46 protein-coding genes are annotated in these 48,210 nt (G+C 70.1%); 16 read left to right on the top strand and 30 right to left on the bottom strand.

The features are described 5' to 3' along the window. Positions 1-116 precede the first annotated feature (116 nt). The 9 genes from JS521_RS01525 to JS521_RS01485 all read right to left on the bottom strand — a co-directional run bounded on the left by JS521_RS01525 (position 117) and on the right by JS521_RS01485 (position 10,523). Positions 117-1,451, bottom strand: coding sequence for an ABC transporter substrate-binding protein (locus JS521_RS01525; RefSeq protein ID WP_205080884.1), 1,335 nt, complete (start codon positions 1,449-1,451; stop codon positions 117-119). A gap of 77 nt (positions 1,452-1,528) precedes the next feature. Beyond that, positions 1,529-3,067: a glycoside hydrolase family 43 protein gene (locus tag JS521_RS01520; protein WP_205080883.1), complete on the bottom strand. Its 1,539-nt coding sequence runs from the start codon at positions 3,065-3,067 to the stop codon at positions 1,529-1,531. Then, positions 3,064-3,930 carry a DUF6807 domain-containing protein gene (locus tag JS521_RS01515; RefSeq protein ID WP_205080882.1) on the bottom strand — a complete coding sequence of 289 codons (867 nt, stop codon included), beginning with the start codon at positions 3,928-3,930 and terminating at the stop codon, positions 3,064-3,066. Before JS521_RS01515 ends, JS521_RS01520 begins: the two co-directional genes overlap by 4 nt. Next, positions 3,927-5,147 carry a Gfo/Idh/MocA family protein gene (locus JS521_RS01510; RefSeq protein ID WP_205080881.1) on the bottom strand — a complete coding sequence of 407 codons (1,221 nt, stop codon included), beginning with the start codon at positions 5,145-5,147 and terminating at the stop codon, positions 3,927-3,929. Before JS521_RS01510 ends, JS521_RS01515 begins: the two co-directional genes overlap by 4 nt. Beyond that, positions 5,144-6,055, bottom strand: a complete 912-nt coding sequence (locus JS521_RS01505; RefSeq protein WP_205080880.1) for a carbohydrate ABC transporter permease — start codon at positions 6,053-6,055, stop codon at positions 5,144-5,146. Before JS521_RS01505 ends, JS521_RS01510 begins: the two co-directional genes overlap by 4 nt. Next, positions 6,052-6,984: a carbohydrate ABC transporter permease gene (locus JS521_RS01500; RefSeq protein WP_205080879.1), complete on the bottom strand. Its 933-nt coding sequence runs from the start codon at positions 6,982-6,984 to the stop codon at positions 6,052-6,054. The genes JS521_RS01505 and JS521_RS01500 overlap by 4 nt, the downstream gene beginning before the upstream one ends. A 133-nt stretch (positions 6,985-7,117) precedes the next feature. Further along, entirely contained in the window at positions 7,118-8,890 is a 1,773-nt protein-coding gene (araD, locus tag JS521_RS01495) for an L-arabinonate dehydratase (protein WP_205080878.1), read from the bottom strand. A gap of 20 nt (positions 8,891-8,910) precedes the next feature. Further along, positions 8,911-9,813, bottom strand: coding sequence for a dihydrodipicolinate synthase family protein (locus JS521_RS01490; protein WP_205080877.1), 903 nt, complete (start codon positions 9,811-9,813; stop codon positions 8,911-8,913). A gap of 53 nt (positions 9,814-9,866) precedes the next feature. Beyond that, positions 9,867-10,523, bottom strand: a complete 657-nt coding sequence (locus tag JS521_RS01485) for a GntR family transcriptional regulator (protein WP_205080876.1) — start codon at positions 10,521-10,523, stop codon at positions 9,867-9,869. Between the two features lie 265 nt (positions 10,524-10,788). Between JS521_RS01485 and JS521_RS01480 the strand changes: the two genes are divergently transcribed. From JS521_RS01480 to JS521_RS01470, 3 genes are all read left to right on the top strand, one after another. Then, positions 10,789-11,598, top strand: coding sequence for an NAD-dependent epimerase/dehydratase family protein (locus JS521_RS01480; RefSeq protein ID WP_205080875.1), 810 nt, complete (start codon positions 10,789-10,791; stop codon positions 11,596-11,598). Positions 11,599-11,734: 136 nt separating this feature from the next. Next, positions 11,735-12,124, top strand: coding sequence for a VOC family protein (locus JS521_RS01475; protein ID WP_205080874.1), 390 nt, complete (start codon positions 11,735-11,737; stop codon positions 12,122-12,124). 45 nt (positions 12,125-12,169) lie between these two features. After that, a complete protein-coding gene (locus JS521_RS01470) occupies positions 12,170-13,009 on the top strand; it encodes an aldo/keto reductase (protein ID WP_205080873.1) in 840 nt (279 codons plus the stop codon). A 27-nt stretch (positions 13,010-13,036) separates the two neighbouring features. Here JS521_RS01470 and JS521_RS01465 read toward each other — a convergent pair whose 3' ends face one another. Further along, positions 13,037-13,480 (bottom strand): DUF6924 domain-containing protein, encoded by a 444-nt coding sequence (locus JS521_RS01465; protein WP_372448543.1) that lies wholly within the window; start codon positions 13,478-13,480, stop codon positions 13,037-13,039. A 93-nt stretch (positions 13,481-13,573) separates the two neighbouring features. Between JS521_RS01465 and JS521_RS01460 the strand changes: the two genes are divergently transcribed. Next, a complete protein-coding gene (locus JS521_RS01460) occupies positions 13,574-13,984 on the top strand; it encodes an Imm10 family immunity protein (protein WP_205080872.1) in 411 nt (136 codons plus the stop codon). Between the two features lie 152 nt (positions 13,985-14,136). Here JS521_RS01460 and JS521_RS01455 read toward each other — a convergent pair whose 3' ends face one another. From JS521_RS01455 to JS521_RS01445, 3 genes are all read right to left on the bottom strand, one after another. Beyond that, positions 14,137-14,883, bottom strand: a complete 747-nt coding sequence (locus tag JS521_RS01455; protein ID WP_205080871.1) for a phosphotransferase family protein — start codon at positions 14,881-14,883, stop codon at positions 14,137-14,139. Between the two features lie 74 nt (positions 14,884-14,957). Then, positions 14,958-15,128: a DUF397 domain-containing protein gene (locus tag JS521_RS01450; RefSeq protein WP_307847731.1), complete on the bottom strand. Its 171-nt coding sequence runs from the start codon at positions 15,126-15,128 to the stop codon at positions 14,958-14,960. A 48-nt stretch (positions 15,129-15,176) separates the two neighbouring features. After that, on the bottom strand, positions 15,177-16,022 hold the full coding sequence (locus tag JS521_RS01445) for a helix-turn-helix domain-containing protein (RefSeq protein WP_078566852.1): 846 nt from the start codon (positions 16,020-16,022) through the stop codon (positions 15,177-15,179). A gap of 264 nt (positions 16,023-16,286) precedes the next feature. On the opposite strand from JS521_RS01445, the gene JS521_RS01440 reads away from it, so the two are divergent. After that, on the top strand, positions 16,287-16,712 hold the full coding sequence (locus tag JS521_RS01440) for an ATP-binding protein (RefSeq protein ID WP_205080869.1): 426 nt from the start codon (positions 16,287-16,289) through the stop codon (positions 16,710-16,712). 340 nt (positions 16,713-17,052) lie between these two features. Further along, the gene (locus JS521_RS01435) at positions 17,053-17,601 is read left to right on the top strand and encodes a hypothetical protein (protein ID WP_239486618.1); all 549 of its coding nucleotides are present in this window, start codon (positions 17,053-17,055) and stop codon (positions 17,599-17,601) included. Positions 17,602-17,622: 21 nt separating this feature from the next. On the opposite strand, the gene JS521_RS01430 is transcribed toward JS521_RS01435, so the two are convergent. Then, a complete protein-coding gene (locus tag JS521_RS01430; RefSeq protein WP_205080868.1) occupies positions 17,623-17,877 on the bottom strand; it encodes a DUF6332 family protein in 255 nt (84 codons plus the stop codon). A gap of 190 nt (positions 17,878-18,067) precedes the next feature. On the opposite strand from JS521_RS01430, the gene JS521_RS01425 reads away from it, so the two are divergent. After that, positions 18,068-19,192 (top strand): glycoside hydrolase family 43 protein, encoded by a 1,125-nt coding sequence (locus JS521_RS01425; RefSeq protein WP_205080867.1) that lies wholly within the window; start codon positions 18,068-18,070, stop codon positions 19,190-19,192. A 37-nt stretch (positions 19,193-19,229) separates the two neighbouring features. Here the strand turns inward: JS521_RS01425 and JS521_RS01420 are convergent, their stop codons facing one another. Beyond that, on the bottom strand, positions 19,230-20,108 hold the full coding sequence (locus tag JS521_RS01420) for an MOSC domain-containing protein (RefSeq protein ID WP_205080866.1): 879 nt from the start codon (positions 20,106-20,108) through the stop codon (positions 19,230-19,232). 211 nt (positions 20,109-20,319) lie between these two features. Here JS521_RS01420 and JS521_RS01415 point away from each other — a divergent pair, with 211 nt between their 5' ends. Continuing rightward, positions 20,320-20,916: a TetR/AcrR family transcriptional regulator gene (locus JS521_RS01415; RefSeq protein WP_205080865.1), complete on the top strand. Its 597-nt coding sequence runs from the start codon at positions 20,320-20,322 to the stop codon at positions 20,914-20,916. A 244-nt stretch (positions 20,917-21,160) separates the two neighbouring features. Beyond that, positions 21,161-21,895 carry an SDR family NAD(P)-dependent oxidoreductase gene (locus tag JS521_RS01410; protein WP_205080864.1) on the top strand — a complete coding sequence of 245 codons (735 nt, stop codon included), beginning with the start codon at positions 21,161-21,163 and terminating at the stop codon, positions 21,893-21,895. Positions 21,896-22,101: 206 nt separating this feature from the next. Here the strand turns inward: JS521_RS01410 and JS521_RS01405 are convergent, their stop codons facing one another. The 5 genes from JS521_RS01405 to JS521_RS01385 all read right to left on the bottom strand — a co-directional run bounded on the left by JS521_RS01405 (position 22,102) and on the right by JS521_RS01385 (position 32,032). After that, positions 22,102-22,938 (bottom strand): M23 family metallopeptidase, encoded by an 837-nt coding sequence (locus tag JS521_RS01405; protein WP_205080863.1) that lies wholly within the window; start codon positions 22,936-22,938, stop codon positions 22,102-22,104. Between the two features lie 199 nt (positions 22,939-23,137). Beyond that, entirely contained in the window at positions 23,138-28,138 is a 5,001-nt protein-coding gene (locus tag JS521_RS01400; protein WP_205080862.1) for a caspase family protein, read from the bottom strand. Beyond that, complete coding sequence (locus JS521_RS01395; protein WP_205080861.1) at positions 28,135-28,494, bottom strand: effector-associated constant component EACC1; 360 nt, start codon at positions 28,492-28,494, stop codon at positions 28,135-28,137. Before JS521_RS01395 ends, JS521_RS01400 begins: the two co-directional genes overlap by 4 nt. 224 nt (positions 28,495-28,718) lie before the next feature. Beyond that, entirely contained in the window at positions 28,719-30,641 is a 1,923-nt protein-coding gene (locus tag JS521_RS01390) for an AMP-dependent synthetase/ligase (protein WP_205080860.1), read from the bottom strand. A gap of 95 nt (positions 30,642-30,736) precedes the next feature. After that, positions 30,737-32,032 carry an acetyl-CoA C-acetyltransferase gene (locus JS521_RS01385; RefSeq protein WP_205080859.1) on the bottom strand — a complete coding sequence of 432 codons (1,296 nt, stop codon included), beginning with the start codon at positions 32,030-32,032 and terminating at the stop codon, positions 30,737-30,739. A 100-nt stretch (positions 32,033-32,132) separates the two neighbouring features. Between JS521_RS01385 and JS521_RS01380 the strand changes: the two genes are divergently transcribed. Both JS521_RS01380 and JS521_RS01375 read left to right on the top strand, forming a co-directional pair. Beyond that, complete coding sequence (locus JS521_RS01380; RefSeq protein WP_205080858.1) at positions 32,133-33,455, top strand: 3-oxoacyl-ACP reductase; 1,323 nt, start codon at positions 32,133-32,135, stop codon at positions 33,453-33,455. Positions 33,456-33,460: 5 nt separating this feature from the next. Continuing rightward, on the top strand, positions 33,461-34,312 hold the full coding sequence (locus tag JS521_RS01375; RefSeq protein ID WP_205080857.1) for a MaoC family dehydratase: 852 nt from the start codon (positions 33,461-33,463) through the stop codon (positions 34,310-34,312). Between the two features lie 8 nt (positions 34,313-34,320). On the opposite strand, the gene JS521_RS01370 is transcribed toward JS521_RS01375, so the two are convergent. Then, on the bottom strand, positions 34,321-34,998 hold the full coding sequence (locus JS521_RS01370) for a DUF2238 domain-containing protein (RefSeq protein WP_205080856.1): 678 nt from the start codon (positions 34,996-34,998) through the stop codon (positions 34,321-34,323). Between the two features lie 128 nt (positions 34,999-35,126). Continuing rightward, the gene (locus tag JS521_RS01365) at positions 35,127-35,771 is read right to left on the bottom strand and encodes a TetR/AcrR family transcriptional regulator (RefSeq protein ID WP_205080855.1); all 645 of its coding nucleotides are present in this window, start codon (positions 35,769-35,771) and stop codon (positions 35,127-35,129) included. A 200-nt stretch (positions 35,772-35,971) separates the two neighbouring features. Here JS521_RS01365 and JS521_RS01360 point away from each other — a divergent pair, with 200 nt between their 5' ends. Then, complete coding sequence (locus JS521_RS01360; protein WP_205080854.1) at positions 35,972-37,288, top strand: alpha/beta hydrolase family protein; 1,317 nt, start codon at positions 35,972-35,974, stop codon at positions 37,286-37,288. Between the two features lie 79 nt (positions 37,289-37,367). Here JS521_RS01360 and JS521_RS01355 read toward each other — a convergent pair whose 3' ends face one another. The 5 genes from JS521_RS01355 to JS521_RS01335 form a co-directional block, all read right to left on the bottom strand. Next, positions 37,368-38,756, bottom strand: coding sequence for a dicarboxylate/amino acid:cation symporter (locus JS521_RS01355; protein ID WP_205080853.1), 1,389 nt, complete (start codon positions 38,754-38,756; stop codon positions 37,368-37,370). 435 nt (positions 38,757-39,191) lie between these two features. Then, the gene (locus JS521_RS01350) at positions 39,192-39,485 is read right to left on the bottom strand and encodes a DUF4229 domain-containing protein (RefSeq protein ID WP_307847729.1); all 294 of its coding nucleotides are present in this window, start codon (positions 39,483-39,485) and stop codon (positions 39,192-39,194) included. Between the two features lie 77 nt (positions 39,486-39,562). After that, the gene (locus tag JS521_RS01345) at positions 39,563-40,111 is read right to left on the bottom strand and encodes a GNAT family N-acetyltransferase (protein ID WP_205080852.1); all 549 of its coding nucleotides are present in this window, start codon (positions 40,109-40,111) and stop codon (positions 39,563-39,565) included. Between the two features lie 107 nt (positions 40,112-40,218). Further along, positions 40,219-41,382 carry an aminofutalosine synthase MqnE gene (mqnE, locus tag JS521_RS01340; protein WP_047180753.1) on the bottom strand — a complete coding sequence of 388 codons (1,164 nt, stop codon included), beginning with the start codon at positions 41,380-41,382 and terminating at the stop codon, positions 40,219-40,221. Positions 41,383-41,476: 94 nt separating this feature from the next. Next, a complete protein-coding gene (locus JS521_RS01335; protein ID WP_205080851.1) occupies positions 41,477-41,932 on the bottom strand; it encodes an Lrp/AsnC family transcriptional regulator in 456 nt (151 codons plus the stop codon). A gap of 121 nt (positions 41,933-42,053) precedes the next feature. On the opposite strand from JS521_RS01335, the gene JS521_RS01330 reads away from it, so the two are divergent. After that, entirely contained in the window at positions 42,054-42,200 is a 147-nt protein-coding gene (locus JS521_RS01330; RefSeq protein ID WP_007460445.1) for a hypothetical protein, read from the top strand. A gap of 7 nt (positions 42,201-42,207) precedes the next feature. On the opposite strand, the gene JS521_RS01325 is transcribed toward JS521_RS01330, so the two are convergent. After that, the gene (locus tag JS521_RS01325) at positions 42,208-42,891 is read right to left on the bottom strand and encodes a UbiX family flavin prenyltransferase (protein ID WP_205080850.1); all 684 of its coding nucleotides are present in this window, start codon (positions 42,889-42,891) and stop codon (positions 42,208-42,210) included. Between the two features lie 121 nt (positions 42,892-43,012). On the opposite strand from JS521_RS01325, the gene JS521_RS01320 reads away from it, so the two are divergent. Continuing rightward, positions 43,013-43,645, top strand: a complete 633-nt coding sequence (locus JS521_RS01320) for a rhomboid family intramembrane serine protease (RefSeq protein WP_205080849.1) — start codon at positions 43,013-43,015, stop codon at positions 43,643-43,645. Between the two features lie 46 nt (positions 43,646-43,691). Here JS521_RS01320 and mqnP read toward each other — a convergent pair whose 3' ends face one another. Further along, entirely contained in the window at positions 43,692-44,612 is a 921-nt protein-coding gene (gene mqnP, locus JS521_RS01315; protein ID WP_205080848.1) for a menaquinone biosynthesis prenyltransferase MqnP, read from the bottom strand. Next, positions 44,609-46,066: a menaquinone biosynthesis decarboxylase gene (locus JS521_RS01310; RefSeq protein ID WP_205080847.1), complete on the bottom strand. Its 1,458-nt coding sequence runs from the start codon at positions 46,064-46,066 to the stop codon at positions 44,609-44,611. The genes mqnP and JS521_RS01310 overlap by 4 nt, the downstream gene beginning before the upstream one ends. A 154-nt stretch (positions 46,067-46,220) precedes the next feature. On the opposite strand from JS521_RS01310, the gene JS521_RS01305 reads away from it, so the two are divergent. Both JS521_RS01305 and JS521_RS01300 read left to right on the top strand, forming a co-directional pair. After that, positions 46,221-46,574, top strand: coding sequence for a PLD nuclease N-terminal domain-containing protein (locus tag JS521_RS01305; RefSeq protein ID WP_205080901.1), 354 nt, complete (start codon positions 46,221-46,223; stop codon positions 46,572-46,574). Between the two features lie 179 nt (positions 46,575-46,753). Continuing rightward, the gene (locus tag JS521_RS01300; protein WP_205080846.1) at positions 46,754-48,067 is read left to right on the top strand and encodes an aldehyde dehydrogenase family protein; all 1,314 of its coding nucleotides are present in this window, start codon (positions 46,754-46,756) and stop codon (positions 48,065-48,067) included. Positions 48,068-48,210 lie beyond the last annotated feature (143 nt).

The following is a 48,210-nucleotide window of genomic DNA, read 5'->3' as shown; positions in this document are numbered from 1 at the left end:
TTTGCTCGCGCGGGTGGGTTTGCTTCTGCTTGTCTCTGTCTGGGGCGGGGGGGGGGGGGGGCGCCCCGCCCCCCCCCCCGCCCGGCCCGTCGTCGGGGTCCGGAGGGTGCGGGGCCTCAGCCGTTGCCCAGCTCCGTCCACTCCTTGTTGGCGGCGTTCAGCTCCTCGGCCATCTTGTCCAGGAACTGCTTCGCCGTGATCTTGCCGAGGAGCAGTTTCTGGAACTCCGGCTCGTTGTCCGCCTTGCTGATGTTGTTCCAGTCGGGCAGGTAGTACGGCAGGTCGACGACCTTGGTGGAGCCGTCCGTCAGCGCCTTCGCGGCCAGCGCGGTCGACTCGGTCTCCTTGATCCACGGGTCCTTCGCCGCTTCGGTGTTGGCCGGGATGGCGCCGGCCGACTCGTTCCATTTGCTGTTGGACGCGTGGGAGGCGGCGAACTCGATGAACTTCCATGCCGCGGTCTTGTTGTCGCTCGACCGGAAGAGGCCGAGTCCGTCGACGGGGTTGGAGACCTGCACGCGGGTGCCGCTGTCCCCGATGGGAGCAGGAATGCCGGCGAACTTGGCGTCGCCCAGGGCCTTCGCGTGGTCCTGGTAGGAGCCGAGGTTGTGACTCAGCATGCCGATGGTGCCCGTGTCCCACTGGGCGACCATCTTGGTGAAGTCGTTGTTGACGTCGGCCGCGGGCGTGGTCCGCTTGAAGAGACCCGCGTACTTCTCCAGCGCGGCGACGTTCTCGGGGGCGTTGAGCGTTGTCCTGTCGCCGTCCCAGAACTCCGTGATGCCCGACTGACCGTAGACGGCGTCCAGCGCCTGGGCGATGGAGCCGGCGCCTCCGCGGATGGTGTAGCCGAACTCGTTGTTCCCGGCGTCGGTGAGCTTCTCGGCCGCGGTGTAGAAGTCGGCCCAGGTGTCGGGGGCCTTCAGCCCGGCCTGCTCGAACAGGTCGGTGCGGTACCAGAGCACGCCGTTGTTCGCGGACGTCGGGACGGAGTAGATGTCGTCGCCCCGGCCGGCCGCCGACCTGACGCTCTCGACCATGGAGTCGACGAGCTTGCCCTCCAGGGCGGATCCCTTCAGCCGCTTGTTGACCGGCTCCAGGGCTTCCTGCGAGACCATGTTGGCGAGGTAGGCGGTGCCGACCCCGCCCACATCGGGCAGCCCGCCGCCGGCGATCGCGGTGTCGTACTTGGACTGGACGTCGGCGATGGGGATCGGGACGTACTTCACCTCGATGTCCGGGTGCTGCTTCTCGAAGTCCTTGATGATCTCGGCCCAGATGGCGGTGCGCGGCCCGCCGTTGTTGTCCCAGAAGGTGATCTCGCCCTTGCCGCTCCCTTCCGTACCGGCGCCGCTGCCGTCGTCGCCGCACGCGGCTGCTGTCAGCGCGAGAACTGCTACGAGTGAGACGGCGGATGCGGTGCGCCTCCGCCGGGTCTTCGAGATGGTCATGGTCGGCTCTTCCCTGTCGGATGTGTCGGGGTGGTCCCGTACGTCTGTGCTGCGTGCTTCTGCGCTTCTGCGGGGGGTCAGTGGATGGCTCGGAAGGTGCTGAACAGCGCCGTGCCGGCGGGGCCTGTCCCGGCCGGTGCGGTGGCGAAGAGGCCGAGGAGAGCGGCGACCCAGCGCCACGGGGTGGCGGCGAAGACCTGCCCCGAGCGCCGGAACCCCTCGCCCGTGTCGGCGGAGAAGCGGCAGCGGGCCCCGGCCGTGACCTGGATCCGCAGCCTCGCCCGGCCGCCGGGCGAGGGGCGGGCCTCGGCCGCGTCGCGTTCACGCTCCGCGACGCCCTCGGCGTACCGGTGCACGAGCCGGGGCGTCCCGTCCGCCCCGGCCTCCAGACCGATCCAGCAGAAGGCGTCCCCGAGCACGGCCAGACCCGCCTTGGCGCCCGGCTCGTCGCTGTGCAGTTCGAGGTCCACCTCGACGGTGAACTCCTCGGCGGGCAGGCGCTGGACCAGGACGTTGGGCAGCAGTCGCAGGTCGTGCGCGTCCGGTGTGCGGAGGCAGCTGAGCCGCAGCCCGTCGGCAGCGTGCTCGGACTGCTCGGTCCACGCGTCGGGGCAGGGGTTGGCCGTCCACTGCCACTGCTCGCCGTGGGCGCCGCCGGGGAAGTCGTCGTCCACGGCGGGCGCTGCCACGGGCTGTTCGGGGGCGGCCGGTTTGCGGTGCGTGGAGACGGGTTCGCCCGCGTCGCCGATGACGGGCCAGCCCTCCGCGTCCCAGTGCATGGGCTGGAGGTGGACGACCCGCCCGTACGCGCCGCGTGCCTGGAAGTGCAGGAACCAGTCCTCGCCGGCGGCGGTCCGCACCCAGCCGCCCTGGTGCGGACCGTTGACGCCGGTGCGCCCCTGGGACAGCACGACGCGTTCCTCGTACGGGCCGGAGAAGTCCCGGGAACGGAACGCGCCCTGCCAGCCGGTCTCCACCCCGCCCGCCGGGGCGAAGATCCAGAAGTACCCGCCGTGGAGGTGGAGTTTGGGCCCTTCCAGGGTGAACCAGCCGGGTATCCGGTCGGCGTCGACCAGGGTCCGGCCCTCGTCGAGGAGGGCGCGGCCGTCCGCGCTCATACGGTGTCCGGTGAGCCGGTTCTTGATCCCGGAGCGGGACTTGGCCCAGGCGTGGACGAGGTAGGCCTCGCCGGTCTCCACGTCCCACAGGGGGCAGGCGTCGATGAACCCGCGGCCGGGTTTGAGCAGGTGCGGGGCGCTCCACGGCCCCTCTATGTGCTCGGCGTTGATCTGCTGAACGCCGTGGTCGGGGTCACCCCAGAAGATCCAGAAGCGACCGGCGTGGTGGCGCAGGGAGGGCGCCCACACCCCGGCGTCGTGTCGGGGCCGGGCGAAGTCGGCGGCGGGCTCGACGCGGTCCAGGGCGTGCCCGACGAGCGTCCAGTTGACCAGGTCGCGGGAGTGCAGGAGCGGCAGCCCCGGGGCCCGGCCGAAGCTGGACGCGGTGAGGTAGTGGTCCGCACCGACGCGCACGACGTCCGGGTCGGACCAGTCGGCGTTCAGCACGGGGTTGCGGTACGTGCCGTTCCCGAGGTCGGCGGTCCAGGGCCGGTTCACGAGGTCACCGCCTGTCGGACGTACCCGGCGGCGGCCTCACGGTCCAGCCTGCCGTCCGCGACGACGGTGACGATCCGGCGTACGACGGTGGCCCCGGCGGGCACGGGCAGCCGTTCGTCCGACGCGAGGGAGGAGCCGACGCCCGGGTACTCCGCCGTCCGCACGAACCACGGATCGCGCCGGGTCTCCTCGCCCGCCCCGGCGAAGACGAGGGTCCAGCCGTCCCCGGCGAGGGCGAGCCAGTCGGCGGCCCGGCCGTGCACCGCCTCCTCGCCCGCACGGCCCGCGGTGAACACGTCCGGTGGCACGGCCTCCTTGGGGGCACGCCAGAAGAACCCGCCGTAACCGGCGCCGGGGCGGCCGTTGGTCGCGGGGCTGCCGACGGAGAGGTCCTCGGCCGAGCGGTTGGTGAGAGCGAAGGAGAGGTCCAATGCCCATGCGGTGGCGCAGAGTTCGAGCGCGTTCACCGTGCGGTGCTCCCGCAGGAGTTCGACGCCGTCCGCCTCCCAGGCGAGCGACTGCGTGAACCCGCCCGGGCCGTGCCGCTCCAGGCCGAGGCAGCGCTGGACGCCGTGGTTGTCGAGCTCGGTGGGCCCCTGCCCCCGGACGTAGGTACGCCCGCCCCAGAAGTTGCGGCCGGACACGTCGGGCACGGCGATGGAGACGCCCAGGTGGTGCAGGTGGTCGGCGGGGCGCTCCTGGGTGACGGTGCGGCCGGCGAGCGTGCTGACGGGGTGCAGGCGCGGGCGGTTGTCCGCCGCGGCCCCGTAACCGTAGTGGGCGACCGTACGTCCGGCGCAGTCGAGGAGTACGGGCCCTGCGGACGAGGACGTCGCGGACGATGCCGTGGCGGGTCGGTTCATGAGGCCGCCACCTCGCTGCTGCGGGCCCAGGCGACACCCAGCTCCGAGAAGAGGGCGAGGGATTCGGCCCCGGCGGCGACCAGGCCGTCGATGCCGTGGACCGTACGCCGCACCCCTCCGCCGGGGGCGTCGTGCCGGACCTCCCAGGCGTCGGCGGGCAGGGCGACGGGCTCGGGTGCCGTGCGTACGGCCTCGACGACCCGCATGAACGCTCCCGTGCGCTCCGGCGGCACCAGGAGCGGCGTGCCGTGCTCCAGATGGTCGACCAGGTTCTCCAGGAGGTCGGTCCGGCCGTGGACGCTCTCCTCGGGGCCGTGGCCGGCGCGTTGGATCAGGACGCGGTCCTGCTTGTACCAGAAGGTGATCCGGCCCCGGTCGCCGTGGACGATCACGTAGGGCTCCCCGGCCTGGGCCGCGCAGAGAGTGGCGGCGACGGTGACAGGCAGGCCGCCGGTGGTGGTGACGCGCACGCAGCTGGTGTCGTCCGCCTCGATGTCATGGGCTCGGAACAGCTCGGTCTCGACGGACAGGACGCTTTCGGCCGTGCCCCGGTCGGCCAGTTCGAGGGCGGTGGCCACGGCGTGCGCCAGCGGATTGGTGAGCACGCCGTCGACCACGTCGGTGGAGCCGATCCTGCGTCGGCCGGACCAGGGGGCCCGGCGGAAGTAGGCGTCGTCGCGCACCCAGGCCCCGGCGGCGCCGATCCCCGTGAGCGTCCCGATCACCCCGGCGCGGACCAGCTCCTGGATCGCGGGCACGCCGTGTGAACCGAACGACTGGAACCCCACCTGACAGGCGATGCCCGCGCGCCGTACACCGTCGGCCATCCGGGCGTACGCGCCCCAGCTCGCGGCGGGCGGCTTCTCCAGCAGGAGGTGGACGCCGCGGGACGCGGCGGTCAGGGCCAGGTCGGTGTGGGTCGGGATGGGGGTGCAGATGACGGCGGCGCGGGCTCCGGTGGAGTCGAGGAGCGCTCCGAAGTCGGCGGACTGCTGGGGTCGCTCGTCGCCGAGGAGGGCGAAGGGGGCCAGTTCCTCGGTGGTCAGCGGCTCCAGTTCGCAGATCCCGGCCAGCCGTACCCGGCCCAGGTGCTGGAGCCGGCAGAGGTTGGCCAGGTGCCAGCGGCCGTGGCCCCTGGCGCCGGCCAGCACGACGGGGAGCGGCTCGGCGCCGGGGCCGGCGGGAGCGGCCGGGGAGGCGGGGGCGGTCTCGGTCATCCCTTCACCGCCCCCGCGCTGAAGCCCGTGACGAGCCACTTCTGGATGAACGCGAAGACGATCACGACAGGCACCGCGGCGATGACGCCGCCCGCCGCAAGCGCTCCGAGGTCGACGCTGTCCGCCCCGATCAGGGTGTTGAGGCCGACCGGGATCGTCTGCTTGTCCTGTTCGCTGAGGAACATCAGCGCGAACAGGAAGTGGTTCCAGCTGTGGACGAAGGCGAAGGAGCCGACGGCGATCAGCCCGGGGCGCAGCAGCGGCAGGACGACCGCGCGGAAGGCGGTGAAGCGCGAACACCCGTCGACCCAGGCGGCCTCCTCCAGGGAGACCGGGACGTTTTTGATGAACCCGCTGATCAGGATGATCGACAGCGGGAGCTGGAAGACGGTCTCCGCGATGACGACGCTCCACAGGGAGTTGATCATCTGGAGGTTCCGGAAGATCTCGAAGAGCGGCACGAGCATCAGGGCGCCGGGGATGAACTGCGAGCAGAGCAAAGCCAGCATGAACGCGCCCTTGATCCTGAAGTCGAACCGGGCCAGGGCGTACCCGCCGGCCAGGGCGACCAGGGTGGTGGCGATCAGGGTGGCGACGCCGACGATCATGCTGTTCTGGAAGAAGACGGCGAAGCTCCGCTCGTTCCAGACCTTGGAGAAGTGCTCCCCGGTCATCGGCCAGGGCACCAGCGCGGTGGAGCCGGCGGGCCGCAGGGCGAACAGGAGCATCCAGTAGAACGGGATGAGCGTGAACAGCAGGTAGAGGCCGAGCGGCAGGTAGATCTGCCAGCGCGGTACGTCGTCGAAGGCGCGCTCGCGTCCGGTGCGGCGGCGCGAGGGGGGCGGCGCGCCGCCGGGGTGGACGGCCGGCCGGGCGGCGCCGTTCTTCTCGGTGAGTACGGCGGTCACTTGTTGTCGCCTCCGAACTTGCTCAGGCGCAGATAGACGATCGAGCAGAAGAGGAGGATCACGAAGGCGACGGTGGTGAGTGCGGAGGCGTAGCCGAAGTCGTGGCCCTCGATGCCGGTGTTGGCGACGTAGAGCGGCAGCGTGGTGGTCTCGCCGGCCGGTCCGCCGCCGGTGAGGGTGTAGAGGAGGTCGACGTTGTTGAACTCCCAGACCCCGCGCAGCAGGGTGGCGAGGATGATCGCGTCGCGCAGATGCGGCAGGGTGATGTGGAAGAACTGCCGGAGCCTGCCCGCTCCGTCGACCGACGCCGCCTCGTACAGCTCCTTGGAGACGGACTGGAGGTCGGCGAGGATGAGGATGGCGAAGAAGGGCACGCCGCGCCAGAGTTCGGTGACCGTGGCCGCCCAGAAGACGGTTCCGGTGTCCGAGAGCACCGAGGTGCCGTACTCCCCGACCCCGGCGTCCGCGAGGTAACGGCTGAAGCCCGTCGAGGAGTTGTAGAGCAGTATCCAGATGGTGCTGGTCAGTACCCCGGAGACGGCCCAGGGCGAGAAGACCATGGCCCGGGAGATGCCCCGGCCGATGAAGGTCTGGTTGACGATCAGGGCCAGCGCGAGGCCGAGCACGAGCTGCAGGGAGACCTGGGTGAAGACCCACTGGGCGCTGAAGCCGAGCGTCGACCAGAACTGGTCGTCCTCGGTGAAGATCCGCCGGAAGTTGTCGATTCCGGCGAAGCCGTTCCGCCACGGCTTGGTGACGTTGTAGTTCTGCAGGCTGTAGTAGAAGACGCTGAGCACCGGGTAGGCGATGAAGCCCAGCATCAGCAGGCCCGCGGGCGCGATCAGCAGATACGGCAGGCGGCGGGGTGTCGCCGTGCGGCGCCGGGGCGCCTCGGGCGGCGCGGTGGCCACGGCGGCGGGTTGGGCCATGACACGTCTCCGATCTCGGTACGCGCTCGATGCGCTGGATGTGCGGGCTTGCCGCCACCCACGGCAGCAAGCGCTTTCTCATGGCCGCTGAGCGGCCCGGGCGCCCCGCCGCGCGGAGCCCTCGTCGCCCGGTTCACCCCACGTACGGGTCGGGCACTTCTCCTTGCCGGGCCAGGAACGCGAAGTCGCATCCGGTGTCGGCCTGGGTTATCTGGTCCTGGTACAGCGCTCCGTAACCGCGCCCGTAGCGTGCGGGCGGCGGGCTCCAGGCGGCCCGGCGGCGTTCCAGCTCGTCGTCGTCGACCCCGAGATGCAGCAGGCGCGCCTCGACGTCCAGGGTGATGAGGTCCCCGGTGCGGACCAGAGCGAGGGGCCCTCCGACGAACGACTCGGGCGCGATGTGCAGGACACACGCCCCGTAACTGGTGCCGCTCATCCGGGCGTCGGAGATCCGCACCATGTCCCGCACACCCTGCTTCAGCAGGTAGTCGGGGATCGGCAGCATGCCGTACTCGGGCATACCGGGGCCGCCCTTGGGCCCGGCGTTGCGCAGCACGAGGACATGGTCCGGAGTAAGCGCCAGGGCTGGGTCGTTGATGGTGCGTTGCAGCTCCCGGTAGTCGTCGAAGACGACGGCGGGCCCGGTGTGGCGCAGCAGGCGCGGCTCGGCGGCGATGTGCTTGATGACGGCGCCGTCGGGGCAGAGATTGCCGTGCAGGACCGCCACCCCGCCCTCCTCGGCCAGGGGTTCGGCGCGTTCGCGGATGACGGCGCTGTTGTGGACGGCCGCACCGCTGAGCTGTTCGCGCAGGGTGGCGTGCGCGACGGTGGGCCGGTCCAGGTGCAGCAGGTCGGTGAGCCGGCTCAGGAAGCCGGGCAGCCCGCCCGCGAAGTGGAAGTCCTCCATCAAGTACCGCCCGCCGGGGCGGAGATCGGCGAGGACGGGCACCGTACGGGCGATCCGATCGAAGTCCTCCAGGGTGAGCTTCACCCCGGACCGGCCCGCCATGGCGATCAGGTGGATCACGGCATTGGTGGAGCCGCCGAGCGCGAGGACGGTGGCGACGGCGTCCTCGTACGCGTCGGCGGTGAGGATGTGCGACAACTTCGTTCGCTGCCGTACGAGTTCGACGATCCGCAGTCCGGATGCGGCGGCCATCCGCTCGTGCCCGGAGTCGACGGCCGGGATGGAGGAGGCCCCCGGCAGGGTCACGCCCAGCGCCTCGGCGGCGGCCGTCAGCGTTGAGGCGGTTCCCATCGTCATGCAGTGGCCGGCGGAGCGGGCGAGACCGTTCTCCAGCTCCCCCATCTCGCAGTCGCCGATGAGCCCGGCCCGCCGGTCGTCCCAGTACTTCCACATGTCCGTGCCGGAGCCGAGGACCTCGTTGCGCCAGTGGCCCGGCAGCATCGGCCCGGCCGGCACGAAGACGGTCGGCAGGTCCACGGACGCCGCGCCCATCAGCAGCGCGGGCGTCGTCTTGTCGCAGCCGCCCAGCAGCACGGCCCCGTCGACGGGGTACGAGCGGAGCAGTTCCTCGGTCTCCATGGCGAGCAGGTTGCGGTAGAGCATGGGGGTCGGCTTCTGGAAGGTCTCCGAGAGCGTGGAGACCGGGAACTCCAGCGGGAACCCACCCGCCTGCCAGACGCCCCGCTTCACCGCCTGCGCGCGATCACGCAGGTGGGAGTGGCAGGGGTTGATGTCGGACCAGGTGTTGAGGACCGCGATGACGGGCTTGCCGAGGTGTTCCTCGGGGAGGTAGCCGAGCTGTCGGGTGCGGGCCCGGTGGCTGAAGGAGCGCAGCCCGTCGGTGCCGTACCACTGGTGGCTGCGCAGCTCCTCGGGGGCGACGGGAGCCGCTTTCCGGTCGTCCGTCCCGGCGACCACTCTCCGGCCGTCCGTCTGCACGACCGCTCTCCGGTGATCTGTCACAGCGCCCACGCGGCTATCTGCTCCGCGACCTCGGCGCGCCGCTCCTCGGGCAGGACCCGGCTGGGGGCACGTACCTCGCGGCCGCAGAGCCCGAGCACGGACAGGGCCTCCTTGATGACCGTGACGTTGTTGGCGGACTGCTCCTCGGCGCGGAGCTCCTCGAACCGGCGGATGCGCTCCCACACCTTCATGGCCGCCACGTAGTCCCCGGCGCGCAGTGCTTCCAGCATGTCGAGGGAGACGGCCGGGGCGACGTTGACAAGACCGGAGGTGAAGCCGGTGGCACCGGTGGCGAAGTAGGAGGGGGCGTACAGCTCCGCGAGGCCGGCGACCCAGACGAACCGCTCCAGTCCGGCGTCGCGGGCGAAGGCCCCGAACTGCGCGGCGTCCGGCACCGCGTACTTCACGCCGATGACGTTGGGGCAGTTGTCTGCGAGTGCGGCGAGCCGGTCAGCGGCGAGCAGCGGGTTGCGGATGTACGGGACGACCCCGAGGTCCGGGACGGACTCGGCGATCGCCCGGTGGTAGTCGACCCAGCCCTCCTGGGCGACATAGGGGTGCACGGGCTGGTGGACCATCACCATCGCCGCGCCGGCCTCGGCGGCGTGCCGGGCGGCGGCGACGGCGGCGGGCACGTCGTGGCCGACGCCCACCAGGACGGTGGCGCGTCCGGCGGTCTCCTCGACGGTCAGCTCGGTGACCAGGCGCCGCTCGTCGGGGGTGAGCGCGTAGAACTCTCCGGTGTTGCCGTTCGGGGTGACGATGCGGACACCGCCGTCGAGCAGCCTGCGCGTCAGGGCGCGGTGGTTCGCGATGTCGATGCCGCCGTCCTCGGCGAACGGGGTCACCGGGATCGCCACTACGTCTGCGAGGGCCGCCTTCAGCGGAGAGAAGTCCATGCGGACCGGCCTTTCGTCGGATTGCTGGTGATGGTGCGGTTCCAGCAGACGGTTCACGCGGCACCGCCCCCGTCTTCGTCGTCGGGGAAGGCGCGGCGTACGAACGATGCGATGTGATGGTGCAGAGCCCCGGCGGCGGCCTCCGCGTCGTCGGCGAGCGCGAGCCGCAGGATCTCCCGGTGCTCGGCCGCCTCGCGCTCCCAGGAGGGGACGGCCGACCAGGCCACCGTCGAGACGAGGGCCGCCTGATCGCGGACCTCGTCGAGCATCCTGGCGAGCAGGGGGTTCCCGCAGGGCAGGTACAGGGCGCGGTGGAAATCCCGGTTGGCCAGCGACCTGTCGGCCTTGTCGAGCGCCGAGTCCGCCCTTTCCAGGGCCTCTTGAGCCGCTTCGAGGGACACCTTGCGGTTGACGGACCGGCGCAGCGCCTCCGGCTCCAGCAGGAGGCGCACGTCGTACACCTCCCGGGCCATGGTCGCGTCGACGAGCCGCACGGTGGCGCCCTTGTACTGGCTCATGACCACGAGCCCCGTGCCCGCGAGGGTCTTGAGTGCTTCGCGGACCGGGGTCTTGGACACCCCGAACTGAGCGGCGAGTTCCGTCTCCACCAGCGCCTGTCCCGGTCTCAGCCGCGCGGTGAGGATGGCGTGCTTGATGGCCTCCAGCACGTACTGGGTCCGGGACGGGATCGGGGCAGGGGCGAAGGTCATGGGTGACGGGCTCTCACATCTCGCGTATCGCGTCTCATATATGACGTACGAAGTACGACGCGATGAAGCTAGAGCCGCCCGGAATGCTTCGTCAACGCTTCGGACGCAACAACTTTCGTGATCCTCCAAGCACTTGACGTAACCTCACGGACTTTTTAGCTTGTCCACGTATGCGAATGCGGTCCACTGCCTTGAAGGCCGGAGGCGTCAGGAGGCGCACCGATCGGTGCCGCACCGCACCGCATCAGCCCGAGGAGACCCTCGTATGACCGCTCCCCGTACCGTCCTGCTCACCGGCGCCGCAGGCGGCCTCGGCACCCTGATGCGGGGGCTGCTGCCCGCGTACGGATACGACCTGCGGCTGTTCGACCTGGTCCCGGTGGAGGGCGTGCCCGGGGCGATCACCGCCGACCTGAACGACCGGGAGGCGCTGCGCGAGGCCGTGCGCGGGGTGGACGCGGTGATCCATCTGGCGGGCATCTCACTGGAGTCCACGTTCGACAAGATCCTCCGCGCCAACATCCAGGGCACGTACGCGCTCTACGAGGCGGCCCGCGAGGAGGGCGTCCCACGCATCGTGGCCGCCTCCTCCAACCACGCCGTCGGCCACACCCCCCGCCCGGCCGCCGGTGATCCGCTGATCCCGCTGGACACGCCGCGCCGCCCGGACACCTACTACGGGCTCTCGAAGTGCTTCGGCGAGGACCTGGCCCAGCTCTACTGGGACCAGCACGGCGTCGAGACCGTCTCGGTCCGGATCGGGTCCTGCTTCCCGGAGCCCACCTCGGTGCGGATGCTGTCGGTCTGGATGAGCCCGGCAGACGGCGCCCGCCTCTTCCACGCGGCCCTCACCGCCGAGAGCGTCGGCCACAGCGTCGTCTACGGCTCCTCCGCCAACACCCGCCTGTGGTGGGACCTGGGCCCGGCACGGGCGCTGGGCTACCGGCCGCTGGACGACTCGGAGCCGTACGCCGCAAAGCTCCTCGCCGACCAGGGAGAGCCGGACCCCACCGACCCGGCACAGACCCGTCTCGGCGGCCACTTCGTCACCGACCCGCCGATCTGGCCACACTGAGGGGTGCTCCGGCGGCGAGCACCGATGACTTTCCGGCCCGGGGCAGGTCATGAGTGGTGGGACGCGTCGAGCGACCGGGGACGGCCCGGCCCCCGACGCGACCGGCAGAGCGATCCCGACCGAGCGAGGAACCACCATGAACGCCTCCACGACCGAAAACGCCGACAACATCACCGGCCTCGGCGTCGTCCTCGGCAGCACCGACTCCGAAGCCCTGATCACCTGGTACCGCGCCGCGCTGGAGCCACTCGGCGCCCGCTGGGCGGAGCACCTGCTGATCGTCGGTCCCGGAGCGATCATCGGCTTCGACGAACGGGACGACGTGGCGGACAAGGCCGCCGAGCCGGGCCGGCAAATGATCAACATCACCGTGCGGGACATCCGGGCGGCGGAGAAGCACCTGAATTCCCTCGGGGTGACGTGGGTGCGCCCGGTCGAGGAGGTCGGGGGCGGCTGGTTCTTCTCCACGATCGTGGACCCGGTGGGCAACTATCTTCAGATTCTCCAGGGTCCTGGGACGTCGTGACCTCCTAGATTGTCGAGGCATACGAACCAGGGGGTTGGAAAGACCATGCCATCGACGACATTCCGTATCGGCGGAGACTTGACCGTGGGGCGGCTGGGCTTCGGCGCGATGCACCTGCCCACCGAGAAGCCCGAGGACCGGGCGGCGGCCGTCGCCGTGGCCCGCCGGGCGGTGGAGCTGGGCATCACGCTGATCGACACGGCGCACATGTACGGGTACGGGGCCAACGAGAAAGTCCTGGCCGAGGCGCTCCACCCCTACCCGAAGGACCTCCTGATCACCACGAAGGTCGGGGTCGTCCGCTCCGCGGAGACGGGCGAGTGGGACCTGAACGGCCGCCCCGACTCCCTGCGCGCGGAAGTGGACCAGGCCCTGCGCCGCCTCCGCGTCGACCGCCTGGAGCTGCTCCAGCTCCACCGCATCGACCCGGAGACCCCGCTCGCCGACCAGCTCGGCACCCTGCGCGAGCTGCGCGACGCGGGCAAGGTGGGCCGGATCGGCCTCTCCGAGGTGTCGGCCGCCGAGCTGGCCGAGGCCCGGGAGATCGTGGACATCGCGAGCGTCCAGAACCGCTACAACCTGACCGACCGCGAACACGAACCGGTTCTCGCGGCGTGCGAGGCGGCAGACATCGCCTTCCTGCCCTGGCGCACGGTGGCCTGGGGCAAGGCGGGCGACCGTGCGGAGGTGGCAGCGGTGGCCGCCGAGCTGGACGCCACCCCCACCCAGGTCTGCCTGGCCTGGCTGCTGGACCACTCCCCGGTGATGCTCCCGATCCCGGGCACGTCGAGCATCGCCCACCTGGAGGAGAACGTGGCGGCGGCGGACCTGGTCCTCACGCAGGAGCTGCGGGGGCGGCTGGACGGGATCGCGGGGGCGGCCTAACCGACAGGCGGTCCGCCCCGGTCGGCCTCACGGCCCGGGGTGCGGCAGGGGGCCCGGGCTCGCCGGTACGGCCGTCACATCCCGGACGACCCCGTCCGGATCGGCGGCCGCGTCCTCCACCAACTCCGCAAAGTCCACGTTGGCGAGCTGGAGGTTCCCGTGGACCATGTGCACGGCCTCCGGCACGACACGCACCTCGCGAGGCGGCGGGGAGTCGATGAGCTCCTGGTAGTACACCGGGTCGAGGTCCTCGTCGTCATCGACGCCGAGGTCGAGGGCGAGCAGCGGACGGAGGGGCGAGCACATGGCGACCGCGTCGGCGAGGAACACCACGCTCAGCTCCTCGTCGCGCGCCGCAGCAGCAAGAGCCTCGTCGCCGGTGACCCCGTCCCACCGCCGGTCCTCGACGAAATGCACCGCAGCCTCCCAGTCCCGCTCCCCCTCGACGGCACGCGCCGACGCTGCGACGATCTCGCAGGAACGGTCTGAAACAGCCCCTCCTTGGACCTGGTGGTGCAGACATCCGCATCCGCTCCCTGTCCGACCGCTTGATAGAACCTCTTCATGACATTCCGATTCACTGCCCGGGTCGCCGGAGTTGAGATCGATCCCGACGGTTACTTCACCGAAGCCGGCCTCTCGGAGACCGAGGACGGCAGCGGCTTCATCCTGTCGTTCATGTCAGGCGAGGAAGATCCCGACGACCAGGAGGTCGCCCTGGGAATGGACACTCACTGCCTGGTCACGGCTGGGCAGGGGACGGCCTACGGCTGCGTGCGCGAAGCCGTCATGGAGGGCAATGTCCTTCGCGTCGCGCTGGACCCCGAGGCACTGGAGAGCCTTCGGCTGGAGCACAGCGAAATCGAAGCTGTCATTAAGGCACCGGAGCAAGATGTGGCCCGGTTCCGGGAAACCCTCGCTCAGGTACTCGCCTATGGGAGGACGGATGCCTTGCCTACCCGGGTAGCGGTCTGATCCGAGGAGCAGGGCCCCAGCGGGCTTGACAGTCGGCATGGGGAAGTTGCCAGGTCCTCCCGCCAACTGATGGGCGTCCAAGCTGCGTCCACCCTAGGACGATGGCCTGTCCGACGCGTCAGAACGCCCTCGGCGGCCGGGCCTGCGCAGCCTCACATCCGGGACCTCAGTACGTCGACCTCGCAGCCCGGCAAGAACGGGTCGAAGCCGTGCTCGATCAGCCAGCGCACTGCGAGCAGGCTTCGCCGCGACCACCACGCGTGGATCACTTCGAGGTCGACGTCACCGCCGTAGCCGGCGAGGACGTCGTCGAGGTGCTCCTCGTGGCCGAGCGTGAAGGTGGCGAGGTCGTACAGCGCATCGCCCCGGCCCGCCTCGGACCAGTCGATGATGCCCGTGACCTGGTCGTCTTCGACGAAGACGTGCGCGATCTGCAGGTCGCCGTGCGTGAACGCCGGAGTCCACGGCCTCAGCGCGGCCTCGGCGACCTGGCGGTTACGGGTGACCAGGTCGGCGGGTAGGAGCCCGTCCGCCACGAGCAACGCGCACTCCGCGTCGAACTCCGCCGCAAGCTCGCCGACGCCTCGTCCTGCCCGGCCGACCCCGGGCGGCAGTGGCGCGTCGTGCAGCTTCCGGATGGCGGCACCCGCCGCGGCCCACGCCGCCGGTGACCCGGTCGACGGCCCGCCGAGGCGCCCCAGCGTTGTCCCCGGCACGGCGGCGATCGCCAGAACGGGCGGCTTGCGCCAGAGGACCTGCGGGGTCGGGACGGGCGCGAGGGACATCGCCTCGACCTCTGCGTCGATACGCGCCTGATCGGCGTCCACCTTCAGGAACACGTCACCGACGCGCAGGGTCGCGCGCTCGGAGTGGGCGACGACGACTTGGACCTCATCCATGGGCGACGAGTATCCCGGCGACGGCCACGGAAGTCGCCGGGTTTATCGCGCGCGGCGGCGCAGCTGCAGGCGTCCTAGAGGGAGCCGTCCTGCACGGCGGTGACGAAGGTCCACCACTGCTCACGGCCGAAGGTGTGCGCGCCGAGGGAGCGGTCCTTGCTGTCGCCGACGGCGATGAGGCCGTCCGGAGTCGGCTGGGTTTCGATGCACGAACCGCCGTTGTCACCGCTGTACGAAGACTTCACCCAGGCACCGTCAGGCAGGCCGTATCGCGCCATCTGCTGTGTCCACCTCTACGCTCTGTTCACGAACTCTCGCTTCACAGCCGAGATTAGCTCCATGGACTGCCGCGATGTGAGTGCTGCCGCCCGCAGTTCATCGAAGGCCAGTTGGTAGCGCTCCACGGATTCGTCTTCCTCAAGGTAGAGCGCGCCATCGAGATACTCCAGGTTGACCACGTCCAGGTCCATCGGGTCGGGATAGCTGTAGACGTTGAAGGGGCCGTCCGCCCCGGCGTGCCAACCCTGGGCAAACGGCACCACCTGAATGGTGAGCTTCGGCGGATTGTTCATCTCCAGGATCTTGTCGAGCTGAGCCGCCATGACGGCAGGCCCGCCGACCTCTCGGCGGAGCACCGCCTCGTCGAGGAGACAGAGGTACTGCGGCGGACTCTCCCGCGCGAAGATCTCCTGTCGGCTCTTTCGCACTTCCACGTAGGAGTCGATCTCCTCCTCGGTCGCGGTCTTGTTCACCGAGCGGATGACCTCCGTGGCGTACTCGACGGTCTGGAGCAGCCCCGGCACCAGCATCGGCTGGAACGCGAGGATCCGTGCGGCGTCCGACTCGATCGACAGTCGCTCCTGAAAACCGGCCGTGAGTATGTCGCTGTACTGCGCCCACCACCCCTTGCGCCTCCCCTCACGCGCGAGCGTGGTCAGCGCCGTCCGCAGCCGCTCGTCCGACACTCCGTACAGGGCGAGCAGCGCCTCGATCTCCAGCTTGCTGACGCCCTGACGGCCGTTCTCCTGCCGAGAGATCTTGGGCTTGTCGCCGCCGATGCGCTCGGCGGCCTCCTCCATCTTGACTCCGGCCTTCTCCCGGAGCCGCTTCAGCTCGGCACCGAGTCGTCGGCGACGCACCGTTGGGCGTGGATGACTTGGCATGCGGCCCCTCCCCTGACGTCCGTGGCTCAGTGTTACCCGTCGATGACGGCGTTTAGCAACTCTCGTTATATGCACAAGCGTTCACCCACACAGGCGAATCTACAATTTTGCAACTGAAGTAGTTGCGATGAGCCCTCAAGGCGGTCCACTCTGTTGCACACCACGCAAGGCACTACCGCGACTACCCAGAGTCGCCATGCCGCGTGGGCCCACTCCCCTGCCCTCACGCCGGAGGAACCCATGGCCGTCACCCCCACCACCGAGCCCGACCCGCCCGACTACCGCCAGGAACTCGTCGCCCGCCCCGAAACGCTCGCGATCATGCGGCGCATCGTCAGCGCCCACCTCGACCTCTGGGACCTGCGCGAACTGAGCGACGCCGCCACGCTCTGCGCCCACGAGTTGCTCACCAACGTCATGCGGCACACCGGCTCCCCGCTCTGCACGATCACCCTGCGCCGCCGGCCCGACGGCGTACGCGTCACCGTCAGCGACTCCGACACCGCACCACCCGAGCGTCGCGCCCCCGAGTGGAGCGAGGAGAGCGGGCGCGGGGTTCTCCTGATCGCCGCGCTCGCGGCGCAGTGCGGCACGGTGATGCGGCGGGACGGCAAGGACGTCTGGGCCGACATCCGCACCACGACGACATCCGCGTACGCCACGTGAACAGGTCTCTGCCACGCGCCTATTGGTGTCACGCGGATACCGACAGCACGCCGACCACGCCACCCCCGGACGACCTCCTCACCACCGCGCCCGGTCAGGCCCTGGCCTGGTTGCGCGCATCCGCGCGACGGCTGACGCCGGGGCTCGACCATGACACCCGGCGCCGGGCCCGGGCCTGGCTCGGTGATCGCCGGAGCGTCGAGGCCGCCATCCGCAGCCTGCGTCGCGGTCAGGGTTACGCGTACGCGCTGCCCACCCCCGACGGAACCTGGCGCTGGACGGCGTACCCGGTCTCCGCCCTCCCCTTGTTAGCGACCGACCAGCACCCCAGGAGTCACGCATGACCGACACCCGCACCGACACGCTTACGCACACGCCGGCCCCGCCGTCCCCTTCCTCCGAACTGCGAACCGCCTTCCGCGAGGCCGGTCTGAGCGCGCGCGTAACAACACCGGATGCGGATGCGCAGACCCACGTGCGGGTCACCCTCCTCAACCCCACCGACGCCCGCCAGCTGGCCCGCCTCATCCGCACCGGAACCAAGCGCACGCTGAAGGCCGCCCGCACCCTGCGGGAGATCTGCGAGGGGTACCTGATCGACCTCCCCGGCCTCCGAGTCGAGCACGGACGCATCACCCTCGGCCCCATCCGTGTCGACGACGCGGCACGGCTGGCCCGGCTGCTCGATGCAGTGCCACAGACCACCGGACAGGCGGGCACGGCCGCCGACGCCGACACCGTCAAGGCTCTGCTCGACCACGCTTTCCCGCAGGCCACCGGCGGCGGCACCGTCCCCGTATCCGTACGGGAAAGCAGCCCGGACCTTCTGTACCTGGGCTCGATCGACGCCAGGACCGCCCGGCGCCTGATCCGCGCCCTCCAGTTCTGAAGGGCCTTCCGCCCCCGGTCGTCAGTGGCCCTTTCGGCACTCCACGTCGAAGCGGTACAGCACCCGCACCAGTCGCCACACTCCGGCCGCCCCTCCCACCAGGGCTCCCCCCGTCAGTACGCCTTTGGACGCCGAACCGGAGAGATCGAAGGCGAGAGTGAGCACCAGCGCGGGGGCGAAGACCGCTGCTGCAAGAACGGCAGCAGTCACCAGGGCGAAGACGATCTCCACCGTCATCGCGTCCTTCTCCCACCGCGACTCGCGCCCCATGTCCATAGCGGAAGTCTCGCACCACGGCCGGAGCCAGGAGCTGCGCGACGCCCGATCGGCCCAGCTCCATTCCTGAACTACCGCCCCATGCAAGCCCATTGACAGAGGGAACCCCTGGCGGGATTCTGCGAAAGCGCTCTTCTATCGATGTAAACCGGTATCCCGTCGAAGGCCCCCCACTCAGGAGCGAGCCCCCATGAGCGACCCCACGCGCAAGCCCCGAAGACTCTTTCGCCGCTCGTCCGCCCCCGGCGCGCTCGCGCTGGCCGCCGCCCTCGCCGCGACGCTCTTCCTGTCGCCTCCCGACACCGCCCAGGGCGCGCCGCCCGCCCAAGAGGCCGCTCCGCAGGGGCAGACCAGCCTGCGCGCGGCCGACCCCAGCGTGCTGCGGGTGGGCAGCACGTACGTCGGCGTCCAGTCGACCGGCGGCGGCATCGTCGTCCGGCAGGCGTCGACCACGGACGGGCTTGCCACCGCGCCCGCCCGGCAGGTCTGGGCGGACAGCCGGGGGCGCGGGGAGGTATGGGCCCCCGAGATCGTGATGGACGGCGGCCGGTACTACATCTACTTCACGGCCGGTGTCGGGGCCGCCCACCGCATGTTCGTCATCAGCTCCACCTCGCCGGACAGCGGGTACGGAGCCGAGACCCAACTCGCCCTGCCCGACGGCAAATGGGCCATCGACGGCACCCTGTTCACCTTCGAGGGACAGCGCTGGTTCGTCTGGTCCGGCTGGGCGGGCGACACCAATGTCGAGCAGAACCTCTACATCGCCCGGATGAGCAGTCCGACCCAGCCCACCGGCGCGCGGTACGTCATCTCGCAGCCGCGCGAGAGCTGGGAGCGGGTGGTCGGCAACCCGTTCATCAACGAGAGCCCCGAGGCGATCAAGGACCCGAACGGGCAACTGCACATCGTGTACTCCGCCAACGGCAGTTGGAGCGAGCAGTACTGCCTGGCCGACCTGCGGCTGCGCAAGGGCGGCGATCCCACGTACGTATGGGACTGGTACAAGTCGAACGGCTGCCTGTTCGGCTCCAACCGGTCGACGATGATGGCGGGTTGGGATCCGACGCTGTACGTGAACGGGCCCGGACACCACACCTTCGTCCTGCTCCACGGCGACATCAACACCAGCCCGCCCGCCGGCCCGAGGTTCCCGTCGATGTACCACGCGGTCGCGAAGGGCACCCCGTACTCCTGGGCGAACCGCCACTGGTACACCGGCACGTTCGCCTGGTGGGGCGACACGACGTACTCCCGCGCCAACGTTCCGGGCCCCACGTCCGACAAGGGGTGGAGCCTGAAGTTCTTCGAGTGACGCGCCGCCCCGCAGGCGTACGGGGCGGCGCAAGACCTCACGTCACAGCGTCGCCCCACTCGTCCACGGCCACCTCGTCGCCCACCGACAGTTTGCCCGGCCGCACCACGGCGAACTTCGCGCCGAACACCACCCCGCCTGCCGAGAAACGCCGGTAGCCCGCGAGCGTCCGCAGCGGCTCCGGTCCGCCCCGGGCCCCGGCCTCCTGGTCGACCAGGGTGACCGCGCAGCGCACGGCGAGCTTGGTGTAGCCCAGCTCGGCCGCGCCGATGGTCGCGCGGCGGATCCGGTCCTCGGCGTGGGGTTCCGCCGCCCAGTCCTGCCCCTGCTCGCCGCGGGCTCCCTCGGGGTAGCTGTCGATGACGATGTTCGGGCGGAAGCGGTCCATGGCCAGGGGCGGGGCGTCGCGCTCCGCCATGCGCGTGTGCAGGTGGGCGAGGGAGGCGCGGGAGAGCAGGTGGACCGCGCTGCTGTCGGCGTAGCCGGAGGTGCCGGGGGTCAGGCCGTCGGTCTTGCGGTCGTGCTCCGGCGGTACGCGCACCAGACGGCTCGGGGTGCCGAGGAAGTCCGTGAGCCAGGCTGCGGCATCGTCGCCCTGGTCGATGCCCTGGTACGTCGCGCCGAACAGGTCCACGTCGCGCCGGGGCGCGGAGGTGGTGACGTCTAGGTGCAGCACGCCCTGGCCGCCCTCCGGCTCGGCGGCGGCGAGCGTGAGCCTGCTGCCGTCGACGCTGACGGTCGGCCGGACGAGGGCGAGGCGGGGGTCGCGGCGCTGGGTGCGGTAGACCCCGTCGACGCTGACGACCATGAAACTGCGGTCATGCGCGAGACCCGCCGGGGTGAGGTGCGTACTGTCCACGGACGTTCCCCCGCAGCCCTTGACGGGGTAGGTGATCAGTTCGACGACCGCGGCCATGTGGCCTCTCCTTCGCAACGCCCTGCCCGCGGATCTGCTGCCGACGGGCCCTTACGGCCAGGGTGCCAGGCCTCGCGGACGATGATCGACGGGTTTTGCGCCAGACTGTGCCGGGCTCCCTGCCGACCGCGCACCGTCGGCTGCGTCGCCTCCCCTAACCGGTCCCGTCTCGTTATGGCCCATTCGGTCCAGAACCGCGTACCATGCGGCTATGGCCCGGCCTCGGAAGTTCGACGAAGAGCGTGTGCTGCTCGCCGTCCGCGACGCGTTCTGGGACAAGGGATACGCGGCGACGTCCCTGGATGACCTGTTGCAGGCCAGCGGGCTCGGCAAGGGCAGCCTGTACGGCGCCTTCGGCGACAAGCACACCCTGTTCCTGCGGGCGCTGCGCGACTACGACAACACCAACCTGCTGGCGCTTCGCGAGAGCCTGGAGTCCGCGGCGCGCGGCATCGACATGGTCCGGGACTTCGTGCTCGGCCCGGCTGCCGATCCCACCGGGGCGGTTTCGCGCCGGGGGTGCCTGCTGGCCAACAGCAACGCCGAACTCGCCGCCAGTACCCCGGAGGTGGCCGCCGAGGCCCGCCGGAGTTACGACGCGATCACCGCCATCCTCACCGAGGCCCTGGAACGGGCGCGCCGCGAGGGCGACCTCGCCCCGGACGCCGACCCCGCCGACACAGCCCGCGCCGTGCTCGTCGCCCAGCTCGGCCTGGTCGCCCTCGGGCGCACCGGCGAGGCCCCCGACACCCTCGCTGCGGCAGCCCGGTCCGTGCTGACCCGGCTCCTGCCCGCCGCCGCGCGGTAGCACCACGGCCGCGACACGGCACCCGTACATCCGAGCACCGCAGCACCCGCGGGCACGCGCGCCCGCGCCCGGACGGGTGCAGCGCTGTGACACACCTTCCTGGGGCCGATTGCCGCCCCCCGACGGACCTGGCCGCACCCGCGCGCCCCGGACAGACGAGCGGTCCGCCCCTAGTTCTTGACTGACTGGTCCATATCGAGGATGGTTGTTGACCTAGCGGTCCATAACTATCGAGGAGGACAACATGGCCGTCCTGACGGACAAGGTCGCCGTGGTCACCGGCGGCAGCAGCGGCATCGGCCTCGCCACAGCACGCGCACTGCGCGACGAAGGCGCCCGCGTCTTCATCACCGGTCGCCGAGAGGACGCACTGGACGCCGCCGTCGCCGAACTCGGAAGCGGCGTGACCGGCACGGTGTGCGATGTCTCGGCACCCCGGCAACTCGACGCCTTCTACCGGACCGTACGCGACCAGGCCGGCCGCATCGACGTGCTCGTCGCCAACGCCGGCATTGCCACCGCGGCCCCGCTCGGCGAGGTGACGGAGGAGGTGATCGACTCCCTGTTCGCCACTAACGTCAAGGGGACGATCCTCACGTTCCAGCAGGCACTGCCCCACCTCAACAACGGCGCTTCGGTGATCCTCACCGGCTCGACCGCGGCGACACGGCCCGACGAGGGGCTGGAGGTCTATGCGGCGTCGAAGGCCGCGGTGCGCAGCCTCGCCCGGGGCTGGGCCCTCAGTTCGCGGGCGCGCGGCTTCCGCGTCAACGTCGTGTCGCCGGGCGGCACCCGCACGGCGGGCCTGCTGGATCTACTCCCGGCCGAGGCTCTCGAACAGGCCGGAGAAGGCGTGCCGCTGGGCCGCCTCGCCGAACCTGCAGAAATCGCCGCGGTGACGACGTTCCTCGCCTCGGACGCGGCGAGTTACGTCAACGGCGCGGAGTTCTTCGCCGACGGCGGATACGCGCAGGTCTGAACATCACGATGTCGGAAATCCGGCGGCGGGACTTTCGGTGGCGAGTCGGGCCGGCCGTGAAGCCTCTCCTTCGCAACGCCCTGCCCGCGGATCTGCTGCCGACGGGCCCTTACGGCCAGGGCGCCAGGCCTCGCGGACGATGATCGACGGCTTTGCGCCAGGCTGCGAGGAAGCCCCGGCACCGCGGTGCCGGGGCAGGGGCCGCGTCAGCAGTTCGGGATGACCGTCCCGTTGTTGTCGCGGGCCTCGTCGTTGCCCCAGCGGGAGAGGTAGTACGCGGAGACGTACGCGTTGCGGCCGTTCTTGCCCGCGTACACGACGTCGAGGTCGGTACGCAGCCACCAGTGGTTGAACTGGCTCGCCGTGCCCACCCGCGCTCCCCACACCTTGCAGTACACGTAGTTGGTACCGGCGTTGAGGACGCCCTGCGCGTCAGCGGTGTTGGCGGCGGCGTAGCCCGTGGCGTTGGCGAAGGTATCGACCCAGTACCTGCCGCCTCCGCCGCCACCGCAACCGTTGTCGCTGGTCAAGTACTTGCTGTAGTACGAGCCGGGGTACGGGGCGAGGGACTGGCCGTTGATCACGATGGTCTGGCCGACGCCGTTGTAGAGCTGCTCGTAGTGGATGTGCGCGCCGGAGCTGTTGCCGGTGGAGCCGGTGGTGCCGATCTGCTGGCCCTGCGCGACCTGGGCCCCGTTGGCGACGGAGAACGCGGCGAGGTGGAAGTAGTACGTCTTCCAGCCGCCGCCGTGCTCGACCGCGATGTAGTTGCCCGCCCCGCTGGGCTGCGAGTAGCGGTACGCGGTCCCGGCGGCGGAGGCGAGAACCGGGGAGCCGGCCGTGCCCCCGCCGTCGGTGCGGACGAAGTCGAGAGCCTGTCTGACCTCGGCGGAGTGATGGCTGTAGGTCCACTGCTGACCGCAGGCGTAGGGCGCCTTGAAGTTCGGGGCGGCCGCGGCGGGGGACGCGGTGGCGGTGACGGTGAGCAGCCCTCCGAGGAGCGCGAGCAGGGCCAGAAGGCAGGTGCGGGGCGAGCGTCGCATGGGCGGGGACGTCCTTCGGGTCGGCAACCGGGCGGTGGAGCGCGGGGTGCGAGTACGAAGTGCCTTGGGTGCGTGATGCCTTGGCGCGAAGCGCCTGGGAATCTACGCGAGTTGAACGGGCACCAGAGTGCCGCAACTTCGGTGGCGCGAACAGGTTGACGACTCTCGAAGTACCTCCACCGCTCCGGGCCAGAGGAACTCACCTACGCGGCGCCCGAAGACCCAGTTCTTCCAGCAGCCTGTTATTCTGAAAGAGCTCTCCAGCGCACACCTTGTAGAAGCGGCCCACGCTGACCCTGCGAGCCGCCAAGAGCAAGCGATTACCTTCCTCGAGCAGGCTCCTGTCTCCTTTGCCGGACCAAGGAAAAGGTTCTGGGCTGTGAGCACATCTGGCAGCCAAGGTTATCGCCCTGCCTCGCAAGAATTTCATGACACTGGATTCATTTCTTATAGCTTCTTGAAGGACTCGACAGGCGTCGAAGCAGTCGTAGGCACGCCAGGCAAACAGAACAGCGTCCTCCCACGTCTCCAGTGAAGTCTGCGATTCACCGGGAAGGTCAGTCGAGGCTTCAAGGAGGCAGTCTCCCTCCAAGCTTTCAGCCTTGGTAAGGACCTCCATGAGGCTCTGCGCTCGGGACATATAGAGCTGCCCCATCCCCTGCAGTAGCTCAACGCTGGTGAAGTCAGTCAGCAAGAGTTCCGCAACGTTCCCCGGAACAACCCGAGGTGCAACGTCACCTTGACCGGACGCCGCCGAACTTCCATCAGATTCTTCGATGTTCCGTTCCCCGGCACGAAATCTTCCGTCCCGCCCGGACACCCCATATTTGGCGAACTGCGCCAGCAACTCGTCTTGCTGGTGAGTGCGGTCCCCTCGCCTTGGCGTCAGGCGTATCTGCTCGCCCATACCAACGGGGCGCGGGACTTCACCATGGCGCCTGCGGTCCAGGTAGCGACCCACCGTACCAGCGTAGTCCCCGCCGACGATGGTTTCGAAGGCGCTATCGATATGCTCCCAATCGACCTCTTGTCCGAGCTGTTGGCGCACCCGTTCTCGGAGCACCGCCAGCCGATCAGCGAACTGACTGTGTCCGTCAATTGCCTCCAGGTGCCCTTGCGCCCTTTCCAAGAGGTTCCTCCTTTCCGCTGCATCAGAGGGCGGAGCGTGCTGGACTTGAGCGAGCAGCGCTTCGGCGGAGGCGAGCTTCGCACGCGACCACGTCTCCCCGTTGCGCGCTGCTTGGGCGACCCGGTCGTAGGCCGCCACGGCGTTGGCATCGTTCCAGATATAGCGGCTGAAATCCGCCATGGCCTCTTGCAGCCGCGTGTCTCCGGGCCACTGCTTCTCGGCGCTGCGGAAAAGCGCCAAAACTGGCCCGTTGTCCACCTGAGGCCGTTTAGTCGCCGGACCAGGACCGACCCCGAGTCTCGCGCGCTTGCGGGCGATCGCATGGTCAAGAATACCGGACCACCGGCGGTATTCACGCTCGAGTTGGGCTGCCAGAATGCAACACTCGACCGAATTTCCGAAGCGGTGCCGGTGTGCCCGCAATTTGTGCGAGCGCGCATGATAGTGCCACGTAATGCGCTCTCGCTGCTCCTCGGCGATCAAGCGGGAAAAATCTTCACCGGGCAGCTGGGAGGCGGCGTGCAGACTTCCTTCCACCGCCCAGTCCGATTGCATACAAACCAGGTCCAGAAGGGCGTGTTCGCGACTGCTGGAACCCTCCTGGACCAGCCACCTGCGAACAGCTCTGACACAGTCGCGTCGACGAGCCTCGCTCTCCTCACCTGCTTTACCCGTACGAGGAGTCGTCCGGTTCTGGTCCAGCACCAAGTGCAACAGGGCGCTGTAGGTGGTCGTACAGGGATCGATTGTGACTGCCTCGCGGGCGAACTCCTCCGCCTTGGACAAACGCGATCGAGCCTCTCCGAACCGCTGATTCTCCCTGAGAGCGTGCGCCAGAAATCGGTGGGCACGCGCCAGAGCAACCAAGAGCTGAGAGAGGTCCGGTTGTGCGAGCTGGACGGGGGTCGGCCCGGCTTCCGGGTCAAAACCAGGAGCGATGTCTGCGGGGGCATTCTTGTGGGTGGTGGCCAGGAGAGCGGTCAGCATCTGTGTCGCCTCCTGTGCACCCTGATACTTGAGACCTGGATCGCTGCACCGTGCGTAGCACTTTCGCACGAAGCGGGCGGTGGACATGCTTATTTCAGGGGACCAGCCATCGGACGTGCCGTAGCAGTGCTCTAGCGCGCTTTTGACCAGGACGAGCGCATCCAGCAAATCCTCATCTGTGGAGCTCTCCTGCATCAACGCCTGACCTGCTTCAAACAGGCGCCGCGTCCAGAGTGACAGCGGGGCATTCTGGTCGTGGGCCAACTCCAGCGCTGTCACCGCATTCTCCACGACCGAACGCAACTCAAGCCTACGGTCGGCCGCATTCTGCAGACAGCGGCTGCGCACCCGAGCTATACGGTTCTTCAGCTGGAGCCGCGTGTGCAAACTGCGAGTGGAGCCGTCATGCTGAAGATAGTCGTCTATCAGCGCTCCACAGGTGTCGACCAGTTCGCGGGCCTCTTCTGTCTCGCCTATGTCGAGATGTGCATCGGCGGTATTGAGCAGCCAGGAAATCGCCAGAGTGACCCGGCTGGGTTGTCCAGGACCGCGACGTCGTGCTCCAGAGATCAGTACCGTTGTCGCAGAGCGGCGAATGTGGAGCAAGCGGACCGTCAGGCCCAGCCGCCGACCGGTCAACGCCAACGAGGCGTCTACGGAACGCAATAGGGAAGGCGGGACCTGTTCGGGATCGCATGCGGCCAGTGCTTCCGAGAGCTCTTCAGCAGCAGCCATGAACTCGGCACCGATCTCCTCGAAAGAGCCGACTGCACGAGCCTTTAGTGTCAAGGTCGCAACCACGGGGTAGAGGCGGTACCGCGCCGTCACCTGATCGCCGGCAACTTCCTCAGGATGTTGAACCACTACCTCTGAGGCAACGCGCGTAATTGGCAGATACGGGTTGTCACCTGCCGGTGCGAGGATGACGTCCTCGAGAACCTGGTAGAGCCTTGGCAGCCGCTTTCCGCCCTCGCCCTCGATCCAACCCGCAGCCCAACGTAATCCACGCAGAAACGACCGTTCAGCGGACTCTTCACCGTCCTGATGCGTACCGAGGCCGACGACACACAGCGCGGAGGCGGCCACGGCCAATGCTCCGTCGATGTCCTGAGGACCCATACGGGGATCGAACAACTTCCGCAGTTCACGGTCGAGTGGACGAGGGACCAGCGGATCGTCCAGCTCATCGCCTCGGCTCAGGGCGGCCAACAGCAGCGACCGCAGCGCCTGCTTGCTCACCTGCCCGATCTCCAGGGTTCCGTCGATCGTGTGGGAGAGCACTCGACAGTCCTCCAGCAGCCGCAGCTTTCGCCTGGTGATACCCAGAGCGGGATCCTCCAGGAGAGAGGAGGGAAGGGCGAGGTCGTCCGTCAGGGCCCACACGGTCAGGGTGGCCAGAGCTTGGACCGCTGTCGGCCCACGGCACGGGTCCGTTGTGTCCGCAACGAGGCGGCACTCCATCTCGTCCAGTGATTTGGCGACGCTGGGGGCCGACCCTTCCAGGAGGGCAGCCACTACCGCCGAGGGCTCCGGCGCGGCCAGGGCACGTTGAGCCTCGCTGAGAAAGCCCTTGGTGCTGATGCTCAGGATTCCCGGCAGACGCAGTCGGCGATCTCGGACCTCCGCGAGTACCGATGCGCCGTCCACCAGGACTTTTTCCTGGGCCAGGAGACCGGTGAGCAGGGAGGCAGCTTCACTCTCCGCCAGTTCCACTAGCTGGACTTCCGGTTGAGGTTCTAACTGCTCGGATCCGTCCACCATGAGGCGTACCGGGGAGATAAGGAGACTCGCGGTATCCCGGAAATAGGGATCTTGCAGAAGGTCGTCCAGCTCCGCAGATATCTTTTCAGAGTCGTAGCCCAGCCGGCCGCAGTCGATGACCAGCAGCAACGTGTGCCCACGTGTGTAATCCTTCAGCCGCTCCATCACCACGTCCCGTCGCGGGTCGTGGTGGGCGTCCGCTTCCTGGCTCACCTCCTGCAGCCTGATCTCCAGCGCAGAGGCCATCGCCTCCAGAACAGGTCTTTCCGCGCTGGCGTTGGTGACGGTGATCTCGAACAGAAGCCAGGGGCGTTCTGCCGGACCGGCATCGAGGACGTCCTGCGAGGACAGCAGCTCTCGGACGAAGGCGGCCTTGCCCGCATACCGAGGACCACGAATCGGCAGGACGACGCGCTGCCGCAGTCGCTCTCTTGCCCGCCGCAGTTCCTCGGTCCGCCCGACGTACAGCGGCTCCGGCGACGGCCAGGAGCGGAAGCCGTACGGTCGGGCCAGGGGGACAGCGGGGGTCGACAGATACTCCGGATAGGGGGTAGCAGTCCGCTCCGGTTCCTTGAATAGACGGTTGCGTAGCCATGCGCCGTCTGCCCAGTCAGCGGTGTTGCTGTGCGGCACCAGACGTGCCGCGGCGTCTCCGGCCGGCTCGGGAACCAGCGCGCTCACTCGCTCGAACACCCAACGTGGGGAGAGGCTGCGTGCGGCGTCGGCGGTGCCCTTGAACGCCTCCAGCAGCGCCCCGGTGAACAGGCTGTTGGTCCGGTCCGGACGGGCCAGCGCAGTGGTGTTGGCGGCTGTCGCAGCCATGACGTACCACCCCGCTGACTGAAGAGCAGGCGTGGCCTCCCCAGGCACAGCACGAACTGCCTGAGCCGCGAAACAGCAATCAAGTATCAGAAGCTTACGTCGAGCGCCTCTCGCTTCATCCACGCTTCGGAACACGTCGGCCACAGACACCATGGAGTCCTGAGGCCGCTTCCGGTCGGCGTCGCTGGGAGCGAGGTAGAGCACGCCGTCGTGTTTCTCCGCGTGCCCGAAGAAGTACAGCACGAACAGACCGTCCGGATCGCTCAACCGTGCCGAGTCGGCCACGGCGTCCAGGAAGTCGACGTACTCCAGGTCACGCTGGACCGATAGGCGCAGGCGGCGCAGACCCCACAGTTCAGGATCCTTGAACGCCGCCTCCATGCCGTCGAGGTTGTTCTGGACAGCCGGAATCATGGGCAGATCCGAGCGCGGATAGCTCTCGCATCCGATCAGGAGAGCAGCGGAAAGCGCCGGGTCGGCCCTCTCGACATCGGGATTCACTCCAACTCCTTACGGGCCGCCTCCACCACCTCACTTGCGGGGCCCTCAAGGGTCAGTTCGACGCGCCGGGTACCGTCCGGCAGATCGGTCCTGGCGACGGTGGCCTTCAGATCCATGCCCGAACGTGTCCGACGACGTGCGGTGAGGTGGTCGTAGATCGCCGTAAGCAGAGCCGGGAGCAACACGTTCTCGCCAATGAACTGGATAACGGCCTCTGCGCCGAGAGCACCCGGTTCCACCTCCCCGGCCGAGCGGGAGACTCGCGCCCGGTAGAGGTCTGGATCTTCTCGAAGCGCACGCTCCAGCACCCGAAGTTCGTCGCCCTGACCGCCCTCGATCTCGACCAAGATGTCCATTCCGCCCCCTACGCATGCTTCTTGCAGAGGGCGTCACGCTGCCTGACATCCACTCTGACTGCTCGTCGGACAATCCCAGAGTTTACGCTGTCGTTTCCGAGCAAGGACGGCTTTGACGATCGACGTCAGCCGCTGAACCGGCCCGTCCAGCAGGTGTTACGGGTCAGGACCGGCTGGCACCGCTCGCCGCCTGATCCACCGACTCGACCGGTCCCGCCTGCGCGTCACTTTCCGTACAACCCCTCGATCTCCCCCGCGAAGTCCCGCGCGATCGCCTCCCGTTTCAGCTTCAGCGACGGCGTCAAGTGGCCGTTCTCCTCCGTGAAGTCCACCGGCAGCACCGTGAACTTGCGGATCGACTCCGCGCGCGAGACCAGGCGGTTCGCCTCGTCCACCGCCTTCTGGAGCGACGTGCGCAGGTCCTCGTCGTGGACCAGGTCGCGCATCGGGATGTCCTGCTTCTTCGTCATCTGGCGCCAGTGCTGGAGGCCGTCCGGTTCCAGGGTGATCAGGGCCGTGACGTACGAGCGGTTGTCGCCGACCACCATGCACTGGCTGACCAGGGGGTGGGCGCGCAGCCAGTCCTCCAGCGGGGCCGGGGTGACGTTCTTGCCGCCCGACGTGATGATGATGTCCTTCTTGCGGCCCGTGATCGTCAGGTAGCCGTCCTCGTCCAGCGCCCCCAGGTCGCCCGTCGGGAACCAGTCGTCCGCCAGCAGTGCCGGGGTCACCTCCGCCCGCTCCTCGTCCCAGTAGCCCCGGAACACCTGGCCGCCCCGCAGCAGCACCTCGCCGTCCTCCGCGATGCGCACCGAGGTCCCCGGCAGTGGCCAACCCACCGTTCCCAGACGGGGTTTGAGCGGCGGGGTCACCGTGTGGGCGGCCGTGGTCTCGGTGAGTCCGTAGCCCTCGAAGATGCCGATGCCCGCGCCCTCGTAGAACGCGGCGAGCCGGCGGCCCAGCGGGGAGCCGCCGCAGATCACGTACCGGACCTTGCCGCCCAGCGCCGCCCGGATGCGGCGGTACACCAGCGGGTCGTACAGGGCGCGGGCCGCGCGCAGACCGAAGCCCGGACCCGGGCCCGTACCGTGTTCGGCGGCCTCCACCGCCTTGCCGTAGCGCTGGGCGATCTTCGCCGCGCGGTCGAACGACGAGGCGCGGCCCATCTTCTCCGCCGTCGCCCGGCCCGTGTTGTAGACCTTCTCCAGGACGTACGGGATGGCCAGGAGGAAGGTCGGGCGGAAGCCGGCCAGGTCCGCCAGCAGGTCCTCGGTCTGGATCGACGGCGCGTGGCCCAGGCGGACCCTCGCCCGCATGCAGCCGATCGCCACCATCCGGCCGAACACGTGGGAGAGCGGGAGGAAGAGAAGCGTCGAAGCCGGTTCCTTCGACACCGACTTGAAGACCGGGTGCAGCAGCTCGATCGCGTTGTCGACCTCGGCGAAGAAGTTGCCGTGGGTCAGGACACAGCCCTTCGGGCGGCCCGTCGTGCCCGAGGTGTAGATGAGGGTCGCCGGGCTGTGCGGCTCCAGCGTGGCCCGGCGGGCCGCCACCGCCGCGTCCGGGATGTCCTTGCCGAGGGACTTCAGGTGGCCGATCGCCCCCGTGTCGAACTGCCACAGGTGCGCCAGGTCGCCGAGCTGCTTGCGCTCCTGGCTGATCAGGCGGCCCTGCTCCTTCGACTCCACCGCGCACGCCACCGCGCCCGAGTTCTGGAGGATCCAGCGAGCCTGGAACGCGGACGAGGTCGGGTAGATCGGGACCGTCACCAGGCCCGCCGCCCAGGCCGCGAAGTCCAGCAGCGTCCACTCGTACGTCGTCCGGGCCATGATCGCGACCCGGTCCCCCGCCCCCAGCCCCTCCGCCATCAGGCCCTTCGCCACCGCCAGCACCTCGGCGGCGAAGTCGGCCGCGCTCACGTCCTGCCAGACACCTTCGGCGTCCTTACGGCTGAGGACCAACTCCCCCGGGGCCTCCCGGGCGTTGTCGAACGGGATCTCGGCCAGCGAGCCGCGCTCCACGGTCGGCGCGAACTTCGGTACGGAGACCTCCTGGACCCGGCCGTCCGGTCCGCGCTTCTTCGTCGGCTCGATCAGGACGGGCCCAGGGGGCGTGGTGGACGCGGGGGCGGAAGATGGCGTTGACACGTGCGGCTCCTCGGTTCGGGGGGTCGGGCGGGTCGGTTCGCCGGGTCGTCCGTCCGGCAGGGAAAGAGCAGGGAAGGGCGGAAGAGGCAGTCAGGTCAGGGGCGTTCCAGGATCGCCGTCACCCCCTGCCCGCCCGCCGCGCAGATCGAGATCAGCCCCCGGCCCGGGCCCTCCCGTTCCGCCAGCAGCTTCGCCAGCGTCGCCACGATCCGGGCGCCCGTCGCCGCGAAGGGGTGGCCCGTGGCCAGGGAGGACCCGGCCACGTTCAGGCGGGTTCGGTCCACTGGGGCCAGGCCCTGCTTCTCCCAGGCGGCGAGGGTGGCCAGCACCTGGGAGGCGAACGCCTCGTGGATCTCGTACAGGTCGAAGTCCTCGATGCCGAGCCCGGCCCGCTCCAGCAGGCGCGGCACCGCGTACGCCGGGGCCATCAGGAGGCCGTCGTCGCCGTCCACGTAGTCGACCGCGCCCGTCTCGTACAGGGAGAGATACGCCAACGGCTCCAGGTCCCGCTCCCGCGCCCACTCCTCGCTCGCCAGCAGGACCGTCGCCGCCCCGTCCGTCAGCGGCGTCGAGTTGCCCGCTGTCATGGTCGGGTCGGAGTCGGAGACGCCGAACACCGGCTTCAGCCGCGCCAGTTTCTCGGCTGTCGAGTCCGGGCGCAGGTTCTGGTCGCGGTCCAGGCCCCGGTACGGGACCACCAGGTCGTCCAGGAAGCCCCGTTCGTACGCGGCGGCCAGGCGCTGGTGGCTCGTCGCGGCCAGCTGGTCCTGGTCCTCGCGGGTGACCGCCCAGCGGCGGGCGGTGACGGCGGCGTGGTCGCCCATCGACAGGCCGGTGCGGGGTTCGGCGTTGCGCGGGATGTCCGGGACGAGGTGGCGGGGGCGTACGGCCGCCAGGGCCTTGAGGCGGGCGCCCGTCGTCTTCGCGCGGCGGGCGGCGAGCAGGATGCGGCGCAGGTCGTCGTTGACGCCGAGCGGGGCGTCGCTGGTGGTGTCGGAGCCGCCCGCGATCGCCGAGTCGACGGCCCCGAGCGCGATCTGGTTCGCGGCGGCGATGACCGCCTGGAGGCCGGTGCCGCACGCCTGCTGGATGTCGTACGCGGGGGTACGAGGGTCGAGGGAGGAGCCGAGGACGGTCTCCCTCGCCAGGTTGAAGTCGCGGCTGTGCTTGAGGACGGCCCCGGCGACGAAGGAACCGACCCGGTCGCCGGCCAGCCCGTACCGCTCCACCAGGCCGTTCAGCGCGGCCGTCAGCAGGTCCTGGTTGGAGGCGGTCGCGTACGGGCCGTCGGAGCGGGCGAACGGGGTGCGGCTGCCGCCGATGACCGCCACGCGGCGCGGCCGGGGCGGGGAGAGCGGCACGAACGGGTCCTGGTTCGTCACGCCGACCATCTCGTCTCGGTCGGTCCGGGATTGTGCATCTCGACCAGCTCCTGACTCTTCAGTAACCTTACTCAAGAGTAAATCTACGACCGAGCAGGGAGTCAGGACAATGGCCGATCGCTATCTGCACCTCACCGGCACAGCACCCGGCCGCTTCCTCACCCGCCGGCTCGGCCTGCCGCAGCCCGCCCCGCTGCGCCGGTGGACCCTGGAGACCCCGCGCCTGGACGGACCGCTGCTGCATCTGACCGCCGGGGAGTCGGCGATCACGGGCGGGCTGGCCAAGGTGCTGGCCGCGACCGGGCTCACGGTCGAGCAGCAGTCCACCCGGCCCGCCGGAATCGTCCTGGACGCCACCGGGGTCACCTCCGCCCGGGGTCTCGCCGAGGTGCACGCGGCCCTGCATCCTGTCGTACGGTCGCAGGCTCCCGGTGGCCGGATCGTCGTCATCGGCAGGCCCCCGTCCTCCGAGGACCACCATCAGGCCGCTGCGCAGCAGGCGTTGGAGGGTTTCGTCCGGTCGCTGGGCAAGGAGATCGGGCGCGGCTCCACCGTCCAGCTCGTGCGGATCCCGGACGGGGCCGCGCCGGAGGCCGCCGAGTCCACCCTCCGCTTCCTCCTCTCCCCCCGGTCCGCCTACGTCAGCGGCCAGGTGATCGAGCTGACCACCGCCGCCCCGGACCCCGTGGCCGACCAGGCCGCCCCGCTCGCCGGCCGCACCGCCCTGGTCACCGGCGCGGCGCGGGGCATCGGCGCGTCCGTCGCCTCGGTGCTGGCCCGCGACGGGGCGCACGTCATCGTGCTGGACGTCCCCCAGGCCCAGGACGACCTGGTGCGCACCGCCGACCGGCTCGGGGCCACCGCGCTGCCGCTGGACATCACCGCACCCGACGCCGCCGCCCGCATCACCGCCGCCGCACCGGACGGGCTCGACGTCCTCGTCCACAACGCGGGCATCACCCGCGACCGCCGCCTCGCCAACATGCCGGCCGAACGCTGGGCCCAGGTCATCGACGTCAACCTCGACAGCGTGCTCCGCACCACCGACGAACTCCTCACCTCGGGCACCCTCAACCGGGGCGGCCGGGTCGTCGCCACCGCCTCCATCGCGGGCATCGCGGGCAACAACGGCCAGACCAACTACGCGGCCAGCAAGGCCGGTGTCATCGGCCTCGTCCGCTCGCTCGGCCCGCGCGCCGCCGCCGAACACGACGTCACGGTCAACGCGGTGGCCCCCGGGTTCATCGAGACGAAGATGACCGCCGCCGTGCCGCTCTTCATCCGCGAGGCTGGCCGCCGCATGAACTCCCTTTCCCAGGGCGGGCTTCCGGTCGATGTGGCCGAGGCCGTCGCCTGGTTCGCGCAGCCCGGCTCCGCCGCCGTCAACGGCCAGGTGCTGCGCGTCTGCGGCCAGAGCCTGCTGGGGGCGTGAGACCGATGACCTCACTCAGCGCCTCGCTCGTGCGCGGGGCCCTCTCCTCACCGTTCAAGCGCGCCGGGCGGGTGGCCGCCGCCCTGCCCCAGGAGCGCCTCAGCCGCCCGGGCTCGCCCGTCGCGCCCGGGCCCCTCGCGGCGTACGCCCGGATCTGCGGGTTCCCGGAGTCCGGCCCGCTGCCGCTCACGTACCCGCACGTCCTGGCCTTCCCGCTCACCATGCGGCTGATGACCGGGCGCGCCTTCCCGCTGCCGGTGCTCGGGCTCGTCCACACCTGGATCGAGATCACCCCGCACCGGAGCGCACTCCCGGGCGAGCCCCTCGAACTGTGCGTGTACGCGCAGGAATTGACCCCGCACCGACGCGGTGCCGAGGTCACGATGGCGACCGAGGCGCGGGTGGGCGGCGAGTTGGTCTGGGAGTCCCGCAGCGGCTATCTGTCCCGGCATCGGCAGGAAGCCACGGCAACCGGTCAGACGGCTTCACCGCCTCCCGCGCCGGCCGCCGCCCCGGTCACCCCCGAGGACCTGCCCGCACGCGCCGAGTGGACGCTGCCCGGCGATCTGGGCCGGCGATACGGGGCGGTCTCCGGGGACCGCAACCCGATCCACCTCCACCCGCTGTCCGCCCGGCTGTTCGGCTTCCCCCGGGCCATCGCGCACGGCATGTGGACGGTCGCCCGCTGCCTGGCCGAGGTCCCGGACCAGGCCGAAGTCTGCTCCGTACGAGCCGAGTTCAAGGCACCTGTCCTGCTGCCCGCCACCGTGACGTACGCCGCCGACCCCACCGGGGGCTCCTTCGCGCTCCGCGGGGCGAAGGGGCGCGTTCACCTGGTGGGGTCGGTGACGAGGTAGGCCGGGATTCAGCGGCGGGCGGACCGCTCCAGGCCGAGGCGGCCGAGGGCACGGTCGTGGACGCGGCTCAGGAGCAGCAGGGCGCAGGTGGCGCCGATCAAGGCGCAGAACATGTCCCACTGGGTGTCCCACACGTCCCCCTGCGTCCCCAGGAACGCGTCCGCGGCCTCGCCGCCGGTGACGGCCGCCAGCCATTCCAGCATCTCGAAGACGGCACTGAAGGCCAGGCAGGCGCAGACGGTGAGGACGGGGAGCGAGCGGCTGCCGCGCAGCGGGGAGGTACGGACGAGCAGTTCGCGTACCAGAATCGCCGGGACGAAGCCCTGCATGAGGTGGCCGAAGCGGTCGTAGGGGTTGCGCTCCCAGCCGAGCCAGTCGCGCACCCAGTCTCCGGCGGGCACCTCGGCGTACGTGTAGTGACCGCCCACGATGAGGACCAGGGCGTGCGCCGCCAGCAGCCCGCAGAGCAGGCCGCTCAGCGGGAAGCGGTTGCGGAGGAGGATCACCAGCGGCAGGCCCGCCATCACCCACACCGTCTCCAGCAGCCAGGTGGTCGGGTCGGCGGCGCCGAACCTCGACACGACGAGCGCCGCGGTCACCGCGACGGCCAGGACGGCCGGCAGCCGGCGGCTCGACGACAGCCTCATGTCCAGCGACGGGGCGGGGTTCGGGGTCGTGGCGGCCATCGCCTGCTCCTAGGAGGTCGGTTCGGGCCCCCAGTCTCAGCCGCACCGACAGGCGCCTTCTTGAGTACGCCTACTCAACCGGCCGCTGATGAAGTTGAGTTGCTACCCACCCTTGACGGGGTTGCCCTCTACGCCGCCGGAGGCGTCCACGGCCGGGCGTGCATCAGGTTCTCCAGGCCCGCCCAGGCGAAGTTCATCAGGGTCGCCGCGGCCTCCTTCGCCGAGACGCCCGGGGTGTCGTTGGCCCAGCCGGCCAGCGACTCCGCCGCCCCCACCAACGCCTGCGCGAGGCCCGCCACGTCCCGGTCCGCCAGTGCGGGGTCGCTGTGGGCCTCGCGGGCGGCGGCTCCGATCAGGCCCGTCACGAACGCGACGATCTCGTCCCGCATCGAGCCGACCTCGCTGACGAACGGCTCACCGTGCGAACGCGCCTGGCGGTGCAGGACCGACCAGCCGTCCGGGTTCTCGGCGGTGTGGGTGAAGAACGCCCGCAGCCCCGCCCAGAGTTGGCCGTCGGCGGGCAGCCCCGGCTCCGCCCCGGCCCGGACCGCCTCCAGCAGGGCCTGCGCCTCGCGGCGGATGCAGGCGGAGAACAGCTCTTCCTTGGAGTTCAGGTACAGGTAGACCAGCGGCTTCGAGACGCCCGCCAGCTCCGCGATCTCGTCCATCGAGGCGGCCCGGTAGCCGCGCTGCCCGAACGTCCGCACCGCCGCGTCCATCATCTGCTGCTCGCGCACGGCGCGCGGCATCCGCTTGCTCTTCACTGCACCCACGTCCGGCTTCCTCCCCGCCCCCACTGCCCTGCTCCCCGCCCAGAGTACGGCGGTGGGCGGTCCGGCGTCGCAGGGAGCGATCACCGGCCGGAGGCATGGCCTGTTGCGAGCGGCACAGCGGCGGGGTCCTCCCGTGGTCCGACACCGGCTCCACCCGGCGTCCGATGTGCTCGCCCGGCCGCCCGCCTAGCTTTGCGGGCATGACGATCTTCTCCCGCAACCGACCGGCCGGGGCCGCCGGGACCGCCTCGACCGCCGCCGCGCTCGCCCTGACCGCACTGGCCGCCCTGGCCGGCACGGCCGCGCCCGCCTCCGCGTCCGGTCCCGCACCGACGCCGGCCGCCGCCGCCTTAGGCGCGGCCCCCGGCGACCTCACCGCGCCCTCCGCGTCCGCCGCGCCCTCCGCGTCCTCCGCGTCCTCCGCGTCGTCCGCGTCCTCCGCCGAGCTGGCGCTCCCCCGCCCCACCGGCCCGTACGCCACCGGCCGCGACACCCTGTTCCTCACCGACCACGGGCGGACCGACCCCTGGGTGCCGGCCGCCGGGGCGCGCCAGTTGCTGGTGTCGCTGCACTACCCGGCCCGGCCGGGCAGCGGCGGTGCGACGGCCCCGTACATGCCTCAGGAGGAGGCGCGGCTGATGCTCGCGCAGCGCGGGCTCGACGACCCGGAGTGGCCCGGTCTGGTCGCCGCCACCCGGACCCACTCCCGTAACGACGCCCGGCCTGCCCCGGGGCGCTTCCCGCTGGTCCTGCTCTCCCCGGGCTTCGGCACGCCCCGGGCCACGCTGACCGGGCTCGCGGAGGAGCTGGCGAGCCGGGGTTACGTCGTGGCGACCGCGGACCATCCGTACGAGTCGACCGGTACGGAGCTGCCCGACGGGCGGGTCCTCACCTGTGCCGCCTGCGACGAGGTGGACGCGCAGCCCGACGACGCGGCGCGGCGCGAGGTCCTGGCCGCCGTCTCGACCGGGCGGGCCGCCGACTTCTCGTTCCTGCTGGACCGGCTGACCGGGCCGCGCCCGGCGTGGCGGCACGCCGGGTCGATCGACGCGCACCGCGTGGGCATGGCGGGGCACTCCATCGGGGGCGCTGCGGCCGCCTCCACGATGGCCGTCGACCGCCGGGTGGACGCGGGCGTCAACCTGGACGGCACGTTCTTCGACCCGGTCCCCGCCCGGGGGCTGGACCGGCGGCCGTTCCTGATGCTGGGGACCGACCCCGGGCACGCCCCCGGTGCGGGTGACACGTCCTGGGACGAGGGCTGGGACCGGCTGGACGGCTTCAAGCGGTGGCTGACCGTTCGGGATTCCGGGCACTTCACGTTCACCGACACCCCGGCGATCGGGGAGCAGCTCGGCATCGTGGACCCGGACGCGCCGCTCTCCGCAGCCCGTTCGACGACGATCACTCGCGCCTATGTGACCGCGTTCTTCGACCGCAGCCTGCGCGGCCGGCCGGCCCGGCTGCTGGAGGGCCCGACGCCCGCCCACCCCGAGGTGCTCTTCCAGCGCCCCTGACGCGGAGCACGACAGCGCCCCCGGGCCGTCCACGTACGGATACGTGGTGGACCGGGGGCGCTGTCGTGTCTGGCGGGCGTTACGCGGTGACCGGTACCGCGGTCTTGGGCTCCGCGTCGCGGACCTCGTCCCGGTCGGCGTCGTCGCCGAAGGACTCGATCGGGGAGGCCGAGGCCGAGTTGTACGCGTCGTGGTCGAGGATCTTCTCGCGGGCCGAGACGATCACCGGGACCAGCGCCTGGCCGGCCACGTTGGTGGCGGTGCGCATCATGTCGAGGATCGGGTCGATCGCCATCAGCAGGCCGACGCCCTCCAGCGGGAGGCCCAGCGTGGACAGGGTGAGGGTCAGCATGACCGTCGCGCCGGTGAGACCGGCGGTGGCCGCCGAGCCGATCACCGAGACGAAGGCGATCAGGAGGTAGTCGCCGATGCCCAGCTGCACGTCGAAGATCTGCGCGATGAAGATCGCCGCCAGCGCCGGGTAGATCGCGGCGCAGCCGTCCATCTTGGTGGTCGCGCCGAACGGGACGGCGAAGGAGGCGTACTCCTTCGGAACGCCGAGGCGCTCGGTGACCCGCTGGGTGACCGGCATGGTGCCGACCGAGGAGCGGGAGACGAAGGCAAGCTGGATCGCGGGCCAGGCGCCCTTGAAGAACTGGAGCGGGCTGACCTTGGCGACGGTGGCCAGGAGCAGCGGGTAGACGCCGAACATCACCAGGGCGCAGCCGATGTAGACGTCGGCGGTGAACGTCGCGTACTTGCCGATGAGGTCCCAGCCGTAGTCGGCGATGGCGTAGCCGATGAGGCCGACGGTGCCGATCGGGGCGAGGCGGATGACCCACCACAGAGCCTTCTGGAGCAGCTCCAGGATCGACTGGCTGAGGGTGAGGATCGGCTTCGCCTTCTCGCCGAGCTTGAGCGCGGCGATACCGGCGACGGCGGCCATGAACACGATCTGGAGCACGTTCAGCTCGGTGAACGGCGTGATCACGTTGTCCGGGACGATGCCGGTCAGGAAGTCGATCCAGCTGCCCTTGGTCTCGGAGAGCTCGCCGTCCTTCGGCGTGAGGCCGGTGCCGGAGCCGGGGTTGGTGATCAGGCCGATCGCGAGGCCGATGGCGACCGCGATCAGCGAGGTGATCATGAACCAGAGCAGGGTGCGGGTCGCCAGCCGGGCGGCGTTGTTGACCTGGCGCAGGTTGGTGATCGACACGAGGATCGCGAAGAAGACCAGCGGGGCGACGGCCAGCTTCAGCAGCTGGACGAAGAGCGAGCCGATCTCGTCGAGGGTGGTGACGAGCCAGCCGAGGTCCTGGCTGCGGGCCAGCCAGCCGAGCAGCACACCGAGGGCGAGACCGACGACGATCTGGGCCCAGAAGGGGAACCTGGCTATACGGGGACGGGAACCGGAGCCGGAGCCTGTGGGCTGCTCGGCCTCGGGGGTGGCGGACGCGGAGTTCGCGGACACGGACACACTCCATGGAGGACGCATCGGGACGCACGGAGGCATCCGTACGATCGCGCGGTGGAACGGGGACGGGGTCGCGGCGCCCGCGTCAGGGGCGGCGCCGCTGCATGATGCCGTATCAGACCTCGCGGCAACAGACCGCGGACATACAGCGGCAGAGATCGACATGCAGGCGCGCCACGAGCGGGATGCTCGCGGCATGACGGAGGCGCACAGCTGTCTTCATGTCGAACACGTTAACACTTGAACTTTGAGAAGCTCAAAGTCTTTCTTTGGCTCGGGGGTGATGCGCCCGGCTCGGGTGCGGCGCGCCCCGCCGCGCACGTGTCCGGAAAACGCCGAGGACCCCGTACGGGAGCGGTTGGCTCCGGTACGGGGTCCGGCGGAAGGAGGGGTCGCGCGGCGCGCGCGTGTGAGGAACCTTTGTGAGGAACCTTACTGAACCGCGTCCTCGCGGGTGCGGTTGGCGTCCAGGCGGGCCTTGGTGCGGTCGACGCCGGCGACGATCTGCTCGGACATCTCGTCGCGCTGCTTGCGCAGCAGCACATAGCTGAGCGGGGCGGAGAGCACGAGGCCGAGGAGGATCACCCAGATCATGTTCGAGCCGCCGAGTCCGGAGGGGACCAGCCCGAAGTGGACGGCGACGCCGGCGACGAAGAAACAGCCGACGAAGATCAGCAGGCGCAACGCCGTGTAACGGATCATCGCGCTCGGCTTGGCAGCGGACACGGCTGGCCCTCTCTCTTCCCATGGACGGTCGGCATGCTTCTGCCCGTCCAGTGAAGCATGGCCCGAATTCTCTCGGTTCAGGGGGTTGCCGGGCCCGGGGCGCCCCCCAGCGGGAGCAGCATGATGATGTCGTCGCGGTCGTCGCCGGGCGCGACCCGGATGGCGTCCGGCACGCGGCCGACCTCCTTGTAGCCGCAGGCGGCGTAGAAGCGGTCGTTGCCGGTGCCGCCCCGGCAGGTGAGCCGGATCGCCTCGATGCCCTCGATGGAGCGCGCGGCGTCGGCGGCGGCCGCCATGAGGTCGCGGCCGCACCCCTGGCCCTGGAGGCGGGGGTGGACCATCACGGTGTAGAGCATGAGCCAGTGCTGGAGCAGCCGGTGGTCGTTGAGGGTGAGGAAGGCGGTGGCGGCGACGGCGCCGTCCTCGTCCCGGCCGACCAACAGCCTGACCTTGCCCTTCTCGATGGCGGCGAGGTGCTTGAGCAGATCGGGCCGGATCTCCTCGGGGGTGACCGGCGCGACGAAGCCGACGGCCCCGCCCGCGTTGGTGACATCGGCCCACAGCGAGGTGATGCCGTCGCGGAGGGCAGGGGTGAACGAGGGATCCAGCTCAAAAGTAAGGGCCATATTGGAAGACTAACCATTACCCACGAGAAGGCTCAACCCTGTCCGGAACATGAGAAAGCCCCGGCCGGGGACGGCGGCCGGGGCTTTCTCATGTCACGCGATGCGTCTCAGACCCGCATCGGCTGCGGCGACTCGCGCCGGTCCGCCTCCGGGCCCGGGTACTCGCGCAGGATCTCGTACCGGGTGTTCCGCTCGACCGGCCGGAAACCGGCGTCGCGGATCAGGTCCAGCAGGTCCTCACGGCCGAGCTTGTTCGGCGTGCCGAAGTCGTCCGCGTCGTGCGTGATCTTGTACTCGACGACCGAGCCGTCCATGTCGTCCGCGCCGTGCTGCAGCGCGAGCTGGGCGGTCTGCACGCCGTGCATCACCCAGAACACCTTGACGTGCGGCACGTTGTCGAAGAGGAGACGGGAGACCGCGAAGGTCTTCAGGGCCTCCGCGCCGGTCGCCATCGTCGTGCGCGCCTGGAGCTTGTTGCGGACCTTGCCGTCCTTCATGTCCACGAAGTCGTGCTGGTAGCGCAGCGGGATGAAGACCTGGAAACCGCCGGTCTCGTCCTGCATCTCCCGCAGCCGCAGCACGTGGTCGACGCGGTGACGGTGCTCCTCGATGTGCCCGTACAGCATCGTCGCGGGGGTCTTGAGCCCCTTCTCGTGCGCGAGACGGTGGATGCGCGACCAGTCCTCCCAGTGGGTGCGGTGGTCGACGATGTGCTGGCGGACCTCCCAGTCGAAGATCTCCGCGCCGCCGCCGGTCAGCGATTCGAGACCGGCCTCGATCAGCTCGTCGAGGATCTCGGAGGCGCTCAGCCCGGAGATCGTCTCGAAGTGGTGGATCTCCGTCGCCGTGAACGCCTTCAGCGCGACGTTCGGCAGGGCTTCCTTCAGCGCGCTGAGCGAGCGCGGGTAGTAGCGCCACGGGAGCGTCGGGTGGAGGCCGTTGACGATGTGCAGCTCGGTGAGGTTCTCGCCCTCCATCGCCTTGGCGAGGCGGACGGCCTCCTCGATGCGCATCGTGTACGCGTCCTTCTCGCCCGGCTTCCGCTGGAACGAGCAGTACGCGCACGAGGCGGTGCACACGTTGGTCATGTTCAGGTGCCGGTTGACGTTGAAGTGCACCACGTCGCCGTTCTTGCGCGTGCGCACCTCGTGCGCGAGCCCGCCCAGCCACGCCAGGTCGTCGGACGCGTAGAGCGCGATCCCGTCCTCGCGGGTCAGCCGCTCGCCGGCCCGGACCTTCTCCTCCAGCTCGCGCTTGAGTCCCGCGTCCACTAGGCCGCCTCCCATATCTCCGTGTATCAGACTCCGGCCAACCGTACTCCCCCACCCTTCGGGCGGGAGGTGCCCCCTCCACGGCGCTCCGCGCCTACGACTCCTCGGGAAGTTCCCCGACCCGGTTCTCCCACTTGGTGGAGAGCACGATCGTCGTACGCGTCCGGGAGACGCCCTTCGTCCCGCTGAGGCGGCGGATCGTCTTCTCCAGGCCGTCCACGTCGCCGACCCGGACCTTGAGCATGTACGAGTCGTCGCCCGCGATGAACCAGGCGTCCTCGATCTCCGCGAGGTCCTTCAGCCGGTGCGCCACGTCCTCGTGGTCGGCGGCGTCCGAGAGCGAGATGCCGATCAGCGCGGTCACGCCGAGCCCCAGCGACGCGGAGTCGACGGTGGCGCGGTAGCCGGTGATGACACCGGCGGTTTCCAGCCGGTTGATGCGGTCGGTGACGCTGGGCCCGGAGAGCCCCACGAGCCGCCCCAGCTCGGCATACGAGGCCCTGCCGTTCTCCCTGAGGGCCTGGATGAGCTGCCTGTCCACCGCGTCCATATGACTGAAACCTTCCATTGTTCAGCAGTACCGCGAGTCTACGTGTAGAATCTAAGGCATGCAGGGCCGACTCCCTGCAAATCTTCTAGAACATCCAAGAAACGCTTTCGAATCTTCAGGAGTGAACTTCACCGTGTACACGATCGAGATGGCCTACGCCCGGATGCGCGAGCTGCAGGACCTGGCCAACCGCTCGCGTGCCCACCAGCCCGCCGCCGCGCACCGCGTCGACAAGACCCGCACCCCCCGCGCGCACAAGAAGCGCTGACCGGGACCTATCGGTCCTGAGGGGGCCGGGAGCCACCGAGCTCTCCTTCCCAGCGGCGGTACAAGCGGTGCGGCACGTCCGCCGCGTCCAGCACCCGCCCCGCGACGAAATCCACCAGGTCCTGGATGTGCGTCGCGCCCGCGTAGAACGCCGGAGAGGCGGGCAGCACGACCGCGCCCGCCTCGTCCAGGGCCACCATCTGCTTCAGCGTCTGGCCGCTCAGCGGGGTCTCGCGCACCGTGACGACGAGCGGGCGGCGCTCCTTGAGCGTCACGCTCGCGGCCCGCTGGAGCAGATCCTTCGACAGACCGAGCGCCACTCCGGCCACACAGGCCGTCGAGGCCGGCACGATCAGCATCCCCTTCGCCGGGTACGACCCGGAGGACGGCCCTGCGGCCAGATCACCGGCCGGCCAGTGGCGTACGCGCTCCAGCTCCGCGTCCCCCACCGCGAACGCGTCCGGCTTCCCGTCGGCACCGCGATCCAGCCAACAGCGCAGGTCCTCCCGCCAGTGCGCGTCCCGGAACGCGATGCCGGTCTCGTCCAGCAGCGTGAGGCGCGAGGCCCGGCTCACCACCAGGTCCACGCTCTCCCCGGCCGCCAGGAGCCCGCGCAGAACGGCGGCCGCGAACGGGGTACCCGAAGCGCCGGACACCCCGACAATCCAAGGCCGCCGCTGCTGCTGAGTCACTGAAGTCCTGGATTCCACACCTGCGAGCCTATCCGGCACGCCTTCGCGCCCGGCACCCGGAACCGGGCGGGCGCCGCAGACGTTCTCCGGGTGACGGGCAACCCGGGGGCAGGGGCAGACCATGGGCGACTACTGGACCACCGACCGCACCACGGACAACGGCACCACCGGCAGCGCGCGGGCCCTGACCGCAGGGCTCCTGATGGCGGGCTGGGTGGCCCTGCTGTGGGTCCTCGAAGGGATCGACGTGGCCACGGGCCACGCGCTCGACACGTACGGCATCAGCCCGCGCGAGATGGCGGAGCTGCGGGACGTGGTGCCCGCCGCGTTCCTGCACAGCGGCTGGGAGCATGTGGCCTCCAACAGCGTCCCGCTGCTGGTCCTCGGCTTCATAGCCGCCCTCGCGGGGCTCCGCCGGTTCGCCGCCGTCGTCCTGACGATCATCCTGGCCAGCGGGATCGGCGTCTGGCTGACCGCCCCGGAGAACACGATCACGCTCGGCGCGTCCGGCGTGGTCTTCGGGCTGCTGGGCTATCTGCTGGTCCGCGGCTTCGTGGACCGCCGCCCCTGGGACGTCCTCATAGGCATCGGCGTCGCCGTGGTCTACGGCTCGCTGCTGTGGGGCGTCCTGCCGACCAATACGGGCGTCAGCTGGCAGGGGCATCTGTTCGGGCTGATCGGCGGCGTGGCGGCGGCATTCCTCTTCCGCCGGCCGTCCGCGCGCCGGGGGCCGGACACCCTGGTCACGGTCTGAAGCGTCCTCGACATCCGAGGTCCGTCACCTCGACATCCGAGGTGCGTTACGGGGTCAGGCCCCGCACCAGCAGGTCCAGCAGCGCGCAGGCGAACAGCGCGATGCCGATGAAGCCGTTCACCGAGAAGAACGCCCGGTTCAGCCGGGACAGATCGTGCGGCCGCACGACGCGGTGCTCGTAGACGAACGCCACCGCGACGATCGCCATGCCGATCCAGTAGAAGACCTCGGCGTCCGTCGCCAGCCCGAACCACACCAGCAGCCCGGTCGTGATCGCGTGGCACACCCGCGCGCCCCACAGCGACGCCGGGATCCCGAAGCGCGCCGGGAAGGAGAGCACACCGTGGGCCCGGTCGGCCTGGACGTCCTGGCAGGCGAAGATCAGGTCGAAGCCGCCGATCCAGATGCCCACCGCGAGCCCGAGGATCACCGCGTCCCACGACCAGCTGCCGGTCACCGCGAGCCAGGCGCCGACCGGCCCGATGGCCTGCGCGAGGCCCAGGATGGCGTGCGGGAAGTTCGTGAACCGCTTGCCGTACGGGTAGACCACCATCGGCACCACGGCCAGCGGCGCGAGCACCAGGCAGAGCGGGTTGAGCAGGGCCGCCGCGCCGAGGAAGACCGCGAGCGCCACGATCGCGCCGGTCCACGCCGACTTCACCGACACCGCGCCCGTCACCAGCTCACGGCCCGCGGTGCGCGGGTTCCGGGCGTCGATCTCCCGGTCGATGATCCGGTTGGCGGCCATCGCGAACGTCCGCAGCCCCACCATCGCCAGCGTGACCAGCAGCAGGACACCCCAGTGGATGGTGCCGTCCAGCTGGAACATCGCGGTCAGCGCGGCGATATAGGCGAAGGGCAGCGCGAAGACCGAGTGCTCGATCATCACGAGCCGCAGGAACGCCTTCACCTTGCTGGTGGAGGGTGCGGGGCCCTGCACGGACGCCGCTTCTGCCGCACTGCTCACAGCCCGTATTCCTTCCAGCGGCGGTCGACCTTCGCCGCCGTCTCCGGGTCCGAGACGACCATCTCCGGCCAGCCACCGTCCCGGGTGTAGCCCTCGGTGGGCAGCTTCTTCGTGGCGTCGATGCCCGCCTTGCCGCCCCAGAACTGCTGGTAGGAAGCGTGGTCCAGGTGGTCGACCGGGCCCTCGGCGACCGTGAGGTCGCGGGCGTAGTCGGTGTTGCCGAGCGCCCGCCAGGCGACCTCGTGCAGATCGTGGACGTCGCAGTCGGAGTCGACGACCACGATCAGCTTGGTCAGCGACATCATGTGCGCGCCCCAGATCGCGCTCATCACCTTCTGGGCGTGCTTCGGGTACTTCTTGTCGATCGAGACGATCGCGCAGTTGTGGAAGCCGCCCGCCTCGGGGAGGTGGTAGTCCACGATGTCCGGCACGATGATCTTCAGCAGCGGCAGGAAGAACCGCTCCGTGGCCCGGCCCAGCGGCCCGTCCTCGGTCGGCGGCCGGCCCACCACGATGGACTGGAGCAGCGGCCGCTTCCGCATGGTGACGCAGTCGATGGTCAGTGCGGGGAACGGTTCCTGCGGGGTGTAGAAGCCGGTGTGGTCCCCGAACGGGCCCTCGGGCAGCATCTCGCCCGGCTCCAGCCAGCCCTCGATGACGACCTCCGCCTGCGCGGGGACCTGGAGCGGCACGGTCTTGCAGTCGACCATCTCGATCCGCTTGCCCTGGACGAACCCGGCGAAGAGGTACTCGTCGATGTCGCCGGGCAGCGGCGCGGTGGAGGCGTACGTGACGGCGGGCGGGCAGCCGAAGGCGATGGCGACGGGCAGCCGCTCACCGCGCCTCGCCGCGACCTGGTAGTGGTTGGCGCTGTCCTTGTGGATCTGCCAGTGCATGCCGATGGTGCGCTTGTCGTGGCGCTGGAGCCGGTAGAGGCCCAGGTTCCGGACACCGTTCTCGGGGTGCTTGGTGTGGGTGAGGCCCAGGTTGAAGAACGAGCCGCCGTCCTCGGGCCAGGTGAACAGCGCGGGCAGCTGGTCCAGGTCGACGTCGTCGCCGGTCAGCACCACTTCCTGGACGGGCGCGTCGCTCGACTTCACCTTCTTCGGCGGCACGTGCACCATCGAGCCGAGCTTCCCGAAGGCCTCCCGAACGCCGACGAAGCCCTGCGGCAGCTCCGGCTTGAGGAGCCCGCCGATCTTGTCGCTGATGTCGCTGTAGGACTTCAGGCCCAGGGCCTTGAGCAGCCGCCGGTCGGTGCCGAAGACGTTCATGGCCAGGGGCATCGAGGACCCCTTGACGTTCTCGAACAGCAGGGCCGGACCGCCCGCCTTGTTCACCCGGTCGACGATCTCGCCGACCTCCAGGTGGGGGTCGACCTCGACCTTGACGCGCTTGAGATCACCATCGCGCTCAAGAGCCCGGAGCAGGGAGCGAAGATCGTCGTAAGCCATGCGGTCCAGTTTGTCATCCCCGGCCCCGCGGCCCCGCCGGGGCTCCCCCGTCCAGGGCCCCGGATCCTTCATGACGAGCCGGTACCCTGGCCGCGATACGGGGCAATCATCCCGCCCGCCGCCACTTCCTGGGGGACGCACCATGAGAGCCCTGATGTTCATCGTGCCGCTGGCTCTGACGATCTACGCGTTCATCGACTGCCTGAACACCTCCGAAGAGGACACCAAGCACCTGCCGAAGATCGCCTGGGTCTTCATCATCCTGCTGTTCTGGATCGTCGGCCCGGTCGTCTGGCTCGTCGCCGGCAAGAACCGCCACAACAGGGCCGGGACGAGTGGACCCTCCTCGTGGCAGCGGAGCAGGCGGCAGCAGTGGGTGGCCCCGGACGACAACCCCGACTTCCTCAAGTCGCTCAAGAAGGACGACGAGAGCGCCGAGGCCGAGGAGGAGCCGGACCGCCAGGACGGCGGGAAGAACCCCGACGACAAGACCCCGCCCGCTTCCTGACCGGGTATTCCGCCCGACCGGGACCGGGTATTCCGTCCGCCGGGACCGCGTATTCCGTCCGGCCGGGGTGATCTTTCCGACCGGCGCGGTGGGCACGTGACGGGGGCTGCGTCGGCCATCCTCGAAGAGGTAACGCGGAAACAGGCACCGCACGCGTGACCCTCCCGAGGAGCCCCCACATGTCCGAGACCCCCGCCGACGTCGTCGCCCGCCTCCGGGCCGCCTTCCGTACCGGCCGCACCAAGGACCTCGCCTGGCGCACCGGCCAACTGGAGCGGCTGCGCGCCCTCCTCACCGAGCACGGCGACGACCTCGCCGACGCGCTCCGCGCCGACCTCGGCAAGGGCCGCAAGGAGGCGTACCGCACCGAGATCGACTTCACGGTGCGGGAGATCGACCACACGCTGGAGCACCTGGCCGACTGGCTGCGCCCCGAGCCCGCCCCCGTACCGCCGCATCTGGCTCCCACCGGCGCCCAGGCCCGTACGGTGCTGGATCCGCTCGGCGTCGTCCTGGTCATCGCGCCCTGGAACTACCCGGTGCAGCTGCTGCTCGCCCCGGTCGTCGGCGCGCTCGCGGCCGGTAACTGCGTGGTGGCCAAGCCCAGCGAGCTGGCGCCCGCGACCTCCGCCGCCGTGGCCCGGCTGCTCCCCCGCTATCTGGACCCCGAGGCGGTCGCGGTCGTCGAGGGGGCGGTCGAGGAGACGACGGCCCTGCTGGAGCAGCGCTTCGACCACATCTTCTACACCGGCAACGGCACGGTCGGCCGGATCGTGATGGCCGCCGCCGCCAAACATCTGACGCCCGTCACCCTGGAGCTGGGCGGCAAGTCCCCGGCCTTCGTCGACCGGGGCACGGACCTGGACGCGGTGGCCGCCCGGCTGGTCGCGGGGAAGTTCCTCAACGCCGGGCAGACCTGCGTGGCCCCCGACTACGTGCTGACCGACCCGGAGACCGCACCGGCCCTCGCAAAGGCGCTGGCGGGTGCGGTGGAGAAGCAGTTCGGCGCGGACCCGGCGGACCACCCGGAGTACGGGCGGATCGTGAACGAGCGTCACTTCGACCGGCTGACCGGGCTGCTGGACTCCGGCCGTACGGTGGTCGGCGGGGCCCACGACCGGGCGACGAAGTACATCGCGCCGACCGTGCTGGCCGACGTGGCCCCCGACGCGCCGGTGATGGGCGAGGAGATCTTCGGGCCGATCCTGCCGCTGGTCACGGTGGACGGGCTGGACGAGGCGATCGGCTTCGTCAACGACCGGGACAAGCCGCTGGCGCTGTACGCGTTCACCGGTTCCGACGCCGTACGGGAGAGGCTGCTGGCCGAGACGTCGTCGGGGGCGGTCGGCATCGGCCTGCCGCTGGCCCATCTCACCGTCTCGGACCTGCCGTTCGGCGGGGTCGGCGAGAGCGGCATGGGCAGCTACCACGGCCCGTACTCCGTGGAGACGTTCAGCCACCGCAAGGCGGTCCTGGACACTCCGCTGGGCTGACCCGGCACGTACGCAGGCGCCCCCCCCCCCGGGGGGGGCCCCCGGCCCGGGGGGGGGGGGGGCGGCGGCCGCCGCGGCCCCCCCCCCCGGGGGGGGGCCCGCCGGCGGCATGGTAGGCCCGGGAAGATGAAGACACAAAGCGC

The sequence above is a fragment of the Streptomyces durocortorensis genome (assembly GCF_016901035.1).
Lineage (GTDB): Bacteria > Actinomycetota > Actinomycetes > Streptomycetales > Streptomycetaceae > Streptomyces > Streptomyces durocortorensis.
Note: the sequence above shows the minus strand (reverse complement) of the source record. Positions and strands in the feature narration are given on the sequence as shown.

What these genes read in the sequence shown, in the direction of transcription:
- JS521_RS01525 (WP_205080884.1), bottom strand. Translation starts at nt 1,451, where the DNA reads ATGACCATCTCGAAGACCCGGCGGAGGCGCACCGCATCCGCCGTCTCA.
- JS521_RS01515 (WP_205080882.1), bottom strand. Translation starts at nt 3,930, where the DNA reads ATGAACCGACCCGCCACGGCATCGTCCGCGACGTCCTCGTCCGCAGGG.
- JS521_RS01510 (WP_205080881.1), bottom strand. Translation starts at nt 5,147, where the DNA reads ATGACCGAGACCGCCCCCGCCTCCCCGGCCGCTCCCGCCGGCCCCGGC.
- JS521_RS01500 (WP_205080879.1), bottom strand. Translation starts at nt 6,984, where the DNA reads ATGGCCCAACCCGCCGCCGTGGCCACCGCGCCGCCCGAGGCGCCCCGG.
- JS521_RS01490 (WP_205080877.1), bottom strand. Translation starts at nt 9,813, where the DNA reads ATGGACTTCTCTCCGCTGAAGGCGGCCCTCGCAGACGTAGTGGCGATC.
- JS521_RS01485 (WP_205080876.1), bottom strand. Translation starts at nt 10,523, where the DNA reads ATGACCTTCGCCCCTGCCCCGATCCCGTCCCGGACCCAGTACGTGCTG.
- JS521_RS01480 (WP_205080875.1), top strand. Translation starts at nt 10,789, where the DNA reads ATGACCGCTCCCCGTACCGTCCTGCTCACCGGCGCCGCAGGCGGCCTC.
- JS521_RS01475 (WP_205080874.1), top strand. Translation starts at nt 11,735, where the DNA reads ATGAACGCCTCCACGACCGAAAACGCCGACAACATCACCGGCCTCGGC.
- JS521_RS01470 (WP_205080873.1), top strand. Translation starts at nt 12,170, where the DNA reads ATGCCATCGACGACATTCCGTATCGGCGGAGACTTGACCGTGGGGCGG.
- JS521_RS01460 (WP_205080872.1), top strand. Translation starts at nt 13,574, where the DNA reads ATGACATTCCGATTCACTGCCCGGGTCGCCGGAGTTGAGATCGATCCC.
- JS521_RS01455 (WP_205080871.1), bottom strand. Translation starts at nt 14,883, where the DNA reads ATGGATGAGGTCCAAGTCGTCGTCGCCCACTCCGAGCGCGCGACCCTG.
- JS521_RS01440 (WP_205080869.1), top strand. Translation starts at nt 16,287, where the DNA reads ATGGCCGTCACCCCCACCACCGAGCCCGACCCGCCCGACTACCGCCAG.
- JS521_RS01435 (WP_239486618.1), top strand. Translation starts at nt 17,053, where the DNA reads ATGACCGACACCCGCACCGACACGCTTACGCACACGCCGGCCCCGCCG.
- JS521_RS01430 (WP_205080868.1), bottom strand. Translation starts at nt 17,877, where the DNA reads ATGGACATGGGGCGCGAGTCGCGGTGGGAGAAGGACGCGATGACGGTG.
- JS521_RS01425 (WP_205080867.1), top strand. Translation starts at nt 18,068, where the DNA reads ATGAGCGACCCCACGCGCAAGCCCCGAAGACTCTTTCGCCGCTCGTCC.
- JS521_RS01420 (WP_205080866.1), bottom strand. Translation starts at nt 20,108, where the DNA reads ATGGCCGCGGTCGTCGAACTGATCACCTACCCCGTCAAGGGCTGCGGG.
- JS521_RS01415 (WP_205080865.1), top strand. Translation starts at nt 20,320, where the DNA reads ATGGCCCGGCCTCGGAAGTTCGACGAAGAGCGTGTGCTGCTCGCCGTC.
- JS521_RS01410 (WP_205080864.1), top strand. Translation starts at nt 21,161, where the DNA reads ATGGCCGTCCTGACGGACAAGGTCGCCGTGGTCACCGGCGGCAGCAGC.
- JS521_RS01405 (WP_205080863.1), bottom strand. Translation starts at nt 22,938, where the DNA reads ATGCGACGCTCGCCCCGCACCTGCCTTCTGGCCCTGCTCGCGCTCCTC.
- JS521_RS01395 (WP_205080861.1), bottom strand. Translation starts at nt 28,494, where the DNA reads ATGGACATCTTGGTCGAGATCGAGGGCGGTCAGGGCGACGAACTTCGG.
- JS521_RS01385 (WP_205080859.1), bottom strand. Translation starts at nt 32,032, where the DNA reads ATGGTCGGCGTGACGAACCAGGACCCGTTCGTGCCGCTCTCCCCGCCC.
- JS521_RS01380 (WP_205080858.1), top strand. Translation starts at nt 32,133, where the DNA reads ATGGCCGATCGCTATCTGCACCTCACCGGCACAGCACCCGGCCGCTTC.
- JS521_RS01375 (WP_205080857.1), top strand. Translation starts at nt 33,461, where the DNA reads ATGACCTCACTCAGCGCCTCGCTCGTGCGCGGGGCCCTCTCCTCACCG.
- JS521_RS01370 (WP_205080856.1), bottom strand. Translation starts at nt 34,998, where the DNA reads ATGGCCGCCACGACCCCGAACCCCGCCCCGTCGCTGGACATGAGGCTG.
- JS521_RS01360 (WP_205080854.1), top strand. Translation starts at nt 35,972, where the DNA reads ATGACGATCTTCTCCCGCAACCGACCGGCCGGGGCCGCCGGGACCGCC.
- JS521_RS01345 (WP_205080852.1), bottom strand. Translation starts at nt 40,111, where the DNA reads ATGGCCCTTACTTTTGAGCTGGATCCCTCGTTCACCCCTGCCCTCCGC.
- JS521_RS01335 (WP_205080851.1), bottom strand. Translation starts at nt 41,932, where the DNA reads ATGGACGCGGTGGACAGGCAGCTCATCCAGGCCCTCAGGGAGAACGGC.
- JS521_RS01320 (WP_205080849.1), top strand. Translation starts at nt 43,013, where the DNA reads ATGGGCGACTACTGGACCACCGACCGCACCACGGACAACGGCACCACC.
- JS521_RS01310 (WP_205080847.1), bottom strand. Translation starts at nt 46,066, where the DNA reads ATGGCTTACGACGATCTTCGCTCCCTGCTCCGGGCTCTTGAGCGCGAT.
- JS521_RS01305 (WP_205080901.1), top strand. Translation starts at nt 46,221, where the DNA reads ATGTTCATCGTGCCGCTGGCTCTGACGATCTACGCGTTCATCGACTGC.
- JS521_RS01300 (WP_205080846.1), top strand. Translation starts at nt 46,754, where the DNA reads ATGTCCGAGACCCCCGCCGACGTCGTCGCCCGCCTCCGGGCCGCCTTC.